The following is a 57,671-nucleotide window of genomic DNA, read 5'->3' as shown; positions in this document are numbered from 1 at the left end:
CCCCTTCATCCTGTAATCGATTGTATTCCAAGCTGGCATCTACTTTGGGTTGCGGGCGAAATGACAACAATTTTTCACTGGCCACCACAAAGTTAGGCCATACAGTAAAAATAGCATTATCTGTTTGTAACGTTTCAACTTTTAAATGGGCTGTCCGAGTGACTTCTTCAATTAGTGGTTGTATGCCATCGTATGCACTTTCTGGCAAAAAGGTTTTGGTTAAAGCTTGACCAATACGATCAACGTCACGCATGGTGGAGGCGATTTTGATGTAGCGACTCTCATAAAAAGCGTCCACTGGAATAGAGAAAGCATGAAGAGGCTCTCCCCATAACTCATCAATACCTTCTTCACCGCTGCGATGTAATACTAATCTACCTAAACTTAATGCTTCTTGAAGGCAGCGGCCACATTCACGTAATAGTCCGTTATCAGAACCAATTTCGACCCCAAGTTCTTGTATTTCAACTAATTTAGTAATGATGTCTGTGGCACGATTAAACAGAGATCCTGCCAACATGGCCCCTTTCACTCGTTTTAGGCTGGGGTCAATTTCTTCTTCATAACTCAGTCGTGCTTGATTTAAGCGAGAACCAGGAATATTTATCCCGTGCTCTACATGATTAAACAAACGTCTTGTTAGCGCAGTAATTAATTGCTTTTTGGCGGTTAAAGAGTCGGCAGGTGGAGTGTAGTATTTAATCCAATAACCATCATAAAAAACTCGTTCTACACCATTAACATTACGGCGTGATCCTGGTAGGGTAGCTTCTCGATCCATAATTAAGTCGTCTTTATAGGACTATGCAACATAATTTTACACTAATTTAGCGCAAAATCCCGCTTGTTAATCTGGGTAGCCGATTTAAATCTTGATAGGTCTTTATATGGTTAAAGCCGGCTTCTTTCATCAATGCATGGACAGGATTTTCTTGATCATAACCATGTTCAACAAGTAAATAGCCCGGTCTTGTCAGAAAACGTGGTGCTTCAGTAATAATATGTTGCAATGCTTGCGTCCCACGCCAAGGGGAGGTTAAGGCTAGTTGTGGCTCAAAGGGTAAACCATCTTCAGTTAAGTGGGTGTCTCCCTCAGCAATATAAGGGGGATTGGACACGATAATGTCATAGTGTCCTGAAACATTGTTATACCAATCACTGTGTAGCCAAGACAGCTGAGTTACTCTTTCTTTTAATAGCCGGCTGGCGTTATCTTGAGCTACAGCTAACGCATCAATAGAAACATCAACGGCAGTCATTTCTATATGAGGACACAGTGCACACAATGTAATAGCAATTGCCCCTGAGCCAGTACCCAAATCAAGGCAGCGTGGATGGCTGAGTGAGTTAAGCAGTGGAACAGCAGTATCAATTAATAATTCCGTATCCGCCCGAGGAATAAGAACCGCAGGATTCACCTTAAATGATAGTCCATAGAACTCTTGTTCCCCAATTACATAGGCTAAGGGTTCACCAAGGTGTAGGCGTTGCAGAAGCTGATGAAACAAACTAGTTTGCGCCTCGCTAAGACTATCATTGGCATGAGCTAATAAATAAGCGTAGTTTTGTTGAGTGAGATATTCGACTAGTCGACGTCTTTCAAGAGACAAAGGGGCGCTTTTATTGAGTGCCTCAGCTATAATCACTCTTCACCTAGATTTGCCAATAATTCCGCTTGATGCTCAGCCATAAGAATTGAGGTTAATTCGTTAATATCGCCGTCCATGATGGCATCGATTTTATATAGTGTAAGGTTAATGCGATGGTCAGTCACTCTGCCTTGTGGGAAGTTATATGTGCGGATACGTTCTGATCTGTCACCACTACCAATGAGTGATTTTCTGGTGGCGGCTTCTTTTGCTTGCTGCTCCCTTAATTGTTTGTCTCTAATACGAGCTACCAACACAGCCATCGCCTGTGCTTTATTTTTATGTTGACTGCGACCGTCTTGGCACTCAACCACAATACCGGTTGGGATATGGGTGATACGAACTGCAGAATCGGTTTTATTGATGTGTTGTCCACCAGCGCCACTTGCACGAAAGGTATCAATACGTAATTCGGCAGGATTGAGTGTGACATCAGCCACTTCGTCAGCTTCAGGCATCACCGCTACAGTACACGCAGAGGTGTGAATTCTTCCTTGTGTTTCAGTTTCCGGAACACGTTGCACACGATGTCCACCCGATTCAAACTTAAGACGTGAGTAGGCGCCGTGCCCTTCAATTCTAAAAATAATCTCTTTAAATCCACCCACTTCCCCATCGCTGTGTGAAATAATTTCGATAGGCCAACCTTGTCGTTCTGCGTAACGTGAGTACATGCGAAATAATGAGCCAGCAAATAAGGCTGATTCGTCTCCTCCTGTCCCTGCTCTAATTTCCATGAATATATTGCGATCATCATTAGGGTCTTTAGGGAGAAGCTCTTTTTGTATTTGATTTTCAATAGACTCAATATGTTCTCTACCAGATTTAATTTCTTCCTCTGCAAACTCTTTGAGCTCTGGATCTTGTAACATCAGTTGAGCAGCATCAATATCTTGGTTGGTTTGTTGGTATTGATGAAATAACTGTACTACCGGTGTGATTTCAGCATGCTCTTTTGTTAGTTTGCGATATTGATCCATATCGTCAGTGACGTTAGGGTTGGATAACAATGCATCAATTTCAGTGAGGCGCTGATCAAGTGCAATCAGCCTCGTTTTAAGTGAATCTTTCATGTGTATTAAGAATCCTGGTCGCGGATAAAGAGTTTATGGGCAGCATCAATTAAATGTTGTTGATGTTCGCCATGAGTTTGGTTTAATGTCTGCGTGGGATGATGTAAAAATTTATTCATAAGAGAATTGGCTAGCTGTTCAATCACCGCCTCAGCAGAGTCCCCACGCAACAATGCTTTTTTGGCTTTCTCAAGTTCCATACGGCGGTAGTTATCAGCATGCTCGCGTAGCTTTTTAATGGTCGGAACCACTTCTCGAGTATGTAACCAATGAATAAAATCTTGAACTCTCACGCTAATGATTTTTTCTGCCTCTTCCACCGCAGCTTGCCGTAACTCTTTGTTTTCTTGAACTATTTCACCTAAATCATCAACGGTATACAAGAATATATCAGACAGTTTCCCCACTTCAGGCTCAATGTCACGTGGTACAGCAAGATCAACCAATACCATAGGTTTGTGTTTTCTGCTTTTCAATGCATTTTCAATCATACCTTTGCCAATTAGCGGTAAGTGACTGGCTGTGCAAGAAATAATCACATCATGCAATGGAATTTCTCTAGTGAGCTCTGACAACGTAACGGCTTGACCTTTAAAGCGCTCAGCTAAAAGTCGACCTCGTTCCAGTGTGCGATTGGCAATAGTGATTTGCTGTGGGTTTTTAGCAGCAAAGTGAGTGGCAACCAGTTCTATCATCTCACCGGCACCAATAAACAGAATCTTTTGATCGCTCGTGTTACCTAATACACTATGTGTTAATTTCAGTGCAGCGGCGGCAAGAGATACAGAACGCTCGCCAATCGCCGTTTGACTTCGTACTTCTTTGGCTACTGAAAAAGTAATTTGGAACAGTTTATCAAGCATTGGGCCTAACGTTCCCGCCTCACTGGCTATTCTTACTGCTTGTTTTACCTGTCCTAGAATTTGTGGTTCGCCAAGAACCATGGAATCCAAGCCAGAAGCAACTTTAAAGGCGTGGTGTGCTACTGCGCTACCGTTGAGCTGATAGAGGTATTGGCTGATATCAAATTGCCCTAAGTGATGGTGCTGTTGCAGCCATTCTGTAATGGAGGTAGGCGATTCATTACGAACATAAATTTCTGTCCGATTGCAAGTAGATAGAATGACTGCCTCATCACTATGAGTGTCTTCACTAAGCTTAATCAATGCGGGAATTAATTGCTCATCATTGAAAGCAATTCTTTCACGCACAGCAAGCGGGGCGCTATCATGATTAAGCCCAAAAGTGTGAATAAAAGAGGTTGAATCAGCCAATCTACTAACCAATGCAATAAACTATAATTAATACATTATAAACCGCTAACCGCATCTCTGTCCTTTAATGTGATTGAGAAGGAGTGAGTCCTTTGGGGTAGAAAACCCACATACGACCTGATTGTCTCATTGAGCCTGCTTCTTTACCAGCTTCATTGCCAGTGCCCCAGTAAAAATCAGCTCTTATTGCACCGCGTATAGCTCCTCCCATGTCCTGGCCAAACATTAATTGTCTTAAAGGACGGGAAGTATTTGGTAAAGTAGTATCAAGGAAAATAGGCGTACCCAACGCGATGACACGGGTATCAATGGCTAGGCTTGCTTTAGGGGTGAGTGGTACGCCAAGTGCCCCCAGCGGATCTTTTAAGCTATCAGGTAAAATTCTAAAAAATACATAACTGGGGTTTTGATTCAGCAGGTGATGTAGTTGATGGGGGTGGTTATGTAGCCATTTTTTTATGCCGTTGACAGACGCATTACTTAAGGTGAGTTCACCTTGGTCAATTAAGTAACGGCCAATAGAGCGATAGGGATAACCATTTTGATCGGCATACCCTAAATGTAAGTGTTGGCCATTGGCTAATACAATTTGTCCAGAACCTTGAATTTGCATGAAAAACAAGTCAATAGGGTCATGCACATAGGCCAGTACTGGGGCGTTAAGCGGTTGATCTTCAAGTTCAATATCTGTTCTTGATAGATAAGGGACAACTTTTTGACCTTGTAATCGTCCTCGTAATCTTTTGCCCTTTAGTTCTGGTACCACACTGCCCAAATCAATCGTTAGTAAATCCTTGGGTTCACCGTAAATGGGGTAGGTATAGTATTTCGTTCGTACAAGACTGCCTTTCATAACAGGTTCGTAGTAACCTGTGATAAGTCCAGTTTTTGTTCCGTCTGGGTTTTCAATACGCCATACATCAAAATGCTGCTCAAAAAAGATTTTACGAGTCTCCTCGGTAGTATCTTTTCCAAGTGCTCTAGCTCGTTGGCAGATAGGTAACCAATGAGCGTCTTTTTCTAAAGGAACACATTGCCGAAGGAGCGCCTGCCATGAGTCAAGACTAACGCCATGTTGCCAATTAGGTAAATTACTAAAGCTATCTTCTATGAACTTGGGTGATTGAAGTGTTGTAATAGCTTGCCCAGAGGTATTTGATGGAGTAGGACATGCTTGAGAGGGCTTGGCTTCCTCTTTTGATAATTGATTATCTTGAGGTAAGCTTGCGCAACCTGTTACAAATAGTAATAAAAAGAGTGTTAAATACTTGTTCATAAAATAATAATTCATTATAACGATTTTTTTCATTCGCAAAAAAGATTATGAGGGTGGTTATCAAGCCCTGCGCACACTCTGTTAGAATAAACTAAACATATAGATAAAATGAATAGGGGAGAAAGGGATATGGTAGATCGAATTGCACCAAGTTTATTATCAGCAGATTTCGCTAATTTAGGTCAGGAAGTAAAAGATGTTATTGCAGCTGGCGCTGATCTTATCCATTTTGATGTAATGGATAATCATTATGTGCCTAATTTAACAATTGGCCCATTAGTCTGTGAGGCGATACGTTCTTATGCAACCGTTCCGATTGATGTGCATTTAATGGTCAAGCCTGTTGATCGAATTATTCCAGACTTCGCTAAGGCAGGTGCTGGGATTATTAGTTTTCATCCAGAAGCCAGTGAACATATTGATCGTACAATTGGTCTTATTCATGATCAAGGCTGTAAAGCAGGATTAGTATTCAATCCTGCTACCTCTTTGAGCTATCTAGACCATGTGATGGATAAACTAGATCTCATCTTGATTATGTCTGTTAATCCAGGTTTTGGTGGGCAGTCTTTTATACCTGAAGCATTAAAAAAACTGCGTGAGGTAAGACGTCGTATTGATGAGTCTGGCTATGATATTTGGTTGGAAATTGACGGTGGCGTAAAGGTGGATAACATTCATTCCATTAAACAAGCAGGCGCTGATACCTTTGTGGCAGGTTCAGCAATATTTAACACCCCTGATTATCTCGCCACGATTGCCGCAATGCGTAAAGAGTTAAACCGATGACAAAAGAAGAGTTTTTTGCCTTAGGCCAAGCAGGATATAATTTAATTCCAGTAGTAAAAACACAGCTTGCAGACTTAGATACCCCCCTTTCAGTTTACGCAAAGCTCGCTCAAGCACCTTATACTTTTTTACTTGAGTCGGTTCATGGTGGAGAGCGCTTTGGAAGATATTCTTTTATTGGTTTACCGGCAAAAAAACGACTTCGAGTGACCCAGTATCAGGTGGATATAGAGACCGATGGCATGGCAACTGAGTCTATTACTGTTGATAACCCACTTGATTTTATTGAGCACTTTCAAGAGCAATTTAAGGCAGCACCACTTAAGGTCTTACCTAGATTTTGCGGGGGGTTGGCGGGTTATTTCGGCCATGACATTATTCGTTATATAGAGCCTAAGCTTAGTCAAGGTTGGAAAAAAGACGACATTGGGACCCCAGATATTTTATTGCTAGTCACAACTGAATTAGTGGTTATAGATAATTTGTCTGGGCAACTTCATCTTGTTGTCTATGGTGACGCAAGTCATCCTCAAGGTTTTGATCTGGCAACAAAACGGCTTGAAGAACTATCTAAAGAATTAACCCAACCTGCTTTGTTACCTGAGTTGGCTGTGACAGATTCTGATGAATTAATTAACGATACTGATCAACAATGGCATCAACAAGCTGTTAATAAAGCACTAGAGTATATTAAAGAGGGCGATATTATGCAGGTGGTGTTAAGTCGCCGCATGCATCGTTCTTTTAAGGCAGAGCCGTTGGCATTATATCGTGCATTAAGAAGACTAAATCCTTCTCCTTACATGTTTTATTACAATATGAAGGATTTTTATGTGGTCGGTGCCTCACCAGAAATTCTCGTGCGACTGGAAGATAATAAAGTGACGTTAAGACCCATAGCGGGGACTCGGCCCAGAGGACGTGATGCGCTAGAAGATGAAAACTTGGCTATGGATTTATTGAACGACCCTAAAGAAATAGCTGAACATATTATGTTGATGGATTTAGGTCGGAATGACGTGGGCCGAATTGCAGAAACGGGTTCGGTGATAGTCACTGAGAAAATGGTGATAGAACGCTACTCTCACGTCATGCACATCGTCTCCAATGTAGAGGGAAAATTAAAACCAGGGTTTAAAGCCATGGATGTCTTAAAAGCCACTTTCCCAGCAGGGACCTTAAGTGGAGCGCCTAAAATTCGAGCATTAGAAATCATCGATGAGTTAGAACCCGTTCGCCGCGGTATATATGGTGGAGCGGTGGGTTATTTTGATTATTCAGGAAATATGGATTTAGCCATTGCTATTCGCACTGCTGTCATCAAAGATGGGGTGTTATACGTTCAAGCAGGTGGAGGAATTGTTGCCGATTCGACAGCAGAGAGCGAATGGCAAGAAACCGTCAATAAATCTCGTGCGGTACAAAAAGCAGCTCAGCTCGCGGAACAAGGACTACACTAACCATGACAGATAAAAGTGATTCTTCACGTTCTATCCCTAAACCTCCTCATCCCTTAGAAAGAATTTGCCCGCTTCCGTGGGAACATCCCGTAAGTGTCAAAGAAGCAGAGGAGTTAAAGCGACGCCAACAAGAAATTATGGCCAATCCCTCTTATGTTGAGCCTGATCAAGATGTCTCTTTTATTCATGAGGATGCTCTCAGGGGGGTACGCTTACAACTGGATTACAGCAAAGCTGAAACTACCATGAACAATTATGGTATTCACCACGCTATTGTAGTATTTGGTAGCACACGTTTAAAAGACGAAAAGTTAGCTAAAGTAGAGCACGAATTGGTACTAGCAAAACTAGCGGCAGACCCTGCTAATACGTTTTTAAAACAACAAGTGCGTTTGTCTGAACGACAGGTTGAGTTGTCTCGCTACTATGAAGTAGGACGCCAATTGGGGCAACTAGTAGGACAAGCAGGTCATGGACCGCAAGACTCAAGTTTGGTGATTATGACTGGTGGTGGCCCTGGCGGGATGGAAGCCGCCAATCGTGGTGCATATGAGGTGGGTGCTCGTAGTGTTGGCTTAAATATTACTTTACCAAGAGAGCAATATCCTAATCCATACATCACCCCGGGACTGTGTTTTCAGTTTCATTATTTTGCGTTACGTAAACTACACTTCATGAAACGTGCCGTAGCCTTAGTGGCTTTACCGGGTGGTTATGGTACCTTTGATGAGTTATTTGGTGCGTTAACCCTCATTCAAACAAGAAAAATTGCTCCTATACCAGTTGTGTTAGTTGGTGAAAGCTTCTGGCGTGATGTGGTGAATTTTGAAAGACTGTTGGATTATGGCAATATTGATCCTGAAGACATGAATCTGTTTTGGTACGCTGAAACCGCACAAGAAGCCTGGCATGGCATTCGTGAATGGCATCGCAGTAATGGTACTGATATTTTTGATGGTGAAGGGCGCATCCAACCAAGAAAAACTGCTTCACTTCGTACTGACCCAATTTAAAGATATATATTTATGTTGTTAATGATTGATAACTATGATTCCTTTACTTATAACCTTGTCCAATATTTTGGTGAATTAGGTCAAGAGGTACTGGTTAAAAGAAACGATGAAATAACCATTGATGGTATTCAGCAATTGCGCCCATCTTATATTGTTATCTCTCCCGGGCCTTGTAGTCCAAAGGAGGCGGGGATATCAGTGGAGGTGATTCGTCAATTTGCGGGGAAATTACCTCTTTTAGGCGTGTGTCTTGGACACCAAGCTATTGGAGAAGCCTTTGGTGGAAAAGTAGTTCACGCAAAAACCGTTATGCACGGCAAAGTCTCATCTGTGTTTCATCATAATGAAGGTGTTTTTACGGATTTACCGAACCCAATGAGGGCTACACGATATCATTCTCTTGCTGTTGAGAAAGAGTCATTACCGGAAGAATTAAGAGTCACCGCATGGACTGAGGATGGAGAGATCATGGGAATAAAACACACCCATTACCCTTTAGAGGGAGTTCAGTTTCATCCAGAGTCTATTTTGACTGAGCATGGTCATCAGTTGTTGAACAACTTCCTTACGCGATACCACACAAAAAATTAGCTATTTTGACAAAGTCATCAACACTTAGTGTTTCAGCTCGACGTTGAGGGTCGATTGCTAATTGTTCCCATTGACTCTCGTTAACCCATTTTTTTAGGGTTGAACGTAACATTTTTCTTCTTTGAGAAAATGCGTCCATCACCACTTGAGCGAAGAGTTTTTCATTGTGTGCTGTGAGCCTATCCATAGATTTAGGAATAAGCCTGATAATAGCTGACATCACTTTTGGTGGGGGGTTAAATGCTGAGGGAGGAACGTCAAATAAATGTTCAAGATGGAAGCGATAGGACATCATAACGGTTAAACGACTATAGTCACCACTTCCAGGTTGAGCAGTTAAACGATCAACCACTTCCTTTTGTAACATGAAATGAGCATCTCGCCATTTATCTGCACTCATTGTGAGATGAAAGAGTAATGGCGTAGAAATATTATAGGGAAGGTTACCAATAAGTCGAAAATGATTCGGAAACTGTTTAAAGTCAACTTGAAGTACGTCGCTTTCAACAATCGTAATTTGACTTTTATATTGGGTCTGTTGTTGCCAATAATGAATTAGATCTCTGTCTAGTTCAATTAAGGTGAGGTGATCAAGTTCTTTGAGTAAAGGATGGGTGAGGGCACCAAGTCCGGGACCAATTTCTACAACGCTATCCTCTCTGCGAAAATGAGCTAACTTAATAATATTATAAATAATGGATTGATCAACCAAAAAATGTTGACCAAAGCGTTTTCTGGCAATGTGTTTTGTCATTATTTATGGTTCATATGTAATGCCGTGTTAATGGCTTCTTTTAAGCTACCCGCATCAATATGAGCATTTTTTTTACCTGCAAGCGAGAGAGCGGTGCCGTGATCCACAGAGGTACGAATGATTGGTAAACCTAAAGTAATATTGACTCCTCTGCCAAAACTAGTCGTTTTAAGAACGGGTAAACCTTGATCATGGTACATGGCTAAGACACAATCTACTCCCTGAAGAGAGTCCTCTAAAAACAAAGTATCTGCTGAAAAAGGTCCTTCAATACGCTGCCCTAATAATTGACAGCGTTGTATCGTTGGAGAGATAACTCTTATTTCCTCATCTCCTAAATGTCCGTCTTCACCAGCATGAGGGTTAAGTCCCGCAACTTTTATTCTAGGGTCTGGGATATTAAATTTTGTTTTTAACTCTCGATGTAATATTTGTAGAGTTGAAAACAAATCCTCTTCAGTAATGGATTGAGCTACTTCTTTTAAAGGAATATGGGTGGTGGCAAGGGCCACTTTTAATTCTCCTCCAACAAGCAACATAACCACTTTAGGTATCGAAAACTGTTGGGCTAAATATTCTGTGTGTCCGGTAAAAATAATTCCTGACTCTTCGATAATACTTTTTTGTATAGGACCTGTAACCAACGCATGAAAGATACCCTGATAGGTGTATTGGGCTGCGTTAGTGAGTGCTTGTAACACATAATTTGCATTAAGAACGTTGAGGCTTCCTGGGGTAACAGGAGCCTCACAGGGATGGTGCCAAACGGCGATATGAGAATGGCATTGATGAGGGTTATGAGGATCAAATTCCTCAAACTCAAAAGGAATAGCCAACATCGCTGCGCGTTCAATGAGCATGTTTTTATCAGCACATAACACTAACTGCGCTTTAATATCCCTCTCTTGCGCTATCATTACTGCCAAATCAGGACCTATTCCAGCAGGCTCTCCAACGGATAGACCAATTATTTTTTGTGAATTAGAAGTCATCGAGTCGGATGTCGACATAGGCGTTATCTCTTAACTGCCTTACCCATTCATCAAACAATTCATCAGTTTTTCTGGCTGTAATACCTTGTTTTATGGCTTCCATTCTTCCCTCAAGAGAGGTATCGCTCTCTCTTTCACTGACTAATTGCACAATGTGCCAACCCAAAGCAGTTTCAAATGGCTGACTTATTTCTCCTGGATGTAATAGTTGAAGTTGTTTTTCAAAATCAGGCAGCGTTTCTCCTGCTGTGATCCAACCAATATCACCACCATTGTTCCTACTATCGTCTTCTGACGACAAACTGGCAACCTTAGCGAAATCCTCGCCTGCCTTAAGACGATCATAAATTCCATAGACTTTGTTTTTTGCTTGCGCTTCTTCGCCTGGATTAATTTTAATGAGTATCTGGCGAACGTGATATTGGGTGATTTTTTTAGCTGTTGCACCACCACGGACGTCGAGTAACTGAATCAAATGAAAACCATTAGATGTTTCTAAAATGTTACTGGTATCTCCAGGATGCATTTTTTGTACAGCTTCGACGAAAATAACGGGTAACCTTGCTGCTGGACGCCATCCGAGATTACCGCCTTGTAATGCATCTGGTGCATCAGAGTAACTCGCTGCTACCTGAGAAAAGGCTACGCCACTTTTAATGGTATTTAACGCTTTTTCAATTTTTTTACGGCTAAGATCACGTTGTTCTCTGGTGGAGTTCTCAGGAACAGACACATAAATATGAGCAATGTCATACTCCTCTTGAGCATTGGCTCCTAATTTTTTTTCTTGTGCAAGTTGAGCTTTGACTTCATTGTCACTCACTTGTACTTTATTATCCACTTCCCTCTTTCGCAATTCAGCTAATAACATCTCAGTACTGATTTCTTGGCGAAATTTCTTTAATGGAACCCCCTCACTCACCACTTGTTTGTTAAATTGTTCAACAGTTAGGTGGTTGCTTTTCGCTATTCTCTCGATTGCTTGGTCAAGTTGCGCGTCTTCAACTTTCAACCCCATCTCTTCTGCGTATTGCTTTTGAACTGAGTCGTAAATCATTTTTTCTAGTACTTGACGCATTAATATTTTGCGATCAGGTAGCGGAATATTTTGCTTTTGTAATTGTTTGGCTATTAAATTCGTTCTATCAGTCAAATCGGACAAGGTAATGACATCGGAATTTACAACAGCAACAATACGGTCAATGACCTCTGGTGGAGCAGTTTTTTTTGTTTCCACTGCGTATAAATTAGTGCTCAACAAATAAGTTAAAGCAAATAGGAGAAGAGTAAAGGATTTTCTAAACGGTATCATGGGGTATTAATATCGGTGGTTTTAACGTAGCCTGGAATATTAAGCAATAATGATTGCAATGGGTTTTGCCCTAATCCAAGACCTCCTAGTTCTAACTGTATAAAAAATGCAGAGTTTGTCTGTATTGACGATACTGCAAAACGTGTGCTGACTAATCGTAATGCCCAACAATCTTGATTATACTCAATTCCCATTAATCCTTGCATGACTTGATTGATGATGGTTGAGTAAGACACTCTACCAAGAACAGAAACATGACTAGTAACCGGCCACTCTGTTGATACATCCCATTGACGAATTGGGAAAAAAGCAAAAGTTTGAGTGGTGTTGTTATAAACTTGAGCAGGAGTAATGGTGGGATTGATTGTAAAAAACTGATTAATGTTGTTTTGATAACCAACATTAACGAGTTTTCCTGGTGCAGGTGAATAGTTACCATAAATATAGATTTGCTCTGTTTGATGTGTTTGAGCATTTAAATCTAATGTACCACTTAGTTTCCAGTGATTGTATATATTGGCACTTGCTTCAGCTATGTAATCGGACACACTATAAGGATAAGGTGCTTCTCCAGGTAGTAATACTTGGTTTTGCACAAAATAAAAACGTTGTCCAAGCATTAAACGTAATTCTTCAATTTGAGAGGTCGGATTAATAAAACGTGAGGTGACAGCGGCAGTAAGCTGATTGGCGTTATTAATCCGATCATAACCATTGAATTGATTTTCAGAAAAAATAGTTGTTGAGTCAAAGTTGGCTAGAGATGAGTCAAAGACAGGATACTGTGACTGATTTTTATAAGGGATATAAAGATAATATAAACGCGGCTCAAGAGTTTGCGTATAGCTATGACCAAATAACGAGTCATCACGCTCAAAGGTTAAACCAGAATCAACGCTGGTGATGGGTAATACGCGTGTTAATGTTGATGAAGGGTAACCTGCCTGATTAGCAAACTCGGTTAAATTGTATTGAGTTAAATTAACACCTGTTTTGATTTTTAAGAAACTAAAGCTGTTGTGGAAAGGAATAGTAATTGAAGGATAAGAAACAAAACGATCAGCGCTAGTCACAGATTGTTGCGCGGCATTATATACAATCCCATTATAAATTGAGTTGCCATTAATATAGTAACCCGGGCTAATAAAGCTTGTATATTGATTGGTTGCATCAATTTGATAAGTTCCGTTTGTATCAAGGTGGCTGTAATTAGCATTAATTTGTGGTTCCATGCGGTACTGTGGTGTAGCACCAAACAGTGTTTGGTAGGAAATAGATTGCACATTAATATTCCAATCAGGAATACGGTTGTAGGTTAAATTAATATTCCTCGGTAAATACGCCAAGGCCATCGGCGCAAGTAGAGAGCTTAAATCGTTAAAATAGTTTGGGTCAGAGACTTGTTCTATATCTGCAGATAGCCCTACCCCCGGCGCTATAGACAAATTATTTTTCCAACTATAAAACCAACGCGACGTATTTGTTTGAGCATCGTGCGGTAAGATTTCTGTGACTAATTCCCCAGAAAAAGTGGGTTCTAAATAACGGAAGTCATTACCAAGCTGAATGCCTCGTGCACTCATCGTTCTGGGCGTTAATGTATCATCTAAATTGGGGGCAATATTAAAGTAGTAGGGCACAGCATAGTCTTGGCCTGTACTGGTACTTGCCCCAATCGTTGGTGATAAAAATCCTGATTGTCTTGACCCATTAAGAGGAAAGGTGATTTGAGGTGCGTAGAGAATGGGGGCACCCATAAAATCGATCGTTGCATTATGCGCTGTTCCCTTATTGGTTTCCTGATTAAGATCCATTGACGTAGTATTGATACTCCAATCATTTCGACCTACCGGGCAGGTTGTATATGAGCTATCAAGCGCATGTTCTTGATGGTCATTCAAAAAATTCATTAAAGCCGCATTGACCCTTGAACCAAGAGGGCGTTCGGGTGTTGGGGCATAAAACAAGGTTGGATTGTCAAAATAACCCTGATGGGTATCCATATTCAAAACACCATGTGGACCATCAACAGTAATCACATTGTCTTTAACCATGTGAACATTGTCAGTGGCTTCAATAGTATTGGTTTTTTGCTTAAAGTAAATATGATCTGCAAATAAAGACAATCCGCCGCGACGTGCTTCAGCATGCCCGTCAGCTTGGGCCACAAACCCATTTTGTGATACTACATGATCCCCTCGAATAAACACAACTTGTTCATTGTCAGGTAAGGGGGGGACGCTTAAACGATATTTCTTTGATGGCTGTAGTGTCAGTGGAGTATCAATAGCGTCATCTGCCATAGTAATTAATGGCAGCATAAAAATTAAAGCAAACAATCCACGGATTAAAAAAGGCGGCATCAGGCAGTCAATTCATTATTTAATTTTGTTAAAATCGCATAAATTATGGTTTATTGCAATGTACTAAAGGATACTATGGATCTTAGATTCCAAGAGCTTATTAGTTGGCTTAATGAAAGCCACTCCATTTCAGCTAATGAAGTTATCCCCGCCTCGTCAGACGCCTCCAATCGACGTTATTATCGTTTTAATTGGCAAGGGAACTCTTTTATTGTCATGGACGCTCCTCCTGATCTAGAGGATTGTCATCCTTTTTTACATGTACAGCAGCAATTGTACCAAGTTGGTGTCTCTGTGCCTGAAATTTTTCGCAGCTCGCTTGAGCGTGGGTTTTTACTGTTAACGGATTTTGGCTCTGAAACTTTTCTAAACAGAGTAACTAACAAACCTCAGGAAGCCAACCTGTGGTATGTAAAAGCGCTTAAGGCATTGATTCCAATGCAGAAAAATAGTCTACCGAAGGTTTTTCCTGACTATTCAGAAGATTTATTGCGACGAGAAATGTCATTGTTTCGCGATTGGTACGTGGCCAAAGAGAAGCAAGTAACCCTAAGTCCACATTTATCTGAAGCGCTTAGTCTATCTATAAACAGAATTGTCGAGCATATCAAAAAACAACCTAAGGTATGGGTTCATCGCGATTACCATAGTCGTAATTTAATGATTACAAAAGATAATCTTGGGATTATTGATTTTCAGGATGCGGTTTACGGCCCGATTACTTATGACGCAGTCTCATTATTAAGAGATGCCTACATCCAATGGTCTGAAGAACAACAGCTAGATTGGCTGATTCGCTATTGGCAAGAGTTAAAAAAAGAACAGTTACTTGAAAATAACGATTTTTCTGAGTTTTATCGTGATTTTGAAATGATGGGTATTCAACGACATCTAAAAGTAGTAGGTATTTTTGCAAGACTTGCACATAGAGATAATAAACAAGCCTATTTACAGGATATTCCTAGAGTATGGGGTTATTTAAGAGCAGCTGTTTCACGTTACAATGAACTAAGTCCTCTTATGAAGGTATTAGATTTTCTTGAGGATAAACCAGACGATATAGGGTATACCTTTTGATAACAGAAGCAATGATTTTAGCTGCAGGAAGAGGAGAGAGAATGAGACCTCTTACTGATATTCTTCCAAAGCCATTACAAAAAGTAGGTGATTTAACTTTAATTGAAAGACATGTTACTGCCTTAGCAAAAGCTGGTATTAAACATATAGTGATTAATTTGGCTTGGCTTGGGCATTTAATTGAACAGCATCTAGGCGATGGTGCTAGATTTAATCTCAACATCGATTATTCTTACGAGCAAACGGCGCTAGGGACATTGGGTGGAGTTGTTAATGCACTAACGTTATTTAAAGAAGAACAGTTTTTAGTAATCAGCGCAGACATTGTTACAGACTTTGATTTTCACTCTCTCTTAAGTCATTCTATTGACAGTCATGATTTGGCACATCTTGTTTTAATTGAGGAAAGTCACTTTAAAGGTGACTTTTCTTTGCAATCTCATCGAGTCACTATGCCAGAAGCTCAGTCTTTTACTTATGGCAATATTGGTCTCTATCAACGTCGAGGTTTAATGCATTTTCAACCTGGACAGATATTGGACTTAGGCCAATACTTAAGACAATTAGTTGGTTTAAACCAAGTAAGTGGACAACTTTTTTCAGGATTGTGGTCAAATGTTGGTACGATTGAGGAATTAGACAGAATAAATCAATTATTGGATAGATAAATGACAGCTTCAGTAAGGCAGCATTTTAGTTTGAGAAGGCAACAATTAGCAGCAAAGCTTGATGATGGGATATTAATTTTAGCCACTGCGCAACAACAGACTAGAAATGCCGACACACATTACAATTATCGCTGGGATAGTAATTTCCACTATTTAACCGGTTTTAAAGAACCCAACGCCATTTTATTGATGAAGATTCAAGATGGTCGTGCTACAACCACCTTATTTTGCCAACCCAAGGACTTAGAAAGAGAGATTTGGGATGGAATTCGATTGGGCCCAGAAGCCGCAGTGAGTGAATTGGGGGTTGATGAGGCGTTTTCGATTAATGAGTTTTCCTCAAGATTACCGCAATATTTAGTTAATCAATCAACAATATATAGTCTTTGGGGTGAGAAAACCCCAACAGAAGAACTTATTTTTAATGCTGTTAATCATGTAAAGTCAATGATACGACAAGGAGTGAACGCTCCTTATCGATTTATGGACGTGCGTTCAGTGATTCATGAAATGCGTCTTATAAAAGATGAAGTTGAAATTGCTATCATGCGACAGGCTGCAAGAATTGCTTCAACTGCGCACAATAGAGCGATGAGGTCAGCTATGAACGCGCAATACGAGTATGAGGTTGAAGCTGAACTTTTATATGAATTTAAAAAATATGGTTCAGATGCGCCTGCTTATCCTTCAATCGTGGCAGCTGGAGAGAATGCTACCATTCTGCATTATGTAGAGAATAATGCAACGGTAAAATCAGGTCAGCTCATGCTTATTGATGCTGGTTGCGAATGGCAAGGCTATGCGTCTGATATTACTCGAACGTTTCCAGTAAATGGGAAATTTACTGATACTCAAAAACTGCTTTACGATATTGTTTTACGTGCTCAACTGGCAGCAATTGAATCGATAAAACCAGGAATTCAATTTAATGACTACCATTTAATTGCCGTTCGTTCACTGGTGGAAGGCCTTGTTGATTTGAAATTGTGTCAAGGAAGTATTGATGGGATTATTGAGTCAGGAGATTACCGACGTTTTTATATGCATAGAACTGGGCATTGGTTAGGTCGTGATGTTCATGATGTTGGCGAATACATGATTAATGGGCAATCTCGCTATCTTGAACCAGGAATGGTGATGACAGTTGAACCAGGGTTATATATCCGTCCTGATTCCAGCGTACCTGAACAATTTCATGGCATTGGAATCAGAATAGAAGACGATATATTGGTAACTCATAATGGCGTTGATGTATTGACTAAAGATGCATATAAAACAGTGGTGGATATCGAATCATGGATGAATCAGTAAATTCTCAGCATGTCGATATTGCAGTTATCGGTGCTGGTCCCGTGGGCTCAGCAGTCGCTTTGGGTTTATCTGGTCTAGGCTTAAAGGTTGTATTGTTAGAAGCAAGAGACAATTTGCATGCAGACGAAAAAAGAACCCTTGCTCTTTCACATGGAAGTCGTGAGATTCTTGAAAAAATTCAAGCATGGCCAAGCCACTCTCCAACTTATATAAAAAAAATTCACGTTACAGATAAAGGCCATTTTGGTCAAACACTACTAACCGCGCAGGAAATGGATTTACCTGCCTTAGGTTATGTTCTTAAATATAATGTATTAGTAGACTCAATTTTGAGCGCATTAAACAAGACATCAGTTAAAGTGGAAACTGGATCACCTGTTATGCAGGTTAAAGTCACAGAGAGTCATGCCGAGGTTGTAATTGGTGGCACGCATCCACGCTCAATAACAGCTTCTCTCGCGATCCTGGCTGATGGAGGTAAACAATTAACAGCGTCACTGTTTTCTATTACTCATGATAGTGTTTATAAGCAAGTCGCCTTGGTTGCGCAGGTTACTTGTAGTAAACCCCATGACGGGCTTGCTTATGAACGGTTCACCTCAGAGGGACCTGTTGCTCTGTTGCCATTCGAGGATCACTACGCATTAGTTTGGACAGGAACACAAGAAAAAATTACACACTTATTATCATTAAGTGATAGTTTGTTTTTAACTGAATTACAACAACATTTTGGTTATCGTGCAGGTCAATTTTTGTCAGTTGGAACAAGAAACAGTTACCCCCTCACTTTGAAGGTTGTTGGCAACTTAACTCAACCACATTTAATATGTATTGGAAACGCAGCACAAACCATGCATCCAGTTGCGGGGCAAGGGTTTAATTTGGGCTTGCGTGATGCGCAAACGCTTTTTGATTTGGTAAAAGAGTTCTCAGTAAGTGGTTTAGGCGGGCAAGCATTTAACGAACAATATCAACGACGCAGACGTTTAGATCGCATGTTTGGTATTGGATTAACCCATCTACTGGTAACTGGATTTTCCAACAATTATCCCATTATTAATAGATTACGTAATCAGGTTTTATTTGGTATGAACCTTTTCCCTCCGCTGAGACGTATGTTGACTAATACAATGCTCTATGGTGTACAAGGTATATTAAAATGAAAACTGAACAAACGCTTCAGTTTGATGCTGTAGTAATAGGTTCAGGTATTACTGGGTTGGCTATGGCGTTATCTTTGGCAGAGTGTGGGAATAAGGTGGCCATAGTAGATCAAGCACTATCTCCCCCCTCCTTAGATGAAAGCCATGAATATGATGCTAGGATCTATGCCCTGAATGAAAATAGTGTCACTCTTCTAAAAAAAATAGATGCATGGAAGTATTGTGATCTAAAGAGAATCCAACCTATCACTGCTATGAAAGTGTTTGGTGATAAAACGGGACAACTGGATTTTAATGCACAAGACAAAAGTATAGAGAATGACTCACTTGGTGTGATTATCGAAAGTAAACAACTTATTCAGGCACTATATAAAAAAACAAATCATCATCCATATGTTAAACATTTATTTGGATTGAGCATTACAAGTACTGATTTAGTTGAGCGGTTAAGGGTGGTGACTCTCAGTAATGGAATGCAGCTTTACTGTCAATTATTGGTTGCCTCAGATGGTTTGTTTTCACCTACCCGATCAATGATGGGTATTGAAGAAACAATTACTGAATATGAACATTCTGCCCTGGTAGCGAATTATCAAAGTGATCAAGACCATGATGGTATAGCAAAACAATGGTTCTTATCTAATGGAGACATTGTCGCCCTTCTGCCTTTGCCCAATAAGGTAATTTCTCTGGTGTGGTCTACCCAACATGATAACGCCCACTATCTTAGTGGTATTGATCCAGATAAACGGATAAGAGAAATTCATAATAGAGTGGGGTATGGCATTGGTCATATTAAAGAGATAACAAAGCCTCATGTCTTTCCACTGCGATTAATTAGAGTTAATCCGGTTTTCTTAGATAGATTTGTTTTATGTGGTGATGCAGCTCATGGTGTTCACCCTATGGCAGGACAAGGTCTTAATTTGGGGCTTGCTGATGTGAGTGCTTTTATAGAGTTATTGAGTAGTAAAACCACACCAATTGATATTGGTGAGTACTCATTGTTATCTTCTTATGCAAGACGGAGAGTGGAATCAGTTGCATTGATGCAAGGATTAACCCATTCTTTATATGTTGGTTTTCGTATCAATACGCCATGGATTTCATGGGTACGAAATACAGGTATGAATATCATTAATGGTTTACCGGGATTAAAGAAAATATTACTTAAACAGGCGGGACATGCATGAAGCACAATTTCAAGTGGTTGGTTGTATTGTTTATTCTCATAACCCAATCTACAGTGTATGCTGGAGAGGATAATTTAGATTGGCTTAAAAATAAAATTGTCAATAAAGTGCCTAAATTAAAAGGTCATATTGAACATATAGAGTCATCGGGTATTTGGGATTTATATGAAGTTGATACTGATGATCATCAAATCATTTACACAGACAAGAATGTGACTTATCTATTTGCAGGTGAAATTTATCAAGCAGCCAATTTAGAAAATTTAACACAAAAAAAATTGGATAAAATCAATGCAGTTTCTTGGGCTGAGTTACCTTTGTCGTTAGCGATAAAGCGAGTTAAAGGTAATGGGAAACGCGAATTGGTGATTTTCTCAGATCCTGATTGTCCTTACTGTAGACGTTTGGAGTCTGAACTGACAAATATTAATGATGTAACGATTTACACTTTTGTGTATCCCATTGCCTCTCTCCATCCTAATGCCCCACAACGTTCAGCGGAAATTTGGTGTGCCAAAGATAGAGCTAAAGCATGGGACCAATATTTGTTGAAAAAAATACAAATAAATAAAAACACGCAATGTGACTTATCAGACTTAGAAAAAACACAGTCATTAGCGGAAAAATTGAATATTACCGGAACGCCAACATTGATTTTTAAAAATGGCCAAAAAGTTCCAGGTGTTATTTCAACTAATGATTTAGAAAAGTTATTAGGGCCGCATTAGTTTTAAAATTGCCGGTATAGAGCGTCATTTTTTTTAAGGCGCTCTTTCGCTTGACGAAATTCAGGATAAATTTTTTCAACTAATTGCCAAAACTGTGGTCCATGATTAAACTCAAACAAATGAGCCATTTCATGGGCAACTACGTAGCGAATCTCTTCTCTAGAGGCTTTCATTAAACGCCAGTTGAATCGTAGTTCCCCTTTTGTATTGCAGCTTCCCCAGCGACTTTGTGCGTTACTAACAAAAAAAGCGGGTATGGTTGAAAGATTGAGTAATTTACTAAAGTTCTCAATCTCTTCTGCAAGGATGTTTTTTATTTCTCTCCGATAGAGATTAATAATAGTATTTTGAATATTATTGTCTGTCGGTTCAATTTGAATAAAATGATCACTGTCTTCAAATAAATTCAGTTGTTCATTTAACGCAAACTGAATGATTTTAGTTGAGCCAAGCCAAGGTACTGTGGCACCCTCTTTCCATTCCTGTTGGCTGGGTTTTGGTTTGTTTTTCCAGGATAAGTATTTGTCTAATACCCATTTTTGTTGTTGCCGTAAGGCATCTTCAACCTGATTAATATTAACCCAATGAGGGATAGCTACTGATAAGCCCTCTTGATTCATAATTAGACCTATGGTTTTTCGATTTTTTCTTCTTACTACCTTGTAGGGAATGAGTTTTTCGTTGATTTTTATGGTGTATTCTCTACCCTTTTTTTTAATAAGTGGCTGAGTGGTTTTTTTTGAGACAGAGTGTGCAGGCTGCCCTGTGATTTGCTCCATGTTATCTTCAATCCATTCTTCTACTTCTTTGTTTACCTCAGCAGAGGTTTTGTTGAGAGTATCAATGGGTTTACCAAACCGTACTTCGATAGTACCTGGTTGCTTAAGTAATCCTTTAGGCCAATAGGTACCAGCATTATGTGCAACAGGTATAACAGGAACCTGTGCTTTGGTTGCAAGTTGAGCGCCACTTTGTGCATAGCGTCCTCTATACCCTGGTTTTACACGAGTACCTTCAGGAAAGATAACCACATACAGTCCTTGTTTTAATCTAGCAATACCTTGTGCAATGACTTGCTCTAGGGAAGCTTTTTTCTGAGAACGATCAATGGCAATAGGTTCAAGTAAATTAAGACCCCAACCAAAAAAAGGAATTTTTAACAACTCGTGCTTAAGTACAATTGAATGAGGAGGCAATACAACTGGTAAGAATAAGGTTTCCCATTCAGATTGATGTTTAGAGAGAATAACGCAGGGAGTAGAGGGGATATTTTCTAATCCTGTAACTGTAAACTTAACTCCTCGAAACCAGACGCCGCAATATAGCATTGTCTTACACCAATATTTTGCCAATAATTTTGGTAGAGTACGACGGTTGATTAGTGTCGATAAAATCATTAATAAAGCAAAGATGGGAGTAATAATGCTTTGAATAATGAGATAAATAATTGAGCCAATAACTCTCATGAAATTAAACTGGTGTAATAAGATGTTCAACTGCACTTAGTAGATCTAGTTCTACTATTGTTTCTTTAGGTAGATTACCTTGCTTAAATGTTTTTTCACCTTTACCTGTTAGTACTAAAATGGGTTGAGCTTGCATTTTACTTGCAGCTTCAAGGTCTCTTAGGGAATCGCCAATTGCTGGAACATGTTTAAGAGATACATTAAATACTTTAGCGATTTCTTCAAATAAGCCAGTTTTAGGTTTTCGGCAACTACAATTGGCTTCATTAGAATGGGGACAAAAGAATATCCCATCTATTCTTCCACCCACCTGAGAGAGTGACTGAATCATTTTGTTATGAATCGCGTTAAGAGTACTCATATCAAATAACCCACGTGCCACTCCAGATTGATTGGTGGCAACAACCACTTGATAACCAGCTTGATTTAATCTGGCAATAGCTTCAAGACTACCTGGAATAGGGTTCCACTCGTCAGGACTTTTGATATACCGATCACTGTCATAGTTAATGACGCCGTCACGATCAAGAATAATTAATTTTGTACTAGGCATCTAATGATCCTATATCTGCTACTTGTTGCATTAATTGATAAATAGCGAGCAACAGAGATATGCGCTGTGACCTGATTGTTAAATCCTCCGATATAATCATTATTTCATCAAAAAAATGATTAATAGGTTCGGCTAATGGAATAAGTTGTGTTAATGCCATATTAAAATCGTTTCTACTCATGGCCAATTCAACATGAGTAGAAACAGTTTTCAAACAATTTATCAGATTGGTTTCAGCAGATTCAGTGAGCTGATCAAAGTCACCATTATGATCATTATTAACATCATTTTTCTTAAGAATGTTTTTAATGCGTTTGTTGGCTGCAGCAAGTTTTTTACTTTCAGATAATTGACTGAATTCTCTGATTGCTAATAGTCTTTTAGGAAGTAGATCTAACCGTGACTCAGCAAAAGGTAATATAGATTCAATTTCTTCAAAACTAAAATATTGATCTTTGAGATAACCTTTTAGTCGTTCAATAATAAATTGAGCCAATTTTGTTTTTATCTCACTGTTAATTTGATGAGATGTAAATGTTGACGCGCAGTCTTCTATGAGTTCGTTTAGAGCAATAGGTATGCTACCTTCAATACATAAACGGATAACGCCTAGACTCGCCCGTCTCAAACCATAAGGATCTTTGTCACCAGTAGGTATTTGACCACATGCGAACAAACCGACTAATGACTCGAGTTTTTCAGCAATGGCTACAATAATTCCTTCCTGACTTCTTGGTAATGTGTCATTAGCAAAACGTGGATGGTAATGATCTTCAATGACTTCAGCGATAAGCTCAGAATAACCATCATTGAGAGCGTAATACTTACCCATAATACCTTGTAACTCAGGAAACTCTCCCACCATTTCACTGGTCAGATCTGCCTTAGAGAGTTCAGCGGCTTGTTCACAGGTTAAGATATCAGCATTTATTTTTTTAGCAATAATGCGGGCTAAGTCTTTTATACGGTAGACTCGCTCATAAACACTGCCTAAGCTTTTAACATAAATAACTTGTTTAAGCGTCTCAAGTCGTTTTATAAGTGGTGTTTTAAGATCGGTTTGATAGAAAAACTGTGCATCTGACAAACGCGCACGTAAAACACGTTCATTGCCGTCAATAATGAAGTGAGGATCTGAAGTGTTGAGATTGCTTACCAAAAGAAACTGGGGCTGTAATTGTCCTTGATTGTCTTTAAGCGGGAAGTACTTTTGATGTTGTTGCATTGATAAAATCAAACATTCAGATGGTACGTTTAAAAAGTCTTTATCAAATTGTCCTTTTAAAACCTGTGGCCACTCAACAAGAGAGGTAACTTCATTAAGTAAGTTATCATCTCCAACGACTTCTAACCCATTGGCATGTTGCTTTAATGAATCGTGAATCAGTTTTTTTCTATCATCAAAACGAGCAATCACACAACCTTCTTCTTTTAGTTGTTCAGCGTAATGATCAGAACCACTGAGAGTAATAGGTTGGCTACTTAAAAAGCGATGGCCTAAAGTTATGTTACCGGATTGAATCCCTAGTAAATTAATGTCAATGATTTTCTTGCCATGAAGAACAACCAATCCATGAACTGGTCGGACAAAACTAAAACTACTGTCCCCCCAACGCATAATTTTAGCTACAGGTAGCTGAGAAAACGCCTTGTGTAATAGGTCAGGTAATAATTCTTCTAATGTCTTACCACTTTGCTCAAAAGTATACCCATAAATATCTTGCCCCTTATTGTCTTTCATTATGACCAGTTGGTCTTGGGTGATAGAGGAAGAGCGCATAAAACCTTGTAGCGCAGGAGAGGGGCTGCCATCAGCTAAATGAGCTTGTTTTACATTAGGTCCTTTTTTCTCTATACGTTGTTGAGGTTGCTGAGGTCTAACTTGATCTACTGTGACAGCAAGTCGCCTTGGCGTGCCGTAAGATATAAACCTAGATTGTTCGGTGATTAATTGTGCCTCAAGAAGTCCTGAATAAATACATTGTGCAAAAGTGTCCGATAATTGTTTTAGACGCTTTGGTGGTAATTCTTCGGTTAATAATTCAATTAACAAATTATCAGACATGGTTTTCTTCCTTTTTTAACATAGGAAAACCAAGCGCTTCACGTGAATCATAATAGGCTTGAGCTACTTGTTTAGCTAAGTGTCTAATTCGTCCAATATAGCTTGCTCTTTCAGTCACAGAAATGGCTCCACGCGCATCTAATAAATTAAAAGTATGAGAACACTTTAAAGTCATTTCATAGGCAGGAAGAGGTAACTGAGTATTAATTAAGCGTGATGCTTCTGCTTCAAAACCATTAAATTGCTCTAAAAGCCATTCGCGGTTACTGTGTTCAAAATTATAACGAGATTGTTCCACTTCATTTTGATGATACACATCACCATAGGTGATACCTGGAGTCCATACTAGGTCATAAATATTGTCACAACCTTGAAGAGCCATGGCTAATCGTTCAAGACCATAGGTGATTTCGCCTAATACAGGTTTGCAAATTAATCCACCCACTTCTTGAAAGTAAGTGAATTGAGTGGCTTCCATGCCATTTAACCAAACTTCCCACCCCAAACCCCAGGCACCCAACGTGGGATTTTCCCAATCGTCTTCAACAAAACGTACGTCATTTTTTTGCAGATCAATGCCTAGAGCTCGTAAAGAGTCCAAATATAGCTCTTGAATGTTATCTGGTGAGGGTTTTAAAACGACTTGAAATTGATAATAGTGCTGAAGTCGATTGGGATTATCGCCATAACGACCATCCTTAGGGCGTCGAGATGGTTGAACATAAGCAGCGCGCCAGGGTTCAGGCCCTAATGCTCTTAAAAAAGTTGCGGTATGTGAGGTACCGGCACCAACTTCCATATCAAACGGCTGTAAAAGTGCGCACCCTTGCTTACCCCAAAAACGTTGTAATTCGAGAATAATATCTTGGAAACTGTGCATAATGTAAAAACTCCTAATCTGCACATGTTACCAGATCAATTGACGCTTATCGACGGTTAAACAAGTTGATAAGGATTAAAAACAGAAAGGTAATAAATAAACACAACGACCACTGTGCAATGGATAGATTAAGGAAACGCCATGTGACCACAGCACAGTCTCCAGAACCTTGTAAAACAATAGAAAAAGCTTTAAAAAAAGGATGGGTTGCCAATATATAACTTAGTCCAGGTCCGCAGGCAGGAACAAGATCGGGAGGTAAATGCTGAAGCCAAACTTGTCTTCCTGCGATAATCAGACCACCTAAAGCACAGATGATCTCAAAAAATGAATAAATATAGACGCCCCAGCTTTTTGGATTGTGGATCCAATCTAAGAGAATCCAAACAGCTAAAGCAATATAAGCAATTCGCTGAAAAATGCACAAAGGGCAGGGATCTTCACCTTTAACATACTGAAGATAAAGGGCGAAAGCGAGTATAGCAATGATTCCGATTAGAGATAAACCGTTTAATAAGCGTCTACTCATTACCTCACCCTACGTCTATATTTTGTTAGTATCAAAATAATAATACATAAAGAGACTATTGCGCTATTACCAAAGATATCAAAAGGAGTATTACCTTGATAGCCATGTATTTCTCCGTTTAGAACAAAGATTTCTTCACGAGGAGCACGATTAATAATATGGCCGGTAGCGTCAATAATTGCTGTAACTCCGGTGTTGGTAGCTCTTAACATAGGGCGCCCTGTTTCAAGAGAGCGAGTTTGAGCCATTTGTAAATGTTGTTCAGGACCGATTGACTTACCAAACCAAGCATCATTTGTTAAATTTGCTAATATCGTTGCTTGAGGAAGACTTTTGACAATTTGATCTCCAAAAACATCTTCATAGCATATATCCACAGCGACTTGTTGTCCTGCCACTCTCATGGGTGGCTGAGGGAGAGAGCCTGATTGTTGGTCATCAAGTGGGATTTTAAGTACAGAATTAATTAAAGGTTTAAGTATAGGTGAGAGCGGAATAAATTCGCCAAAGGGTACTAAATGTACTTTATGGTAGATTTGGGAGGGGGAATGTCCGAAACTAAATACACTGTTGTAGTATTGATGTGGTTCAGGTTCTGCAAAAATCCCAACCAAAATATCACTGTTTTGAGTACGCCCCAAATTAGTTAAATCATCGGTCACATACTCTGGTAACTCTTGACGGAAAACAGGAAAGGCGCTTTCAGGGAGAATAATTAACTGGCTGTGGCTATTGTTAACCATAGTCAAATACCTCTCTAAAGCCAATTGAATCATATTGTCATCAAACTTTTTGTCTTGAGGAAAATTTCCTTGTAATAGACTTACTGAAACCGTATCGCCTATTGGATGAGTCCAATTAATTCTTTTCAAGAAAAAACTAACGCTAGACAAACAAATTAATAGCAATAAGTAAAGTGCTGTGGTACGAAAATTTTTTTGTGATTTTGTCAGCAATAGTAGTAAACCAGCTACAGCAACAATTAAAAAGCTTGTACCAAATACACCGAATACTGGAGTCCATGAGCTTAATATTCCATTCGGTGTTTGAGAATAACCTAATGATAGCCAAGGAAAACCCGTAAGAAAAAAGCTTTTAATCCATTCGGATAAGGTCCATAAAGAAGGGGTAATGAGTAGCCAACGTATATGAGGTGAATGGTGGAACTTGAAAATAAAGTAGCCAACTAAAGCGGGAAAACAGGATAACAGTGCACCAAACAATAAAATACTGATAATAGATAATAACAAAGGCATACCACCAAAATCATGGAGGCTAATATTTATCCAACTAATGCCACTGACAAAAAATCCCATGCCCCATAAAAAACCAATTTCTACAGCGCCTTTCGCATTACCTGCTCTTTGCCACAGTAGAAAGAGTACGGTTAATGATAAGATGGGTGCAGGCCAAAAGTTATATGGCGCAAATCCAGATACAGCGAGTGCGCCAGAGAGCGTTGCAAGAAGCTCAATGATTGCTGGTATTTTCTTCAGCATGATCTATTTTATTAACTAAAATGGAATGAATTCTTCTACTGTCAGCACGCAGTATTTGTACTGATAAATTTTCAAAAATTAGCCTTTCACCTCTTTTAGGTAGATGGCCAAAATGACTTATAAGTAAACCACCCACTGTATCAAAATCATCAGATTGAAAGTGAGTACCTAATATTTGATTGAAATCTTCTAATTTGGTTTGTGCTTTAACTCTGTATTTTCCCATCCTGTCTGGAACAATATTATCTTCCGTTTCATCAAAGTCATACTCATCTTCAATATCACCAACAATTTGCTCAAGTACATCCTCAATGGTTACTAATCCTGATACGCCACCAAACTCATCAACGACAATGGCAATATGATTACGTTTGACTCTAAATTCTCTTAGTAAGACATTGAGTCTTTTTGATTCTGGAATAAATACAGCAGGTCTTAAAATATCTCTAACATTAATTTCTTCACCAGCGTATAGCCGTAATAAATCTTTAGCAAGTAAGATACCAATAACATCGTCTTTATTCTCTCCGACCACAGGGAAGCGAGAGTGAGCAGTTTCAATAACAAAGGGGATAAATTCTTCGGGTTTCTGGTCAACATCGATGATATCCATCTGTGCTCTTGGAATCATTACGTCCCTTACTTGCATATCAGAGACGCCAAGTACGCCTTCAATCATACTCAGTGCGTCTGTATCAAGAAGATGTTTTTCTAATGCATGCTTTAAAATTTCGATAAGCTCTTCTCTTGTTTCTGGTTCGTGATGCAACCATTGGCTGAGTCGCTCTATTAATGAAATCTTATGTGTTTCGTCGGTCATAATTACTCGTGTTCAGTTTGATAAGGATCAGGAATATGTAATGAATTCAGTATGTTAATCTCTAACGTTTCCATTTCTTTCGCTTGTTTATTATTTTGATGATCAAATCCTTGTAAATGTAATACTCCATGAACTAAAAGATGGGCATAGTGATCATGTAATTTTTTTTTCTGTTGTTTTGCTTCCTCTTTAACTACTGGGCAACAAATAACAATATCACCAATAATTTTTCCATCATGGCTTTTACCTAATTCAAAGGTTAGCACATTTGTAGGGTAATTTTTATGACGGTAAAGGGTATTGAGTTCAGTTCCTTCACGACGATCTACCAAACGTAGAGTTATATCACAGGAATTGAGCAATGCTTTTCTTGCCCAGCGTTGGAATTGACTGCGTGTTGGTTGTTCGGTTGTTCTACTTGCCGACTGAAAGTGTAGGGTGAGTGAATATTGTGTCATTGTAAGCGATTAATAATGACTTGATTTAGAGTGGATTTCATAGGCGTTTACAATTTGCTGTACAAGAGGATGTCTTACTACATCTTCTGTTTGAAAAATCGTAAATGCAATACCCTCTACTTTAGAGAGGACATTTCGTGCATCAATTAAGCCACTTTTTTGATGGCGACTTAGGTCAATTTGTGTGACATCTCCTGTTATAACTGCTTTAGTGCCAAATCCGATTCGTGTAAGAAACATTTTCATTTGTTCGGGAGTGGTATTTTGAGCTTCATCTAGAATAATAAAACTATGATTTAAAGTCCTACCGCGCATAAAAGCTAGCGGTGCAATTTCAATCACATTTCTTTCAAATAATCGACTAACCTTTTCATATCCCATTAAGTCGTATAATGCATCGTATAAGGGCCTTAGATAAGGATCAACCTTTTGTGACAAATCCCCTGGTAAAAAACCTAGTTTTTCTCCAGCTTCAACGGCAGGCCGAACAAGTACTATTCGTCTAACAAGATTTCTCTCAAGTGCATCAACGGCTGAAGCTACAGCTAAGTAAGTTTTTCCGGTTCCCGCAGGACCCACGCCGAAAGTCACAACATGGTCTTTTATTTGTTGAAGATACTGTGCTTGCTTTTGTGTTTTAATTCTAAAATCGCTGCGATTGAGTTGTAATGCGACAGGATTACTATCAACAATATTCTTAATGGTTTGTAAATATTGATCAATGTCGTTTTGTTCTAACATTTGGTCGGAATATTTATATAGCTCTTGAATAATTTGTGCGGTTTCTTTGATTAACTCACTGTCACCTTGAATAGTAATATGTGCTCCACGTCTTCTAAGAACAACACCTAGAGATTTCTCTAGGTACTTAAGATTTTCATCTAATACCCCACATAAATTAGCTAGTTGCTGATTATTTAATGGAGTGAGTTCTAATTCTAAAATACTCATGTATTAATTTGAATTTCACCACGGAGTGAGAAATGAGCAATTGAAGTGATTTTAATTGGGACAATTTGACCAATTAATCGTGGGTTTCCAGCGAAATTGACAACACGGTTATTGGTGGTTTTTCCTCTTAGTTGATCAGTGTGTCTTTTTGAAAAACCATCAACTAAAACATGCTGAACTGTACCAACCATATCTTGGCTATATTTGATATTGAAGGAGTCTGTTTTCTTAAGCAACCTTGTTAGACGTTCCTTCTTTATCTCTTCTGGAACGTTATCTAGAAGTTTGGCTGCTGGTGTTCCAGGTCTGGGGCTGTAGATAAATGCGTAGCTACCATCAAAATTTACTAGATCAATTAAATCAAGTGTTTTTTGAAAATCTTCTTCTGTTTCGCCAGGGAAACCTACAATAAAATCACTGGTAATGGATATGGTAGGGCATACTTCTTTGAGTTTTTTAATAATTTCTAAATACTGTTTTGCCGTGTACCCTCTTTTCATTTGGCCCAGTACTTTATCCGAGCCTGATTGGACAGGTAAATGAACTTGGTTCATCAGTTTTGGAAAACGTCCAAAAGCCTCGATTAGATTGTCGTTAAATTCTAACGGATGACTTGTGGTAAAACGGATACGTTCTAACCCAATAATGTTGTGAGTCTGTTCAATTAACCAAGCAAAATCTAAGTCATTGCCATGTTCATCTGTGTTTTGCCAAGCGTTAACGTTTTGTCCTAAGAGAGTTACCTCTTTGACTCCTTGTTTGACTAACTCACTGATTTCTTTAAGTATATCTATAAAAGGCCTAGAAAACTCTTCACCTCGTGTATAAGGTACAACACAAAAAGTACAATATTTACTGCAGCCTTCCATGATAGAAACAAATGCAGTAGGACCGTTTGCTTCAGGCGTCGGAAGAGCATCAAACTTTTCAATTTCAGGGAAGGAAATATCTATTTGAGGTAATCCAGTAGCCTCTCTTGAGGCTATTAATTCTGGGAGCCGATGTAACGTTTGAGGTCCAAATACGAGATCCACATAAGGAGCTCTTTCAATAATTGACTCCCCTTCTTGCGATGCCACGCACCCACCCACCGCGATAATTAGGTTCGGGCGAGATTGTTTTAATTCATTGAGTCTACCTAAGTCAGAAAAAACTTTATCTTCAGCTTTTTCCCGAATCGAGCAGGTATTAAGAATCACTACGTCGGCATTATCAGGAGAGTCTGTGCGGACGAAGTTGTTGGTTGATTGCAAAAGATCGGCCATCTTACCTGAGTCATACTCATTCATTTGACAGCCGAAAGTGCGTATAAAAAGTTTTTTAGTCACAAGACTGTGAATTTTAACAGAAAATACGCGTTAATTGAGTTAAGGTTTCTCTTCTAAAAGTGAATTAACTTGTTTAGTGAATTCTGGAGATTCTGGATCTGCATCACTCGCATAGCTTGCAACCACTTTTCCTTTTTTATTAATCAGATACTTATGAAAGTTCCAGGTGGGGGCATCTTTGGTGATTTGAGTTAAATATTTAAATAATGGGTTAGCTTGGCGCCCGATGACGTCAGATTTACCAAACATTGGAAACTTTACGCCATAGGTTTTACTACAAAAATCTGCAATTTCCTGGTTAGAACCAGGTTCTTGATGACCAAAATCATTAGAAGGAAAACCAAGGATAACTAATCCTTTGTTTTTATAATGGCTATAGATTCTTTCAAGGCTCTCGTATTGTGGAGTAAAACCACAATAACTAGCGGTATTAACAACCATAACAACTTTGCCCTTATATTGACATAATGATTGAGGATGATTGTCTTGCAGTCTAGGAAATGTGTAGTTTAGTGATGTGGGGCAGGTTTCAGCAAAAGCGTTTCCAGTTAAGATTAATACGATTAGGAAAAATAATTTAAATTTGTTCATATCTCTTAAGTCCTTTAATTTTTTTATTAGAGATAGGACAATGATTAAAGTTTCTTTTTTTGAAATCTTTTTCTTTAAAATCAATAAAGTAAACTATTTATCAGCCCCTCCAATTGTAATGGTGGTAGTGCCCCACTAACGCGATTTGTTTCAATCCCGTTTTTAAATGCGATTAATGTAGGTATTGAACGAATTTGATACTGACTGGCAAGGGTTGGCTCTGCATCGGTATTTACCTTACAAAAAATAACTTTTTTGCCAAACTTTTTTGCTGCATTAGTAAATATAGGTGCGAAGCTTTTACACGGCCCACACCAAACGGCCCAGAAATCGATGAGTATTGGAATGGGAGATTTTTCTATAATATCTTTAAAGGTTTCACCATTTAAATCAATAGGATAGCTTAACAATTACGTTGAACATGAGCCACATTTTGGAGCTAGATTAAGCTTTTCAGTGGGAAGTTTATTGACGGTTTTACATTCATGACATTTTAAGAGCATTTGAATTCTCCATGCTTAATTATGCATTTAATTTTATTTTAAATTAAAACAGGTGTTTTTTTACAGGATTAAGAATTGGTAGTTTATATATACAAAAATACTACCAAACTACTAATGAATAATTACTTAAAAATGAATGATATGAATTTGAAAAGAAAAGTGTAATTGAATAACTGCTAACAAAAGCTAGAAGTATTTTTAGATAATGGTGGCGAATCAGGGATTCGAACCCCGGACCTGCGGATTATGATTCCGTCGCTCTAACCGGCTGAGCTAATTCGCCAAGAACATAAGTTTAACATATTTGACGTCAGCCATTCAATACAGTCAATGATTCAGTAGAATCGGCAGTTGGATCCGGTTTTGGTCTATCCAAATTTAATCACACAGTTGGTACACATTTTTGACGTGGGTTTTACTGTCGTTTTAAACGACTATTTATGTTAGTGTATTTTTTTGAGGGACGTTGTAGGAGTGTGGATTGATCGCGTTGTTTTAAACGACAGTTCATTGTTGAAAGTCCTTTTAAAAGACGATCTAGGAGTGGTAGATTAAAAAAACCATTATACGAAGAAACATAGCTTGGAAAAGTTAGATAAAGTTCTTCTTTAGCCCTACTACATGCAACATAAAATAATCTTCTTTCTTCTTCTATATCCTCAATGTTTTTAATACTTTTTACACCTGGGAAAAGACCGTCGAGAAGATGACAAACAAATACACAATACCACTCTAGGCCTTTTGAGGAATGAACTGTTGTTAATATAACTGACTTTTCCTCTCGTTCCTCAATTAAAGGATCTATTGCATTGTTGAATTTATTTGATGGAGGGTCTAGAGCAAAATCAGATAAAAACTTTTCAATATCTGTATAATTTTGAATTAGTTTTTTAATTACCTCTATATCTAACATTCTGGAGTTAAAATCAGAGACTTCGGCTTTAAGTAGCGGAGAATAAAAATCAATAATCTTTAAAAGCTTTGAAGATAGCGGCAAACTATCATTTGTAATTTCAACTAAGAGAACAAATAATTCCTTTAATAAACTACTAGCTCCTATTTTGTGGTCTTTGATATCTAATCTTCCATTGCATTGGTTTATTGTTTGAATAATTCGTGTGGCCTTGATATTTCCAATTTGTGGTAATAATTTTAGAATTCTATGCCATGAAACTTCATCAAGAATATTTACGGATACTCTAAAGAATGCAAGGACATCTTTTATATGTTTTTTTTCGATAAATTTAATTCCACCAAATTTTATATAATTTATACTTCGTTTTAATAGCTCAGCTTCTACAAAATTTGCGTGATGTCCAGCTCGATAAATAACCGCAATTTGATCTAGAGCTATACCACGATCGCGTAGTTCAATTATTCGATCAGCTATAAATACTGCCTCATCATAATCAGATCCCAAACCTTTAACTTTAGGTAACCACATTGTATTTCTATTTGTGAATAAGTACTTTTTGAAGCCAATTTTTGCATTATCATTAATTGAGTTTACAAAGTTTAATATCCCTTGGTTACTTCTATAGTTTTCTTCAAGCTTAATTACTTTACAGTTAGGGAATGATTCCGGGAATCTAATTATATTTTCAAAATTAGCACCTCTAAATGCGTAAATACTTTGAGAATCATCACCAACGACCATAATGTTATTTTTTGAACCCGCTAATAAATTAACAATTCTTCTTTGAACATTGTTTGTGTCTTGATATTCATCCACCATAATATATGAATATTTTTCATTTATTATTTTTTTGAATAAGCTATTCTTTTCCAAACCATCTAATAGTTCATCCATTAAATCGTCATAATCAAAAAGATTTTTTACTTTTTTATATTGCATGAAAACTTTAAAAAGTTCTTCAATTTCTTTTGTAAAGTCAATTATGTCTTTATGTTTTTTTATTATTAATTCAGGTATTGGAATTTCCATATTTCGAGACATACTAAAAATATTAGCCAACCTATTTTTAGCAGGAAATGTTTTTTCTTTTTTTTCTAAATCAATTTCTGACTTAATGAAACTAATTATGTCTGCAGCATCTTCGCTGTCAATAATTGTAAAATTTTGTGGAATACCAAGGATAGTTGAATACTTTCGTAAAATATAATTTGAAAATGAATGAAATGTGCCTGCAAAAATATTAGAGGTACTTTGTAAACCCATCAAATTTGATACTCTATCTTTCATTTCATTTGCTGCTTTTCTAGTGAAAGTTAAAAGTACTATAGATTCAGGGTTAATATTATTCTCAATTAAATAACTTACCCTATATACAACTGTTGTTGTTTTTCCACTTCCTGCGCCTGCAATAATTAAAAGAGGTCCATTTATTGTGGTTGCAGCGATTAGTTGAGCTTTATTTAATATATTGTCATATTTTAGTTTAAATTTATTGAAATCAATATCAACAGAACTACTTTTAATATTTTCATACTTCTTTGTTATTTTATTAAATTCAATTAATTTCATATTAAAGTCATCATCAATATCGATGGATTGATACATGTCTAGAGAAATATTTTTTAAAGACACATTGTCAATATAAGATTTTGTGATTTTATTGCTAGTAATTGAATCGATTAAAGCCTTCCCTTTTGTTTCAATTTGATTTTTATTATTTTCAGTAGTTAAGTCATGTACTATGTTTGTAACGATTTTTGAATCATTGTTCCTATTATTTACATACTGAGATTCATTTGAATTTAGTAATTTTTTTAATAAGTCCCATATTTTCATTTTTTTATCACTAATTTATATTATTAACTTCTAAAGTTTGGCTTCTTCATAGTAATCTTATTGTTCACTGATTTAATATAGTATATAAATATTTTAAAAAATACTGAGTTTCAAAATAGTAGGTCTTTATAAAATATATTTTATGCATATAAATTGTATATGATGAAAAATAATTACTAAATCAAATGTCTAGTGAGATCTTGTTGTTGTTTTCAATATTCTATAAGATTATGACTTTTAAAGAGAAATACTAACAATATTAATTTTTCGATAATATAGATGAACATTAAAGTCGATATCCAAGGACCGTTTGGATGGCCTAATTATGAAGACTCAAAACCAGTCTTACCCACTAAGTCAGGAGTATATATAACCTGTTTCGCATATGAAGACAGTTACATTCCGTGGGGTGTGGGTGTTACCAAGCGTAAGTTTAGAACACGCTTTATGGAACATACCACTAAATTTATTAATGGTGACTACAATATTCTTAATTATGAAAAAGCCATACAAGCACGAAGACAGTTGGCTTGGAAGGGCTGGACTTGGACTGAAGAAAAGAAGGCCATATTTCTACAGAACAAAGCAGAAATCTTAAAAGATGCTGTCACTCAGTTAATTTCAACTTATATATTTATTATTGAACTAGAAGGGATAATTAGACTAGAAAGACTTGAGTCAGCACTTGTGGATAATTTTCATTCTAAAGGTAACATATTAATTGACACAGGCATGATGTTAAGTAGGCGCTGGCATAATGAGGAGATAATTAATGTTTCATTTAATCGTCACAGTATTATTCACCAACTACCAATGAGTTTGACTATATAAATGATTGAAGACATTAAGTATTTTATTTCTCAATGTAATTGGACTTTTGCAAAGACTATGCCTGAGAGCCCACACTGGTATATTGTTAGGAATAAAGAAAATAACGATGACTTTGTTAAATTCGTTATGTTTATTCGAGAAAATGGCCAAACAAGAACTTGGAATAACAGAAAATTTATTTATTTAGATATTGATAACTATTCTTACTGGACGATGGGAAATCCAATTTCTGATACCACGATTATTAATAAAGTTGTGTTGTCATAATAAATGTCCTTTAAAAGGACAATCTCGTGTATATGGGATTGTAAAAGTCCCCCCATCTATCAAGATCATAAGGATCTCCATCAATACTAGCTTCAAACATCTCGTCTGTGGCTTTAGTCGCACTTTCATCGGGTTTGATTGGTAGGCTATCTACTAAATTAGGCAGACCATTATTTTTAATAACTTTGAGTGTGTTAGCATAGATTCCCTTTTCAACAGAGAATACACAATGGGTTATTACACATAATTATTTCTATTTTTAGGAACGAATCGCAGATCTAAATTAAAAAGGTCCTATTTTGAAAATTTTGTACAAAAGAAATTAAGCATATCTAGTAATGGAGGAACATTTTGAACATCATTCCATTGAGACTCCATCGCATCATATGTCGTGATATAACCGCTTGAAGCAAAGTCAGAATAAAAAGCTAGCCCTAATGATTTTATTTTTTTATTAAAACAATCAAATTTCATTTTGCTTTTTTCGGATCTTGCAGGCTTATAATCAACAGTAAAGTTGGTATCATTGTTTGACACTAATTCTACATATAAAGTGTGATTTTTCTTATCATACTTTAATGAATTTGAATCATAGAAAGTAGTATGTGTACCATCTAAATCATGTGTAGTGTCATAATATATAAATCCTGCAAAAACATTCTTTGTTAAAAAAGAAGTTAAAATCAAGAAAATAATTATTGATAGTATATTTTTCATATTAAAAGTTTGAAACGCAATTTTGAATTTTATAAGCTAAAGATTCAATAAATAACAAATTTGGTTCTAAAAGCTGAGATATATCATTAATGCTGTAATTCTTTATTAGCGAGCATAATGTACCGTCTTTATTTAAAATTCTAAACTCTATTAATTTATTAATTGATTCGTTGATTTTAATATCGGTAAAAAAATAATAGGTCCTTCATTATAGATTTGATAAATTAAAGATGCGTTATCTACAAGTGCATTAATAGTGTCGAATAATTTTTCATTATCAATTTGCATTTTTAGGCTATGTTTAAATATTGTAATTTAAAAATAATAAATTCCATTTAGTAAATTTGGTTGCCAGTATAGATACATTGATTAATAAATTCATTGGATGAGTTAATATAAACCCCTTGGTTTAATTTCATGTTTAAGATTTTTTCACAGTAAGTTGCCCGATACTCTACTGGCTCATCTAAAAATTGTTTTACTCTTTTAGACCTTTCATTGTTATATATATTTCTATTTGTTTGATATGCTTGATATTGGTAGTTGTATATTTTTTGTTCGATTTCGCTTAATTTATGTTTATTATCTAAAATAAAATACCATCCATTAACACTATCTATACCAAATTTATCGTTAATTATTTCTCCATTATTAAGTTGAAGTGATACATCACAAGAAACCTCCATATGTGTTTCATTAGATTTTGCAATACCTATTGCTTTAATATTTTGATCTACATGTCCTACCAAATCATTAAATTTTGTTATAAATGCATTCTTAACATTATCGTGTGTGCAAATATCATCATGATAGAAAGGGTTAGCGGCTTGATATAAAGAACAAGAGGATGTGAATAGGGTAAGTGATGCTAATAAAAAAATAGATATTTTTTGCATATATGATTTTTCTAAGGTTAAGTAATTTTAATATATTTTTTATATTGATATTTAAAGTCTAAACTCTAATATTTTAAATTTAAAATTACGTGGATTCAATTACAAAAAAACACTGTCTAAAACACCTGTAGTAATTGATGTGGTGTCTTAAAGTCAAGCCATTTTCTTGTTCTATAATTTAAGTGGTGTTCAATCATTTTTAATTTCACATAATTGATTATATACGATGCTCTTTTTGGTATGTAATCCAAAGTGAAATGTTCTAGTTTTCGCTATCTTTGAGGTAGAGCTAATAAATTAATTACTATAATTTGGTTGCCCACCCGTAACCTTAGACCATATGCTCAGTGTTTTCAGACTGAAATTGAGATGAACCGCACTGAGCCAATTCTTGAACTGTCGTTAGAAACGACACCGAAACTATCCGGCAGAAAACTAGGCCAAATTAACCTTGCTCTTGGCATCATTCACCACCTTCGTGATGGTAATGTCACGCTCTATAAAAGACCTCATAGCCGTCAGTGGCAGATGAGATTTAGGCTATTTGATAAGAAATGGCACAGAGTATCTACAGGCTATGAAGATCTTGAATACGCCAAACGCAAAGCTGGCGATATCTATGATCGTGCTCGATTTATGGAAGAAATAAGTATTCCTCAAGCTGATAAGCGTTTTAAGTTTGTGGCCAATGAGCTCAAACTGGAATTACAGAAAGAACTCATTGAGGGTACAGGTAAAAAGATCTATATAGATTACTTGGCAGTACTGGATAACTATCTGATTCCATTCTTTGGAAAAACCAGTCTTAATAAAATAGACCATAAGCTGACTGCCAGTTATATTGAGCTAGATTAGTAGTTAGGTCTGACTTTAATTTAGTAAATTATTGTCGGACACCAAAGTCTTAGCCTTACTTAACTAATATCTCTATTGTCCTCTCAACAAATCTACAATAGATGTAGATAAATTGTATTTTATGCAATTTACAATATTACAAATCGTTACCAAATAATATTTACATTGTAATAGGATAAAGATGTTAAGAATTCTCTACTTATCTAAAAAATCTTCAACTTACAATCTATCTTATTCGAATTTAGGTAAATAAAAATAAATACTGAACTATATCGACTTTGTTAGATAGTTAGGAAAGAGGAGTGAAGTAATTTAATAATAATAAACGGGAGGTTAATTATGCTTAAGATTGTTATTTTAATTGTTATTGCTTCGATTTTGTTGGCAATATTTTGGCGTAAGTTACCAGTAATTCCTAGACTTCTTATGGCATGGATTACTGGGTTATCAACTATCATTCTACTTTTATCTTGGGCTAATAGTTCACCTGGTTGGGTTAGTTTAAGTGTTACTTTCTTAACTATCGTAATACTTTTCTTTTCAACAGTTATTTATATTATTTTTCGAGAGTAATTAATAAGTAACTTATTACTTCAACATTTCTTGGATTCAATTTCGAAGTGCATATGATAATAATTTAACTTAATTATATGTATTAATAATATATTGGTAGGATTTTAAAATTACTTAGACATAAATCGAAATAATTAACTATTTAAGTAATCTGCTAAACGGAGTGACAATTGAATAATTGGTAAAGTAGGATTGTTTGCACCTGAAGTAGTGAATACAGAAGATCCCGCAACATAAAGATTGTCAGAGCCAAATACTTGGCAATTTGAGTCAATAACCCCAAATCTGACATCTGAAGCCATACGCGTTCCACCCATATGGTGATTTCCAGCTAGTTCATCATTTGTTGGATAATCTAAATTGTTAATAAGCCAATCTTGTAATTGAATCCTACCAATATTATTGTTTAATATCCAATTATTAAAAGTACGCAATGATTGAGTAAGAGTAAGTCGATCAATAGGTTGTTTTTGCCAATTAAGATTGATTCGAGGAATACCAAAATAGTCTTTATCATTTAACAAGCTTATTCGGTTGATTAAAGTTGGCGCCTGTTCCCATGCCGCCCTAAATCTTACTCCGCAAATAAGATTTTTTTCTGCAAGTGAAGTTAGCTGTCTACCAAGCTTTGGAGCAAGGCAACTCACCTCCTTAATCATAGATTCTGTAGCTCCCTCAGGTTGTAAATCCATCCTAAAACCACAACCTAGAATTCTCTGTTGAATTTGTATATTATTTTTCAGAGAATAGAACCTTACTTTGCCAATTTGATAGTCAACAATTGCTTGACCTAATGTAAAATGTGGATGTTCCATCCAATATTGTCCGATTGGAGTAGAAGTATCAAAAAATTTATCTTTATATTTTTCTTTAAACCACAATAAAAATCGGGAGTTTTCAATGCCTCCCATAGCAAATACAAATTTTTTTGCATTAATAGTTACTGTGTTACCAGAAAAGCTTTTGAAGTAAGCGGCTCTAATATGTTTATCCGAACCATTTAATTCAGTTAAATTGCTATTTAAAAAAAGAACAATGTTTTGCGAATCACTGAGTTCTTTTTTGTATTTTTTTGCAAATCGAACTGGTGGAGAAAATTGTGTTTTTATACCTTTAATATCAGACTGTGATGTATGAGGGTATTCAAAATCATTTTGTATCTCGAGAATATTACAGGCTTCTTGTAAGTAGGGATTAAGATCTTGTTCAGTAATAGGCCATTCAAATTCTTTTCCTAAATAGCCTCGTTTAAAATCAATTGCTGAAAAGGGTCGACACCAACCTGCCCAATGATTCGTACTTCCACCAAAAAATCTAAGACGTGATCCCTCCAGTGTTAGATAGGGGTCACCTGTTTCCTTACCTTTATAAGAGTCTTGTGAATTGATTGAGTAATCTAACCCCCCGCCTTCACATAACGCAACTTTGAGATTTTTTTGGGAGAGTTTTATAGCAAGAGTAATACCTGCGGCTCCTGATCCAATGATACAAACATCAAATTGATTGTTGGTGAAGTCGCTTAAGGAGCTGTTATCTAAATCAACAATCATGAGATATCTTCATTTTTTAATAGCCAACCATTCCTGACCTGTAGCGTGGAATCATTTTTAGAGAAAAAAGGAAGTTTTGATAAAAACAGGGTTCCTAATATTGAAAACAAAAAAGTTCGACGTTTCATGATTTAGATTAAAGTTATGTTTTAGTTATTTTACTTATACTTATAAAAAGAAAAACAGATCCACCAATTATTTACATAAATTCACATATATTAAAGCTTTATTAATTGTTGGTATTTGTTTGAACAATCAATAATGTAGAGTGATCTGTTATTTGATTTTGCGTTCATTGTCAAACCGTTTCTCTGCTTGATTGAGGTGTTCAATTAGTACGTGTGATATTAAATTGATGGCAATACCAGCGAAGAGAGCGGGAAGTAAATATAAGGCAATTGATAGTTCGTTCTGAAAAAATTTACTATATGTTGATTGACTTATGTGTGTTGCCTTATGACTAAGTCTTTGCAATAGGACAACATCAATACCAGAGATTATTAACAAAGAAAAAGAAAATAACACAACTTTTGTTCGTGATATTGATTGGATTACGGATAAAAAGTAGTAGATTCCGAATGGAACAATTATTGAGAACAACACTAAAAGTATAAAATCCCATTCAATTATATTTGCGTTGTTTGTATTCATAATGTATTAAAATTAAATATTAGCTAATTCTAATTAATAATTAGACGTTGATAACACTATATCTTATTGTTGATTGATAAACTTAAAAGTGTTGATTCGTAATGGGTATTGAACTTGGAGTTTGTATTTGAATAAATTTATAACCTGTGGATTGATGACAGGCGTTACAAGCATGGGTTAATTTATTAAAAGCTAATTTAAAATTTTGAAAGTCTTTTTTACTAATAGCTTGATCGAGACTGTTTAATGCAGGATTGGTTAACGGGTTAATTATTTCTTTAATTGGTTTACCTTTAAAATCAGGTTGATAGGTTTGTGCATTATCAAATCCTTCTTTCAACTCTCCCAACTCATAGTGAGCTAAATCCCAGTTACCATTAATGCCAGCAAGCCAAAGTTTCGCATGTCTTAATTGAATATAACCCATAATCTCACCTAAACCTGGGATATAAGAAGGAGTAACTTTCTCATTATTGATCAATGTTTCAGGATAGATAGGGTTTATAACCCCTATAAAACCAAGTAATATAAACAATAAAGTTACTAAAGTACGCTGCATAATTTACTTTAATTAAAAAAATAAAATCAAGTGTACTTTAAAAAAACTATTAAATAAAAAAGGTTTTGTATCAAATAATATCTTAGATACTATCCTTTTTGAACGATATCCTTGAACATTAATATCATAACTAGTAAAACAAAAATTCCAAGTAACGAAATTAGAATTGACATAATTTACTCCTGATAAATATACCTTTATTTCGATCATTCACTTATAAAAAAGTTCTTTTAATAAAAACATCAATTTATTTAGTCACAACCTCTTTTTAATTACGACTATTACCTTTAATTTAGGAGTTTTTTGATTATGTTGACAGAAATCTCACTAACCCTATAAAATTCGTTATTCCCGTACGGGTATATCGATATAAAAAGGTTATATATATGAAATATTTTACAAAAGTTGTCGTGTTAACTTTATTTGTTGTATCGTTGAATGCAAAAGCTGATTGGGCTTTTTTTGATAATTGGCTTAATAATGTGAGTCAAACTCAAGAAATTCAACCTCACTGGATGACTCCGTTAGTGACAGTCACGCCTAGGTTAGAGCAAGAATATAGAATGGATTTTTCCAGAAATTATATCCCGCAGAGTCTTGGTACAAAAGTTCAAACTCAATATACAGGTATTGGTAAAGGAGTTGAACTAATTCCTAGCGAAAATACTGAAATTATTGTTGGTGTTCCCTCTTATGTTAACCAAAGTTCATCGTTAGCTCCAGCGACCAGTGGTTCTGGCTTTGCAGATGAAAGCCTATTATTCAAATACAGAATCATGGCGGCAAATGAAGAAAATGGTAATTATATTGTGACTGCTTTCTTGGGCGGAACATTGCCAACGGGAAATGCAATATTTTCAACGTATGACAAGGCAAGCAATACTTTTTACCATAATGCAACAGTTACTCCAACTCTAGCGGCAGGCAAAGGTTGGGGCAGCAGAAATGAGGGATTTAATATTCAAAGTACATTGGGTTATACAATGCCTACAACGAATACTGGATTCATCGGCCGAACACTCACTTGGAGTACCTCGTTTCAAGCACATGAAGGGCTGTTCTGGCCAGAAATTGAAACAACCTATTATCGTTTTTATGAAGGGCAGCCTGTATACGCAGGTAAGAACCAACTAGTGGTCACATATGGAACCACTGTAGGAAGATTCCAAATTGAGAATAGAGTCAAAGTTATTTTAGGTATCGGTTACCAGACTGCGCAGGGTACTGGCGGAAGTTTTGATAATCCTCTATTTGGCCACGCTTGGCTTGGTACAACAAGAGTTACTTTCTAAGGCTCATCTTAATTGCTTATAGATATTATTTAATTCCTCATGTGCAGTTTGTCTGACCTTGGTTTCTAAGTTTCTATAATGCTGTAAGACAGTGTTTCCTAAATCAGTTAGTTGTGCTCCACCCCCATGGCTACCTCCATGGGAGGTGGAAACCAGTGGTGATTTAAATGCTTCATTCATGACATTAACTAACTCCCATGCCCTCCTATAAGACATATTCATGGCTTGAGCCGCTTTTGAAATAGAACCCTGTTGAATAATTGCCTCTAGTAAGTCGGCTTTACCTGGCCCGATCGCTGTATTAGGACCATGAGTAATTCTTATTTTTAATTGTTTATTCATAAGTAAAGGGAATGACTTCTTTATAATAAATTAGAATATAAAAAATATTTTTTTGTATTAAGTGGTTATATAAAGTTGCTACACTACACGTTATACATTTTTACTTTTTATATATTGAATATTATAAGGTGTTTATTGTGAATAACAACTCAACTCTAAAAACAACAATATTGCTATTTTCAATGTTGACTTTTACCCAAATGGCTAATGCGACTAACGGCTATTTTATGTCTGGTTATAGTGTTAAGTCACAGGGTATGGGTGGTGTGGCTATTGCCTTACCACAGGATGCGCTTGTTGCTGCTACCAATCCCGCAGGTATTGTTTTTATTGGTAACAGAATAGATTTAGGGCTAGATTATTTTAAGCCTGATCGTACCGCTCAGGTAGTTGGTAATTCATATGGTGGTAATGGTAACTTTGATGCCAATGGCAGAGGATCCTTTTTAATACCTAACTTTGGAGTAACAAAACAAATTAACAATGTTGTTGGTGTGGGCCTATCCGTCTACGCAAATGGTGGAATGAATACTACTTATACTTCACAAATACCACTTTTTTCTGGTGGTCAAGGTAGTAATGCAGGAGTTAATTTGCAGCAACTGTTTATAGCACCTAGTATTGCTTGGAAATTCACACCACAACAGTCATTAGGTATTTCGATTATTTATGCCCAACAAAAATTTTCTGCTACCGGTTTGCAAGCTTTTGATAATGCAAACTATACAAGTTCTCCTGGCAATGTTACTGATAGAGGAGCGTCTATATCAAACGGGTTTGGTGCGAATATCGGTTGGTTAGCAAAACTCAGTGAACAATGGAATATTGGCTTACATTATCAAACACGTATTCACGGCAGCTTTAACGAATACAGTGGATTGTTTGCTAATAATGGCACTTTTGATATACCGGCAAATTACGGACTTGGTCTTTCATTTGAGCCAACAAATAAAACAACTATAGCGTTAGACATACAAAGAATTGAATATGGTAACTCAAGTTCCATTGCTAATCCTTTGTCTAACCTTACTCAATTAGGTAGTAAACTTGGTAGTAATGGTGGAGCAGGTTTTGGTTGGCAAAGTATTAATACATATAAATTAGGAGTGGCATATCAATTACTTCCATTATTAACCGTTAGAACTGGTTTTAATTACAACAATCAACCTATACCAAATTCGCAAACTTTTTTTAATATATTAGCCCCAGGTACAGTTCAAAAAGAATTAAGCTTTGGTTTTACTTATAATCTTAATAAAACAATCGATTTTTCTGGATTTTATTCACATGCTTTAAATCAGACTGTATATGGTAGTAATTCAATTCCTTCAGGATTTGGGGGCGGTGAAGCGAATATTAGATTGAGTGAAGATTATTACGGTTTAGGTATAGGGATGAAATATTAATAAATCACAGTACCAATTGGTGCGCGTAAAAAGCCTAAAAATTTTGCATGAAGTAAGAAGTTTGCAAGCATAGTGCCTAGGTAGAAAATGATGATAATTAATAGTATTGTGTAAATTAATAGTCTTTTCTTTGACATGATTGCTTGCGTTTTGCAATATAGCTGGTTGTATTGAGGAGTATAATAACTCTTTTTACATTGTAGGTATGACCAAATGGATTATGATGACAATCCTATCTCACCTAGTGAGTTTGACAATGATCTACATGCTGTAAATCGAGAAATTGTTCGACTTGCCTATATATTAAATATTGATTTAGAGAATCAACATCAAATTGATGAACTCATGTCTGATACAACATTAAGTCAATCTAAAGATAAACTCTCCCAAGAAAAAATGACCTTAAAGGGATTGTTGGTTTTACGAGGGGAGCTTAGTAAGGAAAGAATTGAAAGTGGGTTATCTGAAGGAATGAGCCCCCTTGATGAAGAGGCATTTAAACAATTAAAGCCTGGTAATAAGTAAGATTCTTATTCATCTATGAATTTAAAAGGGTTTACTTATGTCGTAGTACAAATGTCGATATTGGTACTAATAACATCGCATTTGATTTATTTACATCACGATTCAAGCTTGTTTAATAATTTGAACTTCATTGATTATTTGGGCTTAATGTTCATATTTGCGGGAGTTCTTTTTGCAATTTATAGTGCACTATTTATGGGAAATCTACTTACCCCTTTCCCGCATCCCAAGAAAAAACACCAACTAATTGTTAATGGTCCTTTTAGTATAGTAAGACATCCTATTTATTTTGGTTTATTACTGTTTTCGTTGGGGGCATTATGTGTTTCCAAAGATAGGCTCATTGCTCTATATTGTTTTACTTTGTTTGTAACTTTGTACTTTAAAACACGTTATGAAGAAGAGCTCTTATTGGACTTGTATACGGACTATATTGATTATCAAAAAGTAGTAAAAAGACTTATTCCATTTATATTCTAATTTTTTTAACATGAAAGACTTATTTTATTTGGGCGAATTTACAGCACTGTTGTTTCTGTTTGGTGCTTCGCAAGCAGCGCTAATAACCGGCATTTCCGTTATTCTTTTTCCAGAGTTAGGTGCAATTGCTTATGGAGTATTGAGTAAACCCCAAGGTGGTTGGGCAAAACAGCCCATACTCCTGGTGCTGACTCCAACATTAGCTGCTATTGTTGGTATCATAATTGAAAAATACTGGGGGTATAGTCCTTTATCTGTAAGTCTCTCAATTGCATTAGCTTTAGTGATTATTTTTGTATTACGCTCACCCATTGTGCCAGCTTTAGCTGCAGGGTACTTACCAGTTATTTTAGGTGAAGACAGTTTAAGTTACCCTGTTGCCGTATGTGTCACTATTTCCTTACTGGTTATTGTGTTATTGATACTACGACCCTTTTACGTAAATAACCATCAACAACAGTCCCAACAGGTTACGGATGATTTATTAAAAATCGATCATCATGGATTGATTTCATTCATTATTTTTGTTTTTTTAATGCAAATCATGGTTTACTTCTCTGGTTTAAAATTTATTCTTTTTCCACCGCTTGTAGTTGTTAGCTATGAAATACTAACAAAACCAGAGCATTGCCCTTGGGGAAAGCAATTAATACGTTTACTAATTCTCACTTTAGTAATGGTCAGTATTGGATTAATAACACTTCATTTTTTAGGTAACCACTCTTCAGCCATATTAATTACCGTTATTATGGGAATGGTTATGTGTCGCATACTTGATATCTATTTACCCCCAGCTATGGCAATGGGCTTATTGCCCTTTGTCGCTCCTCATCCAGATATCAAATTATTGATTTCAACTGCGATTGGAATAACAGTATTTATAATTTACTATTTTTTATATAATAGCTTCTTTAAAAAAAGTATGGGAACTAATTAATTCGTTTTAAGACTAAGATAATTCATTTTGGGAGTTAATATGAACACTTTTGATGCTATTAGACAAAGAAGAGCAGTAAAACATTTTGATCCAAATCATAAAATTACTGATTCTGAATTTAATCAATTGATGGATTTAGGTGCTCAGGCTCCTTCTTCTTTTAACTTACAGCACTGGCGAATTGTTAATGTAAAAGATACAGCTTTACGCCAACAGTTACGAGAGGCCGCAAATAACCAAGCTCAAGTAACAGAAGCCTCATTACTATTAGTTATTACAGCGGATATAGATGCTTGGAAAAAAGATCCGGCCCGCTATTGGATTAATGCTCCTAAAGAAGTACAAGATATTTTAGTACCTTGGATCGATCCTTTTTACTCAGGTAAATCACAGTTACAACGCGATGAGGCCATGCGTTCAGTTGGTATTATGTTACAAACTCTTATGCTTGCTGCTAAAGCAATGAATTACGATTCATGCCCAATGGTAGGTTTTGATTTTGATCGTGTAGCAGAGTTAATTCGTTTGCCAGAAGGACATGCAATTGGTGCCATGCTAGTTATTGGTAAGGCAACTAAACCAGCATGGCCAAAACCTGGCTACAAATCAGCTGAAGAAATGATAATAACAAATCACTTCTAATTATTTGATTGCAGAATAGGCAGTAGGAACTAAGATATGGTTTTCAATTCTTTCCACGATAGTTCCTGTTGCCTCTGTAGCCGCTCGTTTTGCAATCCATTCTGGATCAGATGAAAACGCATTCCATTTTTGTTCACGTTCTGCCAAACTCTCCCATTCCAATAAATAAGTTAGAGTTTGATTGCTTGGCCCAATTAAAGTAGTCCAAAAACCTATAGGTTTAATGCCATATTTTTCCCAAAATCCTAATGTAGTTTGTTCAAAGCGTTGATTAAGTGCAGGTAATCTCCCGGGAGCGCAGTGATAAATTCTTAATTCATGTATCATGGTTTTCTCTTAAAAGTTGAAGGTTGTAGATTCGCCAGGCTGTAAATTAATTACATCTGTCGTGTTGTTTACTAAAGACTTTTTATACTCCTCAGGAGTTCCTCTTAAAACGGGATAAGTTCCATAATGTATAGGTAGTGCATATTTTGGTTTTAGCCAATTATTTGTTGCATAGGCCGCATCTTTAGGCCCCATTGTGAAATTACCCCCAATAGGAATAAGGATTAAATCAGGATGATAGTATTTTCCAATTAAAGCCATATCACTAAATAAACCTGTATCACCCATATGATAGATTGTGAATTGATTATTAATGGTAATAATAAATCCTACAGGCTCCCCACCATACAATACTTGATGTTTATTCGTTTTAAGGTCAATCCAATCGAGTTCAGAACTATGTTCGGCGTGAACCATCGTGACAGATACGCCGTCAATAGGATAAACAGTGCCAGTTTTATTCATATGAATGAGTTTGTTTGCATCTACCATACCTAAATAATTTAAATTATCTTCTAGTCCTGATGGGGCTATCAACTTACAATCACAAGCTTTTAAAAGAGCAGGGCTATCACCTAGATGATCAAAATGAGCGTGAGTCACAAGAATTAAATCAATTTTACCTAAGGTAGATAAATCCTTGTATTGTGAAGGAGTCTTAGGATTCGCAGTAAGATAAGGATCGATTAAGATATTTTTACCTTGAGGAGTAGTGATCTTAACAGCAGATTGACCGAACCATTGAACTTTAACTTGCTTTTCATTGTTAGCGCTTAAACTATTAAATGAAAACAAAAAAAGTGGTAGAACAACAATAAACTGATAATACTGTTTAACTTTAAACATATTTTGTCCTTAATTAAGCATCATTGTTTAATTTGGTGGTGAATAGCAAAGCTATTAACGTAATCACTGCCGCAATGGACAGATAGTAACCCACAAAAACCAGGCCATAATTGACGGCAAGCCAGGTTGCAAGATAAGGCGCAATTGAGGCACCTAAAATTCCTGCTAACGTAAAAGAAAGAGAGGCTCCTGTGTATCTTACAGGAGCAGGATAATAGCTTGCCAAACCTGAACCGAGTGGTCCATAGGTTAAGCCCATTAAAAACAATCCAAGAATGAGAAAAAATTCGGTCATTACAGGATTATTAGAAACAAATAATGAATTAAAAACTAATCCAAAAAGAAAGATTAATAATGTGGCGCTAATGAGCATTTTTCTAACACCAATTAAATCTGATAATTTTGCAGATAAAGGTATACCAATACCAAAGAACAACATAGCAATCATCTGCCAAGATAAAAAAGATCCTTTAGCGTAATGGAAATGATTAGTACCCCAACTAAGAGTGAATACCGTCATTAAATAGAATAATAAAAAAGTTGTTAGTGATACAAAAGTTCCTAAAAAGAGAGCTTTACTATGATGTTTGAATATCGCCCCCATTGGCACCTTAACTTGTTCGTTTTTTTCTATTACCTCCATAAATGCAGGTGTCTCAGCTAATTTAAGACGAACATATAAACCAAGCCATACTAAAATTGCGCTAGCTAGAAAAGGAATTCTCCAACCAAACGATATAAAGTCTTTATCAGTAAGATAATGATTTAATAATATGAATACTCCGCTAGACATAATAAAGCCAATAGGTGCCCCTAATTGCGGAAACATACCATACCAAGAGTATTTTTCTTTTGGTGCATATTCAGTTGCAAGAAGTACTGCTCCCCCCCATTCACCGCCCAGACCTAAACCCTGGCCAAGTCTAAATAAAGCAAGTAGGAGTGGTGCGAATATGCCAATACTGTCATAAGTGGGTAATAATCCTATAGCTACTGTTGAGGGGCCCATAGTCATTAGCGCTGCAACTAAAGTGGCTTTTCTACCAATCCTATCACCAAAGTGACCAAAAATAATTGCGCCAATGGGTCTTGCAAAAAAAGCCAATGCAAAAGTAGCTAAAGACTGCAAAACAGAAGTGGATGGATTCCCCGATGGAAAAAACAATTTAGGAAACACCAAAACAGCTGCAGTGGCATAAATATAAAAGTCAAAAAATTCGATAGTTGTACCAATTAGGCTTGCAATCAAAACGTGATGAATTGAATTTGCTTTAACGGATTGTGTTTGATTACTCATTATTCAGTTAGGATAGAAAAAATAGTAGTTTAACTTAATTTGGTCCTATGGAAATTAATCCATGCGTAGCAACTTGCCATAAGACAACAGCAACTAGAAAACAAAAATGCGTAGGAGTAATTATAAGTTTGATATAACCAGCCAAAAATAAATGAGGCTGGAAGCAAAAAAAGACCACCTATTAAATTAAACCATCCAAAGGCAGTACCGAAGTGGTTTTTATCGACTAAATCTGCAACGAGGGCTTTCTCAATTCCTTCTGACATACCTTTATAAACGCCATATAAAATAAAAGAAAATATGAGTAGCGATACATGAACAAAATGTTGAGCTAATAATAAATTAAATAAGCCGTAAATTAACCATGAACTGATTAATAGCGTTTTTCGTCCTATTCTGTCTGACAAACCAGATAGTGGAGTACTTAGTACGCTGATGATTAATGATAAAAATGCCCATAATAGTGGAATATATTGCTCTGAAATGCCAATTTCTTTTGCTCGCAATAGTATGAACAGATCAGAGGAGTTACCAAGAGATAATAGGGCGTATGAAAACAGATATTGTTTAAAATTAGAGGGTAATGAGGATAAACGCCAACTTATTTTTACATGATGAGTTGTTATAATCTTTTCTGGTTCTTTAATTTGAAGAGTCAAAATAATAGCAATGAATCCTGGAATGATAGCAAACAGAAAAATATCTTTTAGTGAGAAGTGATAGCTTAATAAAATCGTTGCAACTATAGGACCTACAAATGCACCTAAATTATCTAAGGATCGATGTAGCCCAAAAGTAATACCTCTTTTATTTTCAGGTACAGACAAAGCCAATATGGCATCTCTTGGAGATGTTCGAAGTCCTTTTCCTAGTCGATCAAAAAAACGAATAAATAAGGCTGCATGCCAACTGGTAATGATTGAGAGAATAGGTCTCCCAATACTAGGTACAGCATACCCAATAATAATAAAAATTTTAGATTTTTTAGTTCGATCAACAATTATTCCCGATAGTAACTTAAAGAGGCTAGCTGTGGCTTCTGCAATGCCTTCAATTAATCCTAATATTTTTGGTCCCGCACCAAGCACTGACACAATATAAAAAGGAAGTAGTGGATAGATCATTTCACTGGCGCTATCGTTTAATAGACTTATAAAGCCAATTAGCCAAACTGTTTTGGGTAATGAAGATAGGGATTTGATTATCATATAAGAGTAAATACTATATTTATTCCTAAAGAGAAAAAAGTTAATATTAAACTCATGTGAAAAAGAAATGAGGTATAAACATGAGTTTTGTTACCACATCAGATCATACACATTCTCTCGCATCTCCCCCCAAAGTAATTGATCAATTATTCAAAAAAGCAGGTATTAATGTAAATGGAAAACAACCTTGGGATATTCAAGTAAAAGATCAGAGAGCCTATAGCGAAATATTAAGAAGATGGTCTCTCGGTCTTGGAGAGTCTTATATGTCTGGTTATTGGGACTGTCGATCAATTGATGAATTAATTTATAGACTATTAGATGCAAATTTAGATGAACAAGTAACAGGTTTAGCGCAGTTAAATGTAGCCTGGCATAGACTGAAAGCACAGTTATTTAACTTACAGAATATTCATAGAGCATTTATAGTTGGTGAGAGGCATTATGATATTGGTAATGATTTATTTAAAAAAATGCTTGACCCACTTATGATTTACTCCTGTGGATACTGGCAATATGCAGATAATCTCGAGCAGGCACAGTTAGATAAATTAGACATGATTTGTAGAAAACTCGAATTGAAACCTGGCGAAAGAATGTTGGAGATTGGTTGTGGTTGGGGAGGACTTGCTTATTATGCCGCAAAATATTATGGAGTAAATGTAGTTGGTATTACAGTCTCTAAAGAGCAGCAGAAAATTGCTCAACAACGATGTGAAGGTCTCCCGGTAGAAATAGAGTTAATTGACTATCGCTCATTGGACGGTAGCTTTGATAAAATTGTCTCAGTTGGTATGTTTGAACATGTTGGCCAAAAAAATTATCAACAATTTTTTTCTATTATTAATAGACTTTTGAACGATTCAGGTATTTTTCTATTGCATACAATTGGTAATGCAATATCAAGTCATGGGACAGATCCTTGGATAAATAATTATATATTTCCAAATGGAAAGATTCCTTCATCACAAGATATTACTAAGAATATCGAAGGACAATTTTTAATTGAGGATTGGCACAATTTTGGTAGTGACTATGATAAAACACTCATCGCTTGGCATAGAAATTTTAATGATCATTGGTATGAATTAAGAAATAATTATAGTGATCGGTTTTATAAAATGTGGAATTACTATTTACTGTCTTGTGCAGGTTATTTTAGATCAAGGCACGGACAGTTATGGCAACTTGTGTTAACAAAAAGACAAAGACGTCCAATTTACAGATCTATTCGTATTGAACCAACATGATATTTTGAACCTAATTTATATCAGTTGGTCCATTGTTTTTTGGGGAAAATGATGAAAAAAGTTGCATTTATTGGCCTAGGAAGCATGGGTTTTCCTATGGCTAAAAATTTATTAGAAGCTGGTTTTGAGTTACATGTTTATAACAGAACCAAAACAAAATCAATTGAACTAGAAAAGTTTGGAGCGAAAGTCTTTAATTGTGTTGGTGATGCGGTAAAGAACGTAGATTTAGTCATAACAATGCTTGCAAATGATGAGGCACTTGATTCAGTAAGTTTTGGTCAAGATGGTATTTTGGCTAACCTCAATAAACAGGCTATTCATATATCAATGAGTACGGTTTCACCAGAATTAATTGAGAAACTAAGTCAAGAACATGAAAATCATGAACAAAAGTTTTTATCCGCCCCTGTATTTGGCCGACCAGAAGCTGCTCTTAGTAGGAAATTATGGGTTGTTATGTCAGGTAAGCAGTCAGTAAAAGAAGAAGTAAAAGAAGTGGTAAATGCGTTAGGTCAAGGAGTATTTGATTTTGGAGAAAAGGTTTCAGCTGCAAATTTAATTAAAATCGCTGGTAACTTTATGATTTTATCAATGGTTGAGGCTATATCAGAATCACTAGCGCTACTTGAAAAAAATGGCGTGGAAAGACAATCTTTTATAGACTTTATTACATCCACTTTATTCAATATACCTATTTACCAAAATTATGGGAAAATCATTGCGCAACGTCAATATGAACCCGCTGGTTTTAAATTAGAGCTTGGTTTGAAAGATGTCAACTTAATGCATGAGGCGTCCAGTAATGCTAGAGTCCCTATGCCAATAGTAGATATTCTTTACTCACGTTTCCTAACATCAATAGCTAAAAATAGAGCTCATTTTGATTGGAGCGCTATTGAATTAATTGCAGCTGAAAATGCAGGACTAAAATAAAATGATAACAAACTATCTTATTTCGGCAAATTTAGGGATTATGATATTTTTTTCTGTGGCAGTGGCCCCGGGAATATTTAAGTACTTACCTCCAGAATGGTCAGCGGTATATGTCAGAAAGTTTTTTCCTAAATATTATTTTTTCTTAGGCACGGTAAGTATAATTGCGGGGTTTTTATCAAAAAACTTAACAGACAGATATCTACTTGTTCTAACTGCATTTCTGTTTTTTATTACTCTTTTAATTATTACGCCAATGGTAAATAAGGCAAGAGATAATGATCAACAGGGTAAATTTCATTTCTTACATACATTAAGTGTAGTAATTAATTTTATTGAAATGGCTTTGTTTTTTTATGTTCTAATTTAACTTTACTACCTGTATTTGGAAAGTTTCTTTATTCAGAAGAATGAGCTGGGATGATAAAGCTGTACATATTAGAGATTAAGTAGGTACAAAAAAGAACTATGAAAGGTCTATACTCAATTACTACAATAAAAAATAGAGATGATGAAGATGGCGTGAAACATATAAAGAATTAATTTAGTAATTTATTCTCTAAAAGATTAACTAATGGAATTGAACCAAAATACGATAAATGAGTACCATCATCTTCATAAAATGAATGAAAATCAGCATCACTAATTCTACAGTTAGTACTTGAAACACAGTAACTAGAAAAAGGATTAATTATCGTTGCCCATTCACTTACTTTAGCATTCGAAAATATTTGGTTTATTGACTGGTTTCTTAAGTTATAGTCTCCAAGTAACGGATGAACTACAGTAGTTTGTCTGTTAAAAAGTATATTTTTTGCTATTAAGCTTTGTGGAGATAGAAGATATTCAGGTGTAGTATTAACAATAAATAATAATTTATTGTTGCCATTCATTAATTTTTTTAATCTAATTAATCCCCTAGTAGTCACCTCTTTATTTTCTAATAAGTTAGATTCATTGGAGCTACTATCTGTTAATAATAATCTATTACCAGAAATGTTGGCACCTTTAAAACCATCGGCATAATAAGGCCACTCGGAAATTATTACTACTTTTCTCAAATTGTTAGTTCTAATAATTGTATTGTAAGAATTTTTAACATCAATATCGCAATTATGGGTTGTATTGTCTGGATACTTTACTTTTATATCTGTAAGTGGGATACACCCACTTTTAGTAAAAACAACTGCTGAGACTTTTCTTTTCTTTAACACTTCATCAAGTCTTTTAGTAATTTTTCCGATAAAGGAGTCTCCAATTAATGCTATTGACGGAACTATTGATAAATCACCAATCACGCATGTAGTACCATCTTTATGATTTCTTTCTTCGCGACAATTTATAGCATTTCCAGAAGATGGATTGTTTTCTGTAAGATTTTGAATTTCTATATTAAATCTAGTTGGAAAATAATCAGTATAGTGCCCAACTATTCTTACAGAAAAAAACAAACAAGACATCAAAATGGCGCTAGTTAAAAATATTCTTAAATTAACTTTTCTCTTGTCTCTAAAAGTATTTTCTATAAACTTATAATTGAAAAATCCTAAAAGTAGTGAAAGTATAATAATAACGATTAATGTAGTAGTGTTTAATGGATAAATGTTTCTTATTCTTGCGAATGCAAGTAGGGGTTGATGCCAAAGGTATGTACTGTAGCTAATCAAGCCAATACCCACCAAAAGTTTATTACTAAGGATTTTACCAGTTAGGGTTTCTGCGCTACTGAATGCTATTATCAGGCCAGCTCCTATTGTTGGGATTAAGGAGTATAAGCTTGGTGAAGGAGTTTGGTTATTAAACGAGAATATTGAAAAAAGTATTAGTATTAAGCCAATAAAATCAAATAATTTATAATTTTCTTTTTTTATATTTAATATGCTTTCAGATTGAAATTTAAATGATATTAATGCTCCTATCAATATTTCAAATGCTCTGGTAGGCAACATATAAAAGGTAAATGATGCAAATTTTATAGAACCATATTCCGCTATCGCTAAACTAATGATGGCTGTTATTAAAAGAAATGTAAAAATCCATCTTTTACCAAGCTTCCAAGTTGTTATAAGAAATAAAGGAAATAAAAGGTAGTATTGTTCTTCTACAGCTAAACTCCAAGTGTGAAGTAATGGTTTAAGTTCTGATGATGTATCAAAGTAACCACTGGTTTGCCAAAATAGTATGTTTGAAACAAATAAAGGAACAGCCAATAAACTTTTTGAGTACTGTTTAAGTTCATTCGGTAACATCCAAAACCAGGCAAAGGGTAGGGTACATAAAATCACAAAGAATAATGCTGGTAATATTCTTCTGGCTCTGCGTTCATAAAAGTTAAGTAAAGAGAAAGAGCCCCTATCCATCTCATCTGCAATAATTGTAGTGATTAGGTAACCACTTATAACAAAAAAGATATCTACACCTACAAAGCCTCCACTAAAAGTTGTGAAACCTGCGTGGAATAGGATTACTGGAATAATAGCAAGTGCTCTAAGCCCATCAATTTCTTTTCTGTATTTCATTTAATATATTTGGAAATTAACTTTTATAATTATATAGTAAGCACCTAAATTGATTCTTGAAAGTCCAAGATGACAAAAAATATTAAAAATAAATAATTTACGCAAGCCTATCAGCTGCCATGACGGCTGTGAGTTTACTGTAGTGCCGTTCTATCATGCCCACACTAGTACCCATCTGTTTTGCCAGCGTATGTAAGTCTGTACGATTTTCCATTAACTCTAATATTGCGAAGGTATGTCGTAGTGAATACAGAGTCCTATTCTGCCCTGTAGCAGAGCCCTTTAACAGGCCACTTGCCGTCATTAAGTGTTTAAATGTGGTACAGAAGCTGACTGGCAGCATGTCATCACCAAGGCTAAACAGGTAAAGATTAGGCTTTAACTCCAATACTCTGTCTAATGAATAGGCGTTAAGCTGACTATACTTTGCTATGACTCTCTCTAGCACAGTCTTTATATTATGCTTAGCGATTAAGTACCTACCACCTGCCTTACCCGTCACCCCTATTCTCAAATACTTCACAGCTGTCACTGAGTCAATGTGCAAGCTAATATCACTCCATTTAATATGCTGACTTTCTATACCTGAACGCATGCCTGTCCCTAACAGTATCTCCACATAGTCCCTACACACTTGCCTAGACTCTTTAGCTAGACGACTGTGCTCACCTTTTGCGAATATAGGTAAGTAGTCCAATAATCGGTTAACTTCTTCTCTTGTGAATGCGGGACGAGCTCGTCCTTTAGCACCTGTTCTTTTCATCTGAGCTATAGGTGTATGTTCACTTATCCAGCCTTTCTGTATGGCTGTACTAATCACACTCCTGTAAGCACTAGCATGTATCGTCAGCGTACTGGCAAGTGATGCTTTTTTCAATAGATTATTACGCCAAATCTCATACTTACCCGTAGCGTCACTGTTAATGTTCTCTAGGTGATAGTGACCTGCACCCAATTTTTAGTTTTATGTTAAATCTAGTAAAGTTCATTTATGTAAAGGAGAATGGACTTGAAGAAGCGATTTACAGAGGAACAGATTATTGGGTTTTTGAAGGAAGCAGAAGCTGGTATTCCTGTAAAAGAGCTATGCCGTCGACATGGTTTTAGCGATTGTTCTTTTTATACTTGGCGTGCCAAGTTTGGAGGAATGACAATACCGGATGCTAAAAAGCTGCGGGATTTAGAGTCTGAGAACAGTAAATTAAAGAAACTGTTGGCTGAGGCTATACTGGACGCTGAAGCCTTAAAAGTGGCTCTTGGACGAAAGTACTAAGCCCACAAGACAAACGCGAGGCTGTAAAGCTTATGTGCCAGACTACGGCTATTTCTGAGCGACGTGCCTGTTATCTTGTGGGTATATCAAGAACTGTTCTTCATTACCAGCCTGTAAGTGGGATAAAGAATCAGGAACTACAGCAACGTATTGTTGATCTTGCCCATGAGAGACGTCGATTTGGTTATAGACGTATTCATGCTTTATTAAGACGAGAAGGAGTAGAAGCCAACCATAAAAAGGTATTCCGTCTTTATCAGGAAGCGGGGTTGGCTGTTAAACGTAGACGTAAGAGACATGGCGTGATGGTACAAAAGCAGAGCTTATCCTTACCCAGTAGCCCTAATGAGGTATGGTCCATGGATTTTGTATCAGATGCCCTAGCCAGCGGAAGAAGGGTTAAAGCATTGA

The 57,671-nt window shown here is 36.4% G+C and carries 57 protein-coding genes, 1 tRNA gene and 1 pseudogene (1 of these 59 running past the window's edge); 24 read left to right on the top strand and 35 right to left on the bottom strand.

Annotated features, from left to right (window positions below; translation table 11 throughout):
* From FV185_RS06335 to mltA, 5 genes are all read right to left on the bottom strand, one after another.
* Positions 1 to 781 carry the 5' portion of a hypothetical protein gene (locus tag FV185_RS06335; protein ID WP_067495224.1) on the bottom strand. The gene continues 146 nt to the left of window position 1, outside the view, so 781 of the gene's 927 nt are visible here — the first part of the coding sequence; it begins with the start codon at positions 779 to 781; the stop codon falls past the left edge of the window.
* Positions 782 to 827: 46 nt separating this feature from the next.
* Positions 828 to 1,646 carry a peptide chain release factor N(5)-glutamine methyltransferase gene (gene prmC / locus FV185_RS06330; protein WP_067495221.1) on the bottom strand — a complete coding sequence of 273 codons (819 nt, stop codon included), beginning with the start codon at positions 1,644 to 1,646 and terminating at the stop codon, positions 828 to 830.
* Positions 1,643 to 2,722, bottom strand: coding sequence for a peptide chain release factor 1 (gene prfA, locus FV185_RS06325; RefSeq protein WP_067495218.1), 1,080 nt, complete (start codon positions 2,720 to 2,722; stop codon positions 1,643 to 1,645). The genes prmC and prfA overlap by 4 nt, the downstream gene beginning before the upstream one ends.
* 5 nt (positions 2,723 to 2,727) lie before the next feature.
* A complete protein-coding gene (gene hemA, locus FV185_RS06320; RefSeq protein ID WP_231862159.1) occupies positions 2,728 to 3,996 on the bottom strand; it encodes a glutamyl-tRNA reductase in 1,269 nt (422 codons plus the stop codon).
* A 64-nt stretch (positions 3,997 to 4,060) separates the two neighbouring features.
* Positions 4,061 to 5,272: a murein transglycosylase A gene (gene mltA / locus FV185_RS06315; protein WP_082787082.1), complete on the bottom strand. Its 1,212-nt coding sequence runs from the start codon at positions 5,270 to 5,272 to the stop codon at positions 4,061 to 4,063.
* Positions 5,273 to 5,401: 129 nt separating this feature from the next.
* Here mltA and rpe point away from each other — a divergent pair, with 129 nt between their 5' ends.
* From rpe to FV185_RS06295, 4 genes are read left to right on the top strand one after another with little or no spacing between them, the layout of a single operon-like run.
* The gene (gene rpe / locus FV185_RS06310; protein WP_067495215.1) at positions 5,402 to 6,061 is read left to right on the top strand and encodes a ribulose-phosphate 3-epimerase; all 660 of its coding nucleotides are present in this window, start codon (positions 5,402 to 5,404) and stop codon (positions 6,059 to 6,061) included.
* Positions 6,058 to 7,521, top strand: a complete 1,464-nt coding sequence (gene trpE, locus FV185_RS06305; RefSeq protein ID WP_067495212.1) for an anthranilate synthase component I — start codon at positions 6,058 to 6,060, stop codon at positions 7,519 to 7,521. Before rpe ends, trpE begins: the two co-directional genes overlap by 4 nt.
* 2 nt (positions 7,522 to 7,523) lie before the next feature.
* Entirely contained in the window at positions 7,524 to 8,534 is a 1,011-nt protein-coding gene (locus FV185_RS06300) for an LOG family protein (RefSeq protein WP_067495209.1), read from the top strand.
* A gap of 12 nt (positions 8,535 to 8,546) precedes the next feature.
* On the top strand, positions 8,547 to 9,125 hold the full coding sequence (locus FV185_RS06295) for an anthranilate synthase component II (protein ID WP_067495206.1): 579 nt from the start codon (positions 8,547 to 8,549) through the stop codon (positions 9,123 to 9,125).
* Here FV185_RS06295 and rsmA read toward each other — a convergent pair.
* From rsmA to FV185_RS06275, 4 genes are read right to left on the bottom strand one after another with little or no spacing between them, the layout of a single operon-like run.
* Complete coding sequence (rsmA, locus tag FV185_RS06290) at positions 9,100 to 9,879, bottom strand: 16S rRNA (adenine(1518)-N(6)/adenine(1519)-N(6))-dimethyltransferase RsmA (protein WP_067495203.1); 780 nt, start codon at positions 9,877 to 9,879, stop codon at positions 9,100 to 9,102. The genes FV185_RS06295 and rsmA overlap by 26 nt on opposite strands.
* Entirely contained in the window at positions 9,879 to 10,889 is a 1,011-nt protein-coding gene (gene pdxA / locus FV185_RS06285; protein ID WP_229347076.1) for a 4-hydroxythreonine-4-phosphate dehydrogenase PdxA, read from the bottom strand. The genes rsmA and pdxA overlap by 1 nt, the downstream gene beginning before the upstream one ends.
* The gene (locus FV185_RS06280; RefSeq protein ID WP_067495197.1) at positions 10,861 to 12,183 is read right to left on the bottom strand and encodes a peptidylprolyl isomerase; all 1,323 of its coding nucleotides are present in this window, start codon (positions 12,181 to 12,183) and stop codon (positions 10,861 to 10,863) included. Before FV185_RS06280 ends, pdxA begins: the two co-directional genes overlap by 29 nt.
* Complete coding sequence (locus tag FV185_RS06275) at positions 12,180 to 14,546, bottom strand: LPS-assembly protein LptD (RefSeq protein ID WP_067495194.1); 2,367 nt, start codon at positions 14,544 to 14,546, stop codon at positions 12,180 to 12,182. The genes FV185_RS06280 and FV185_RS06275 overlap by 4 nt, the downstream gene beginning before the upstream one ends.
* Positions 14,547 to 14,621: 75 nt before the next feature.
* On the opposite strand from FV185_RS06275, the gene FV185_RS06270 reads away from it, so the two are divergent.
* The 6 genes from FV185_RS06270 to FV185_RS06245 are packed head-to-tail and all read left to right on the top strand — an operon-like array spanning position 14,622 to position 20,686.
* Positions 14,622 to 15,623: an aminoglycoside phosphotransferase family protein gene (locus FV185_RS06270; RefSeq protein WP_082787064.1), complete on the top strand. Its 1,002-nt coding sequence runs from the start codon at positions 14,622 to 14,624 to the stop codon at positions 15,621 to 15,623.
* An 11-nt stretch (positions 15,624 to 15,634) separates the two neighbouring features.
* A complete protein-coding gene (locus tag FV185_RS06265) occupies positions 15,635 to 16,291 on the top strand; it encodes a nucleotidyltransferase family protein (RefSeq protein WP_067495946.1) in 657 nt (218 codons plus the stop codon).
* On the top strand, positions 16,292 to 17,602 hold the full coding sequence (gene pepP / locus FV185_RS06260) for a Xaa-Pro aminopeptidase (protein WP_067495188.1): 1,311 nt from the start codon (positions 16,292 to 16,294) through the stop codon (positions 17,600 to 17,602).
* Positions 17,587 to 18,765 carry an FAD-dependent oxidoreductase gene (locus FV185_RS06255; protein WP_067495185.1) on the top strand — a complete coding sequence of 393 codons (1,179 nt, stop codon included), beginning with the start codon at positions 17,587 to 17,589 and terminating at the stop codon, positions 18,763 to 18,765. Before pepP ends, FV185_RS06255 begins: the two co-directional genes overlap by 16 nt.
* Positions 18,762 to 19,958: an FAD-dependent monooxygenase gene (locus FV185_RS06250; protein WP_067495182.1), complete on the top strand. Its 1,197-nt coding sequence runs from the start codon at positions 18,762 to 18,764 to the stop codon at positions 19,956 to 19,958. Before FV185_RS06255 ends, FV185_RS06250 begins: the two co-directional genes overlap by 4 nt.
* Positions 19,955 to 20,686, top strand: coding sequence for a DsbC family protein (locus tag FV185_RS06245; protein WP_067495179.1), 732 nt, complete (start codon positions 19,955 to 19,957; stop codon positions 20,684 to 20,686). Before FV185_RS06250 ends, FV185_RS06245 begins: the two co-directional genes overlap by 4 nt.
* A gap of 2 nt (positions 20,687 to 20,688) precedes the next feature.
* Here FV185_RS06245 and FV185_RS09695 read toward each other — a convergent pair whose 3' ends face one another.
* From FV185_RS09695 to FV185_RS06175, 15 genes are all read right to left on the bottom strand, one after another.
* Positions 20,689 to 22,152 (bottom strand): SprT-like domain-containing protein, encoded by a 1,464-nt coding sequence (locus tag FV185_RS09695; protein ID WP_197457803.1) that lies wholly within the window; start codon positions 22,150 to 22,152, stop codon positions 20,689 to 20,691.
* Positions 22,153 to 22,156: 4 nt separating this feature from the next.
* Positions 22,157 to 22,705 carry a D-glycero-beta-D-manno-heptose 1,7-bisphosphate 7-phosphatase gene (gmhB, locus tag FV185_RS06235; protein WP_067495176.1) on the bottom strand — a complete coding sequence of 183 codons (549 nt, stop codon included), beginning with the start codon at positions 22,703 to 22,705 and terminating at the stop codon, positions 22,157 to 22,159.
* Positions 22,698 to 24,770 (bottom strand): glycine--tRNA ligase subunit beta, encoded by a 2,073-nt coding sequence (gene glyS, locus FV185_RS06230; protein ID WP_067495173.1) that lies wholly within the window; start codon positions 24,768 to 24,770, stop codon positions 22,698 to 22,700. Before glyS ends, gmhB begins: the two co-directional genes overlap by 8 nt.
* Positions 24,763 to 25,650 (bottom strand): glycine--tRNA ligase subunit alpha, encoded by an 888-nt coding sequence (glyQ, locus tag FV185_RS06225; protein ID WP_067495170.1) that lies wholly within the window; start codon positions 25,648 to 25,650, stop codon positions 24,763 to 24,765. The genes glyS and glyQ overlap by 8 nt, the downstream gene beginning before the upstream one ends.
* Positions 25,651 to 25,696: 46 nt before the next feature.
* Positions 25,697 to 26,179, bottom strand: a complete 483-nt coding sequence (locus FV185_RS06220) for a disulfide bond formation protein B (protein WP_067495167.1) — start codon at positions 26,177 to 26,179, stop codon at positions 25,697 to 25,699.
* Positions 26,179 to 27,678, bottom strand: coding sequence for an apolipoprotein N-acyltransferase (lnt, locus tag FV185_RS06215; RefSeq protein ID WP_067495163.1), 1,500 nt, complete (start codon positions 27,676 to 27,678; stop codon positions 26,179 to 26,181). Before lnt ends, FV185_RS06220 begins: the two co-directional genes overlap by 1 nt.
* Entirely contained in the window at positions 27,650 to 28,498 is an 849-nt protein-coding gene (locus FV185_RS06210; protein WP_067495160.1) for an HlyC/CorC family transporter, read from the bottom strand. The genes lnt and FV185_RS06210 overlap by 29 nt, the downstream gene beginning before the upstream one ends.
* A 2-nt stretch (positions 28,499 to 28,500) precedes the next feature.
* Positions 28,501 to 28,956 carry an rRNA maturation RNase YbeY gene (gene ybeY / locus FV185_RS06205; RefSeq protein WP_067495157.1) on the bottom strand — a complete coding sequence of 152 codons (456 nt, stop codon included), beginning with the start codon at positions 28,954 to 28,956 and terminating at the stop codon, positions 28,501 to 28,503.
* A gap of 9 nt (positions 28,957 to 28,965) precedes the next feature.
* A complete protein-coding gene (locus FV185_RS06200; protein ID WP_067495155.1) occupies positions 28,966 to 29,907 on the bottom strand; it encodes a PhoH family protein in 942 nt (313 codons plus the stop codon).
* A complete protein-coding gene (gene miaB / locus FV185_RS06195; protein WP_067495152.1) occupies positions 29,904 to 31,235 on the bottom strand; it encodes a tRNA (N6-isopentenyl adenosine(37)-C2)-methylthiotransferase MiaB in 1,332 nt (443 codons plus the stop codon). Before miaB ends, FV185_RS06200 begins: the two co-directional genes overlap by 4 nt.
* A gap of 39 nt (positions 31,236 to 31,274) precedes the next feature.
* Complete coding sequence (locus FV185_RS06190) at positions 31,275 to 31,826, bottom strand: glutathione peroxidase (RefSeq protein WP_067495942.1); 552 nt, start codon at positions 31,824 to 31,826, stop codon at positions 31,275 to 31,277.
* An 80-nt stretch (positions 31,827 to 31,906) separates the two neighbouring features.
* Entirely contained in the window at positions 31,907 to 32,236 is a 330-nt protein-coding gene (trxA, locus tag FV185_RS06185) for a thioredoxin (RefSeq protein ID WP_067495149.1), read from the bottom strand.
* The gene (locus FV185_RS09820; RefSeq protein WP_331709089.1) at positions 32,237 to 32,329 is read right to left on the bottom strand and encodes a hypothetical protein; all 93 of its coding nucleotides are present in this window, start codon (positions 32,327 to 32,329) and stop codon (positions 32,237 to 32,239) included.
* Between the two features lie 206 nt (positions 32,330 to 32,535).
* Positions 32,536 to 32,612, bottom strand: a tRNA-Met gene (locus FV185_RS06180).
* A gap of 132 nt (positions 32,613 to 32,744) precedes the next feature.
* Positions 32,745 to 35,081: an ATP-dependent helicase gene (locus tag FV185_RS06175; RefSeq protein ID WP_067495146.1), complete on the bottom strand. Its 2,337-nt coding sequence runs from the start codon at positions 35,079 to 35,081 to the stop codon at positions 32,745 to 32,747.
* Positions 35,082 to 35,360: 279 nt separating this feature from the next.
* Here FV185_RS06175 and FV185_RS06170 point away from each other — a divergent pair, with 279 nt between their 5' ends.
* Positions 35,361 to 35,912, top strand: coding sequence for a hypothetical protein (locus FV185_RS06170; protein ID WP_067495144.1), 552 nt, complete (start codon positions 35,361 to 35,363; stop codon positions 35,910 to 35,912).
* Positions 35,913 to 36,179, top strand: coding sequence for a hypothetical protein (locus FV185_RS09690; RefSeq protein ID WP_067495141.1), 267 nt, complete (start codon positions 35,913 to 35,915; stop codon positions 36,177 to 36,179).
* A 294-nt stretch (positions 36,180 to 36,473) separates the two neighbouring features.
* Here FV185_RS09690 and FV185_RS06160 read toward each other — a convergent pair whose 3' ends face one another.
* Complete coding sequence (locus FV185_RS06160; RefSeq protein WP_067495138.1) at positions 36,474 to 36,896, bottom strand: surface-adhesin E family protein; 423 nt, start codon at positions 36,894 to 36,896, stop codon at positions 36,474 to 36,476.
* A 335-nt stretch (positions 36,897 to 37,231) separates the two neighbouring features.
* Positions 37,232 to 37,792: a hypothetical protein gene (locus FV185_RS06155; protein ID WP_067495135.1), complete on the bottom strand. Its 561-nt coding sequence runs from the start codon at positions 37,790 to 37,792 to the stop codon at positions 37,232 to 37,234.
* A 369-nt stretch (positions 37,793 to 38,161) separates the two neighbouring features.
* On the opposite strand from FV185_RS06155, the gene FV185_RS06150 reads away from it, so the two are divergent.
* A complete protein-coding gene (locus FV185_RS06150; protein ID WP_156474196.1) occupies positions 38,162 to 38,647 on the top strand; it encodes a hypothetical protein in 486 nt (161 codons plus the stop codon).
* A 339-nt stretch (positions 38,648 to 38,986) separates the two neighbouring features.
* Positions 38,987 to 39,220: a hypothetical protein gene (locus FV185_RS06145; protein ID WP_067495128.1), complete on the top strand. Its 234-nt coding sequence runs from the start codon at positions 38,987 to 38,989 to the stop codon at positions 39,218 to 39,220.
* A gap of 134 nt (positions 39,221 to 39,354) precedes the next feature.
* Here FV185_RS06145 and FV185_RS06140 read toward each other — a convergent pair whose 3' ends face one another.
* Together FV185_RS06140 and FV185_RS06135 are read right to left on the bottom strand one after the other, a co-directional pair.
* Positions 39,355 to 40,770, bottom strand: coding sequence for a GMC oxidoreductase (locus FV185_RS06140; RefSeq protein WP_067495125.1), 1,416 nt, complete (start codon positions 40,768 to 40,770; stop codon positions 39,355 to 39,357).
* Between the two features lie 733 nt (positions 40,771 to 41,503).
* Entirely contained in the window at positions 41,504 to 41,980 is a 477-nt protein-coding gene (locus FV185_RS06135) for a hypothetical protein (protein WP_067495122.1), read from the bottom strand.
* Positions 41,981 to 42,366: 386 nt separating this feature from the next.
* Here FV185_RS06135 and FV185_RS06130 point away from each other — a divergent pair, with 386 nt between their 5' ends.
* On the top strand, positions 42,367 to 43,272 hold the full coding sequence (locus FV185_RS06130; RefSeq protein WP_067495119.1) for a hypothetical protein: 906 nt from the start codon (positions 42,367 to 42,369) through the stop codon (positions 43,270 to 43,272).
* Positions 43,273 to 43,275: 3 nt separating this feature from the next.
* Here the strand turns inward: FV185_RS06130 and FV185_RS06125 are convergent, their stop codons facing one another.
* Entirely contained in the window at positions 43,276 to 43,614 is a 339-nt protein-coding gene (locus tag FV185_RS06125; RefSeq protein ID WP_067495116.1) for a winged helix-turn-helix domain-containing protein, read from the bottom strand.
* A 137-nt stretch (positions 43,615 to 43,751) separates the two neighbouring features.
* Here FV185_RS06125 and FV185_RS06120 point away from each other — a divergent pair, with 137 nt between their 5' ends.
* The 5 genes from FV185_RS06120 (at position 43,752) to FV185_RS06100 (ending at position 47,604) form a co-directional block, all read left to right on the top strand.
* Positions 43,752 to 45,020, top strand: coding sequence for an OmpP1/FadL family transporter (locus tag FV185_RS06120; RefSeq protein ID WP_067495113.1), 1,269 nt, complete (start codon positions 43,752 to 43,754; stop codon positions 45,018 to 45,020).
* Positions 45,021 to 45,233: 213 nt separating this feature from the next.
* Positions 45,234 to 45,545: a hypothetical protein gene (locus FV185_RS06115; protein WP_067495111.1), complete on the top strand. Its 312-nt coding sequence runs from the start codon at positions 45,234 to 45,236 to the stop codon at positions 45,543 to 45,545.
* 15 nt (positions 45,546 to 45,560) lie between these two features.
* Positions 45,561 to 46,025, top strand: a complete 465-nt coding sequence (locus FV185_RS06110; RefSeq protein ID WP_067495108.1) for a methyltransferase family protein — start codon at positions 45,561 to 45,563, stop codon at positions 46,023 to 46,025.
* A gap of 10 nt (positions 46,026 to 46,035) precedes the next feature.
* The gene (locus tag FV185_RS06105; protein ID WP_067495105.1) at positions 46,036 to 46,962 is read left to right on the top strand and encodes an HPP family protein; all 927 of its coding nucleotides are present in this window, start codon (positions 46,036 to 46,038) and stop codon (positions 46,960 to 46,962) included.
* A 39-nt stretch (positions 46,963 to 47,001) separates the two neighbouring features.
* Complete coding sequence (locus tag FV185_RS06100; protein ID WP_067495102.1) at positions 47,002 to 47,604, top strand: nitroreductase family protein; 603 nt, start codon at positions 47,002 to 47,004, stop codon at positions 47,602 to 47,604.
* Here the strand turns inward: FV185_RS06100 and FV185_RS06095 are convergent, their stop codons facing one another.
* The 4 genes from FV185_RS06095 to FV185_RS06080 are packed head-to-tail and all read right to left on the bottom strand — an operon-like array spanning position 47,605 to position 51,282.
* A complete protein-coding gene (locus FV185_RS06095) occupies positions 47,605 to 47,931 on the bottom strand; it encodes an NIPSNAP family protein (RefSeq protein ID WP_067495099.1) in 327 nt (108 codons plus the stop codon). It abuts the gene before it with no gap.
* A gap of 9 nt (positions 47,932 to 47,940) precedes the next feature.
* Positions 47,941 to 48,777: a metal-dependent hydrolase gene (locus FV185_RS06090; RefSeq protein WP_082787062.1), complete on the bottom strand. Its 837-nt coding sequence runs from the start codon at positions 48,775 to 48,777 to the stop codon at positions 47,941 to 47,943.
* Positions 48,778 to 48,790: 13 nt separating this feature from the next.
* The gene (locus FV185_RS06085) at positions 48,791 to 50,074 is read right to left on the bottom strand and encodes an MFS transporter (RefSeq protein ID WP_067495096.1); all 1,284 of its coding nucleotides are present in this window, start codon (positions 50,072 to 50,074) and stop codon (positions 48,791 to 48,793) included.
* A 29-nt stretch (positions 50,075 to 50,103) separates the two neighbouring features.
* Complete coding sequence (locus tag FV185_RS06080) at positions 50,104 to 51,282, bottom strand: MFS transporter (RefSeq protein ID WP_197457801.1); 1,179 nt, start codon at positions 51,280 to 51,282, stop codon at positions 50,104 to 50,106.
* Between the two features lie 80 nt (positions 51,283 to 51,362).
* Here FV185_RS06080 and cfa point away from each other — a divergent pair, with 80 nt between their 5' ends.
* The 3 genes from cfa to FV185_RS06065 are packed head-to-tail and all read left to right on the top strand — an operon-like array spanning position 51,363 to position 53,838.
* Positions 51,363 to 52,532 carry a cyclopropane fatty acyl phospholipid synthase gene (cfa, locus tag FV185_RS06075; protein WP_067495093.1) on the top strand — a complete coding sequence of 390 codons (1,170 nt, stop codon included), beginning with the start codon at positions 51,363 to 51,365 and terminating at the stop codon, positions 52,530 to 52,532.
* Positions 52,533 to 52,580: 48 nt separating this feature from the next.
* Positions 52,581 to 53,468 carry an NAD(P)-dependent oxidoreductase gene (locus FV185_RS06070; protein WP_197457800.1) on the top strand — a complete coding sequence of 296 codons (888 nt, stop codon included), beginning with the start codon at positions 52,581 to 52,583 and terminating at the stop codon, positions 53,466 to 53,468.
* A 1-nt stretch (position 53,469) separates the two neighbouring features.
* On the top strand, positions 53,470 to 53,838 hold the full coding sequence (locus tag FV185_RS06065) for a DUF4149 domain-containing protein (RefSeq protein WP_067495087.1): 369 nt from the start codon (positions 53,470 to 53,472) through the stop codon (positions 53,836 to 53,838).
* 169 nt (positions 53,839 to 54,007) lie between these two features.
* Here FV185_RS06065 and FV185_RS06060 read toward each other — a convergent pair whose 3' ends face one another.
* Both FV185_RS06060 and FV185_RS06055 read right to left on the bottom strand, forming a co-directional pair.
* Complete coding sequence (locus FV185_RS06060) at positions 54,008 to 55,987, bottom strand: acyltransferase family protein (RefSeq protein WP_067495083.1); 1,980 nt, start codon at positions 55,985 to 55,987, stop codon at positions 54,008 to 54,010.
* Positions 55,988 to 56,084: 97 nt separating this feature from the next.
* A complete protein-coding gene (locus FV185_RS06055) occupies positions 56,085 to 56,942 on the bottom strand; it encodes a tyrosine-type recombinase/integrase (RefSeq protein ID WP_067495080.1) in 858 nt (285 codons plus the stop codon).
* 54 nt (positions 56,943 to 56,996) lie between these two features.
* On the opposite strand from FV185_RS06055, the pseudogene FV185_RS09765 reads away from it, so the two are divergent.
* A pseudogene (locus FV185_RS09765) lies at positions 56,997 to 57,671 on the top strand (transposase); the annotation flags it as partial.

The organism is Ferrovum sp. PN-J185 (assembly GCF_001581925.1).
Lineage (GTDB): Bacteria > Pseudomonadota > Gammaproteobacteria > Burkholderiales > Ferrovaceae > PN-J185.
The sequence above is the reverse complement of the archived record's forward strand: the minus strand, read 5'-3'. Positions and strand labels throughout refer to the sequence as shown.

Bases quoted from the DNA above. Each gene is read 5' to 3' on its own strand.
- FV185_RS06300 (WP_067495209.1), top strand. From the start codon at position 7,524: ATGACAGATAAAAGTGATTCTTCACGTTCTATCCCTAAACCTCCTCAT.
- FV185_RS06160 (WP_067495138.1), bottom strand. From the start codon at position 36,896: ATGAAAAATATACTATCAATAATTATTTTCTTGATTTTAACTTCTTTT.
- pepP (WP_067495188.1), top strand. From the start codon at position 16,292: ATGACAGCTTCAGTAAGGCAGCATTTTAGTTTGAGAAGGCAACAATTA.
- FV185_RS06270 (WP_082787064.1), top strand. From the start codon at position 14,622: ATGGATCTTAGATTCCAAGAGCTTATTAGTTGGCTTAATGAAAGCCAC.
- mltA (WP_082787082.1), bottom strand. From the start codon at position 5,272: ATGAACAAGTATTTAACACTCTTTTTATTACTATTTGTAACAGGTTGC.
- FV185_RS06265 (WP_067495946.1), top strand. From the start codon at position 15,635: ATGATTTTAGCTGCAGGAAGAGGAGAGAGAATGAGACCTCTTACTGAT.
- FV185_RS06255 (WP_067495185.1), top strand. From the start codon at position 17,587: ATGGATGAATCAGTAAATTCTCAGCATGTCGATATTGCAGTTATCGGT.
- FV185_RS06080 (WP_197457801.1), bottom strand. From the start codon at position 51,282: ATGATAATCAAATCCCTATCTTCATTACCCAAAACAGTTTGGCTAATT.
- prfA (WP_067495218.1), bottom strand. From the start codon at position 2,722: ATGAAAGATTCACTTAAAACGAGGCTGATTGCACTTGATCAGCGCCTC.
- FV185_RS06090 (WP_082787062.1), bottom strand. From the start codon at position 48,777: ATGTTTAAAGTTAAACAGTATTATCAGTTTATTGTTGTTCTACCACTT.
- FV185_RS06150 (WP_156474196.1), top strand. From the start codon at position 38,162: ATGAACCGCACTGAGCCAATTCTTGAACTGTCGTTAGAAACGACACCG.
- FV185_RS06190 (WP_067495942.1), bottom strand. From the start codon at position 31,826: ATGAACAAATTTAAATTATTTTTCCTAATCGTATTAATCTTAACTGGA.
- pdxA (WP_229347076.1), bottom strand. From the start codon at position 10,889: ATGTCGACATCCGACTCGATGACTTCTAATTCACAAAAAATAATTGGT.
- FV185_RS06275 (WP_067495194.1), bottom strand. From the start codon at position 14,546: ATGCCGCCTTTTTTAATCCGTGGATTGTTTGCTTTAATTTTTATGCTG.
- ybeY (WP_067495157.1), bottom strand. From the start codon at position 28,956: ATGACACAATATTCACTCACCCTACACTTTCAGTCGGCAAGTAGAACA.
- FV185_RS06175 (WP_067495146.1), bottom strand. From the start codon at position 35,081: ATGAAAATATGGGACTTATTAAAAAAATTACTAAATTCAAATGAATCT.
- rsmA (WP_067495203.1), bottom strand. From the start codon at position 9,879: ATGACAAAACACATTGCCAGAAAACGCTTTGGTCAACATTTTTTGGTT.
- FV185_RS06070 (WP_197457800.1), top strand. From the start codon at position 52,581: ATGATGAAAAAAGTTGCATTTATTGGCCTAGGAAGCATGGGTTTTCCT.
- FV185_RS06220 (WP_067495167.1), bottom strand. From the start codon at position 26,179: ATGAGTAGACGCTTATTAAACGGTTTATCTCTAATCGGAATCATTGCT.
- FV185_RS06130 (WP_067495119.1), top strand. From the start codon at position 42,367: ATGAAATATTTTACAAAAGTTGTCGTGTTAACTTTATTTGTTGTATCG.
- FV185_RS06140 (WP_067495125.1), bottom strand. From the start codon at position 40,770: ATGATTGTTGATTTAGATAACAGCTCCTTAAGCGACTTCACCAACAAT.
- FV185_RS06105 (WP_067495105.1), top strand. From the start codon at position 46,036: ATGAAAGACTTATTTTATTTGGGCGAATTTACAGCACTGTTGTTTCTG.
- FV185_RS06065 (WP_067495087.1), top strand. From the start codon at position 53,470: ATGATAACAAACTATCTTATTTCGGCAAATTTAGGGATTATGATATTT.
- FV185_RS06085 (WP_067495096.1), bottom strand. From the start codon at position 50,074: ATGAGTAATCAAACACAATCCGTTAAAGCAAATTCAATTCATCACGTT.
- FV185_RS06170 (WP_067495144.1), top strand. From the start codon at position 35,361: ATGAACATTAAAGTCGATATCCAAGGACCGTTTGGATGGCCTAATTAT.
- glyQ (WP_067495170.1), bottom strand. From the start codon at position 25,650: ATGCACAGTTTCCAAGATATTATTCTCGAATTACAACGTTTTTGGGGT.
- FV185_RS06155 (WP_067495135.1), bottom strand. From the start codon at position 37,792: ATGCAAAAAATATCTATTTTTTTATTAGCATCACTTACCCTATTCACA.
- trpE (WP_067495212.1), top strand. From the start codon at position 6,058: ATGACAAAAGAAGAGTTTTTTGCCTTAGGCCAAGCAGGATATAATTTA.
- FV185_RS06200 (WP_067495155.1), bottom strand. From the start codon at position 29,907: ATGAGTATTTTAGAATTAGAACTCACTCCATTAAATAATCAGCAACTA.
- FV185_RS09695 (WP_197457803.1), bottom strand. From the start codon at position 22,152: ATGAGAGTTATTGGCTCAATTATTTATCTCATTATTCAAAGCATTATT.
- FV185_RS06210 (WP_067495160.1), bottom strand. From the start codon at position 28,498: ATGACCGACGAAACACATAAGATTTCATTAATAGAGCGACTCAGCCAA.
- cfa (WP_067495093.1), top strand. From the start codon at position 51,363: ATGAGTTTTGTTACCACATCAGATCATACACATTCTCTCGCATCTCCC.
- FV185_RS06135 (WP_067495122.1), bottom strand. From the start codon at position 41,980: ATGCAGCGTACTTTAGTAACTTTATTGTTTATATTACTTGGTTTTATA.
- FV185_RS06250 (WP_067495182.1), top strand. From the start codon at position 18,762: ATGAAAACTGAACAAACGCTTCAGTTTGATGCTGTAGTAATAGGTTCA.
- FV185_RS06060 (WP_067495083.1), bottom strand. From the start codon at position 55,987: ATGAAATACAGAAAAGAAATTGATGGGCTTAGAGCACTTGCTATTATT.
- rpe (WP_067495215.1), top strand. From the start codon at position 5,402: ATGGTAGATCGAATTGCACCAAGTTTATTATCAGCAGATTTCGCTAAT.
- FV185_RS09820 (WP_331709089.1), bottom strand. From the start codon at position 32,329: ATGCTCTTAAAATGTCATGAATGTAAAACCGTCAATAAACTTCCCACT.
- FV185_RS06100 (WP_067495102.1), top strand. From the start codon at position 47,002: ATGAACACTTTTGATGCTATTAGACAAAGAAGAGCAGTAAAACATTTT.
- FV185_RS06125 (WP_067495116.1), bottom strand. From the start codon at position 43,614: ATGAATAAACAATTAAAAATAAGAATTACTCATGGTCCTAATACAGCG.
- FV185_RS06095 (WP_067495099.1), bottom strand. From the start codon at position 47,931: ATGATACATGAATTAAGAATTTATCACTGCGCTCCCGGGAGATTACCT.
- FV185_RS09690 (WP_067495141.1), top strand. From the start codon at position 35,913: ATGATTGAAGACATTAAGTATTTTATTTCTCAATGTAATTGGACTTTT.
- FV185_RS06145 (WP_067495128.1), top strand. From the start codon at position 38,987: ATGCTTAAGATTGTTATTTTAATTGTTATTGCTTCGATTTTGTTGGCA.
- FV185_RS06245 (WP_067495179.1), top strand. From the start codon at position 19,955: ATGAAGCACAATTTCAAGTGGTTGGTTGTATTGTTTATTCTCATAACC.
- FV185_RS06280 (WP_067495197.1), bottom strand. From the start codon at position 12,183: ATGATACCGTTTAGAAAATCCTTTACTCTTCTCCTATTTGCTTTAACT.
- FV185_RS06110 (WP_067495108.1), top strand. From the start codon at position 45,561: ATGAATTTAAAAGGGTTTACTTATGTCGTAGTACAAATGTCGATATTG.
- FV185_RS06295 (WP_067495206.1), top strand. From the start codon at position 8,547: ATGTTGTTAATGATTGATAACTATGATTCCTTTACTTATAACCTTGTC.
- FV185_RS06115 (WP_067495111.1), top strand. From the start codon at position 45,234: ATGGATTATGATGACAATCCTATCTCACCTAGTGAGTTTGACAATGAT.
- lnt (WP_067495163.1), bottom strand. From the start codon at position 27,678: ATGCTGAAGAAAATACCAGCAATCATTGAGCTTCTTGCAACGCTCTCT.
- gmhB (WP_067495176.1), bottom strand. From the start codon at position 22,705: ATGCCTAGTACAAAATTAATTATTCTTGATCGTGACGGCGTCATTAAC.
- glyS (WP_067495173.1), bottom strand. From the start codon at position 24,770: ATGTCTGATAATTTGTTAATTGAATTATTAACCGAAGAATTACCACCA.